A 50,279-nucleotide genomic window follows, 5' to 3' on the forward strand; every position below is an offset into this window, starting at 1 on the left:
GGGAACAAGGGTGTCACGACCGCGGCGAACGTCATGTACAACTCGTACATCGGTGATCTGGAGACCTGTTTCAAGCTGATGCCTGTTGCGCTGTATCGCTCGTTGGAGATCAGGTCGCGTGGGTTCGGCATGGAGGCCGAGGTCACGGGGAAGCTGTTGCGCCAGCGGATCCGGCCGTATGAGGTGCCGATCTCGTACCGGGCCCGGGGTCGCGAGGAGGGCAAGAAGATCACGTGGAAGGACGGCGTGGAGGCGATCTGGATCCTCGCCCGCGAGCGCGTCCGCAAGCCTCACTCCTCCTGAACCCGCCCCGCCTCATGGGCGTTTCAGCAGGATGAATCCCGCTTCGTCCCGAATCACCTGGTAGCCGCCCGCGATGGCATCGGCGAGCGCCTTGTCGCGCTGCTCGCCGTTGAGCGGATAACCCTGAGGCGAGAGCCGGTCGACCACGATCCACTGCGGGTTCGGGCGGAGACCGGGGAAGCCGAACAGCGTGGTGAGCGTGCGATTCGTCAGCTGCGGCACCAGGTTGTTCGACGCGGCGACCATGACGCCGTCCGGGATCTCGCCGAGGATGCTGCGCGCGACGGCGATCCGCGGGTCGTCTCGCCAGGTCTCCGACCGGAAGGTCTGGTAGAGCGGCGTTCCTGGGAACAGCAGCAACGGCACCACGGCGACGACTGCCAGCTCGACGCGCATGATCCGGCGGCCCTCCGGCGCCTCGACCGACCTGGTGCGGGTGAGGGCCGCGATCAGCGCGGCGAAGAGCACAGGCATCAGCACGGCGCTGTAGTGGTAGCCGATCCCCCAGTACTCCTGCTTGTCCGCGGCGAACCGCCAGGCGAGGGTGGGGACCGCGACCAGGATCAGCGGTGAGCGCAGCGCGGCGAACGCGGTGATCGCGAGCGTGGTGAACAGCGTGCTCAGTTTGACCGGCGCCAGCAGCACCTCGCGGACGTACTGACCCAGCGGCATCGCGTCGGCGCTACCGCCCACCATCGAGGTGTAGGCGTACGCGCCGTCCGGGCTCATGGCCGGCAGGAACACGGTCACCACGAGCACGAGGCCGATCACACCGGCCGCGGCGACCGCGAAGCCAAGCCGCCGCGCGCCGTAGAAGGCGATCAGCAGGCCGATCGCCGCGACAGTGAGACCCAGATCCTCCTTGACCAGCAGCAGCGGAAGCGCCCACGCCGCCGCCGCGACCATCCGCCGTTCGCCGAGCGCGGTCAGGCTCATCGCCACAAGCGGCACCGCGAAGGCCACCTCGTGGAAGTCGAAGCGCACCGCCTGCGCGATGCCGAACGACAGCCCGTATCCGAGTCCGACGACGAGGGCCGGCCCGGTGCCGAGCGCCCGGCGCGCCCAGCCGACGAGCGGCACGACGGCGACGGCCATCAGCGCGGACTGCGCCACCAGGAGCGTGATCGGGCTCGGGAAGAGCCGGTAGAAGGGGGCGAGGAGGATCAGGGCCGGCGTGAAGTGGTCGCCGAGCTGCCGGAAGCCGGGACCCTTGAGCTCGGTCACCCCCGGGCGCCCCTCGGAGTAGGACCGGACGACCTGCTCGAAGATGCCCAGGTCGTACCCGTACGTCTGGAGGAGCTGGTGTGCGCGGATCGACGACACCGCATAGAGCACGAACAGCACCAGAGCCAGGCCCCAGCCGAAATACGAACTCGCCGGCCCGATCGACGGCAGGCGCCGCCACCGGGAGGCCGTCTCCGTAGGAGTGATCGCCATGGGTGGTAAGTATGCGGCGCGACCGCCGATGCCGGTCTGACGGGTGCGGACAGCCGTCTCGGCGGACGCACTATCCTGCGCACGCTCCGGCAGGAGGACTCCTACGCCGGGGAATCCGGCATGCCGGTGATCGCCGCGAGCGCGACGCTGACTGCCGCCACATCGTCGCGGATCGTCGCGAGCAGTCCGGAGACGCTCTCCGTGGCGGTCGCCGTCTGCTGAGCGAGCGCCTTGACCTCGCCGGCGACCACCGCGAAGCCCTTACCTGTCTCACCGGCCCGGGCCGCTTCGATTGTGGCGTTGAGCGCCAGGAGGTTGGTGCGGTCCGCGACCACAGTGATGAGCTTGAGGGCCTCGTCGATGGAGCCGACCGACTCCGACAGCCGCCTCGCCGCCGCGTCTGCCTCGATCGCGAGCGCGCGGGCCTGGGCGGTCATCGGTATGTCGGTTGCCATCGTGTCGGCCCGCCCCCTCAGCTCGTCCGACGAGAGCATAGGACCGCACGGTGCCGGCCCGGGTGGGTCTTTCGTAATTCGTCTGCGTGCCCGCCACGAACGCGGGCCGGACTCGGCGCTGGTGATGAGTTGTCGCCGCCGCGGCCGTCATACCTGGGACGGGGCCGGACGAGGCGGGAGAATGACGTGATGGGTACGGACATGCGGCTTGGCGAGGTCGACGAGCCCGCGTTCTCGGGGTTGGCGGAGCGGCACCGGCGGGAGCTGCACGTGCACTGCTACCGGATGCTCGGCTCGTTCGAGGACGCGGAGGACGCCGTGCAGGAGACGTTCCTGCGGGCCTGGCGGCGGCGGGAGACGTTCGAGGGGCGGTCGACGTTCCGGGCCTGGCTGTACCGGATCGCCACCAACGCGTGCCTGGACCTGCTGGCCAAGATCCGCCCGGAGCCGGCGTCCGGCGGTGAGGTGCTGTGGTTGCAGCCCTACCCGGACCGGCTGCTCGACGAGCTGCCCGCGGGCGAGGCGGACGCGCCGGAGACGCGCGCGGTGGCGCGGGAGACGATCGAGCTGGCGTACCTGGTCGCGGTCCAGCACCTCGCCCCACGGCCGCGCGCCGTGCTGATCCTGCGGGACGTGCTCGGCTGGCCGGCGAAGGAGGTCGCGGAGCTGCTCGGCGACTCGGTCAACTCGGTCAACAGCGCGCTCCAGCGGGCCCGGGCCGGCATGCGGGAGCACCTGCCCGCGGAACGGCAGGACTGGACCGGCGGCGAGAAGGACACCACGACCCGCGAGTTGGTACGCCGCTTCACCGACGCCAGCGTGGCCACGGACATCCCGGTGCTGGCCGCGATGCTTCGCGACGACGTCAGGTCGTCGATGCCACCCACGCCGGGCCTGTCAATCGGCCGCGACGCGGTGGTGACCACCTGGGCCGGGGACGGCTTCGAGGGCATGACCGGCCTGCGCGGCGTCCCCACCTCGGTGAACCGCCAGCCCGCCGTGGCGTTCTACCACTGGAACGAGCGGGAGGGCGCCTACCTGCCGCTGACAATCGACGTCCTGCGCATCACCGGCGGCGAGATCACCGAGATTTTCATCTTCCACGCCGACCGGTTCTCCCGGCTCGGCCTGCCGGAGCGTCTCCCGGCGGAGTAGCGCCCCGGGCATCTCCCGGCGGAGTAGCGCGGCGGGCGTCGATGAGCGCGCCCACGCCGTCCAGGATGCGGGCGAGGCCGAAGTCGAGCGCCTGGTCCCGGCCGTCCGCGGCCCCGGGCCGACGCCATCGCGGCGATCACGGCCTCCGACGTGGGGGCGGGCGGCGTCGGGCACTCGCCGCGGCCCGGCACACCACGTCGGGACAGCGCCTAGACCCCCGTGCCGCAGGTGGCGCCGTTCAGCGCGTACGCGCTCGGTGCTCCGCTGTCGCCGGTGTGGGTGGCCTGGAATCCGAAGGTGACCGAGCCGCCGGGCGCGAGCGTCGCGTTGTGGCCGACGTTTGTCGCGGTGACCCGCCCGGACGAGGGCGCGTAGGAGGCGTTCCAGCCGTTGGTGACGGTCTGCCCGGCGGGAAGGCTGAAGGCGAGGGCCCAGCCGTTGAGGGTGGAGCCGCCGGTGTTGGTGAGCGTGATGTTCGCGGTCAGGCCGTTGTTCCAGGCGTTGACGGTGGCGCTCGCACGGCAGGCGCCGCCGGGGGCCGGGGTGGTCGGCGTCGGCGACGGTGTCGAGGGCGGGGGAGTGGTCGGATCCGGCGTCGGCGTGCCGCTGCCGAACTGGCTGAAGAACCGCCACACCTCGCTGCCGACCCAGGACGTCGAGGCGTTCCGGTCGGTCGGCAGCGGCACGTGGTCACCGTCGTGCGCCGCCCACTGGACCGGGTAGCCGGGCCGGCAGCCCGAGTAGGTGGTGGTGATGTGGGTGCCGCTGCCCTGGGCCGGCTCCGGCGGGTTCTGTGCCGTGCAGCCGTTGGCCCGGACGAACGTGTCCCGGATCGACCGGCCCTGCGAGATGTTCAGGACGCTGTCCCGGATGCCGTGGATGCCGAAGTAGGCGACCGGCTGGGAGGCGGTGGAACAGCCGCCGCTGAGGTTGGCGCCGGCGATCGGCGCGACCGCCCGGAACACGTCCGGCCGGGCGCAGGCCAGGGCGAAGCTCATCGCGCCGCCGTAGCTGAAGCCGAGCGCGAACCGCCGGGTCGTGTCCACGCAGAGGTCGTTCTCGACAGTGCGGAGGATGTCGTCGACGAGCGTGACGTCGCGCCCGCCGGTGTTCGCCCAGCCGGCGTCGAGGCCCTGGGGCGCCACGAAGATCGCGCTGTTGGCCGCCTGCTGCTGCAGGCCGTAGAACCCGTTGCCGACCACGTCGTTGGCACTGCCGTTGAGCCAGTGCAGACCGACGACGAGCCGGTAGGCCTGTGTGCTTGTGTAGCCGGACGGCAGCCGCAGCATGTACGTGCGGGCACGTCCGCCGCTCTGGATCGTGTAGGTCCCGTCGCGCAGGGTCGGGCTCTTGCCGCACCCGGCCGTGCTCGCCAGGAGGCCTGCCGTCTCGGCGGACGCGCTCCCGCCGATCAGCGCGGCCGTGCCGGACACGATCAGCATCGCCGCGGCGACGGCCGTACCCAGCAGGCGGTTCTTTCCTGCTCTTGGCTGTGTCATCGAGAGTCGCTCCTCCGCAAGACATCGACGTTAATCGTTGTGATGTCAGGAATAGCACGGTGCCGGCGGTGCTCTTGCGGGCGTCGTTCCGCGAATCTCCAGCGTGCTGCGGTGGGCGCCGGGCGTAACACATTTTCGGCAACCTTTTCTTGCTGATCATGCGAAGAGTCGCTGCTGGAGTCGGGTGGATGCCTCGCTGCGCCGGTCACCGGGCCTGATCCACAGCCCGAAACTTCCAGGCAGATTCCGCAATCACGCGGTCGCAGTGCTGAGCAGATCGCTCGATCGAGCGATTTCACTGCCGCCGATGGGACGGTGTTCGCGCACGTCGGAGCCTTATATCTGGAGGCCACGGCCATGGTCGCGCCGCAAAAGATCGAGAAATGCAAATATGTTTTGTCTTGGATGTATCGGCAAAGTTACGTAACCTGACCTCCGAGGCGACCTCTGTTCGAGCGGTCGGCCCTCGCTCACGCGGGTCCTTCAGAGAGGAAGCAACACGTGACTGTCAACGCGAAAACACGGGTCACGCCGAGGCGTGCGCTCCTACTGGGAGCGGTCGCCGCGCTCGCCGCCGGGATGGTGGTCGGTGTGACCGGCGCGGCGCAGGCCGGCACCACGCTGGGGGCGTCGGCGGCGGAGAAGGGCCGGTTCTTCGGCACCGCGGTCGCGGCCGGCCGGCTCGGTGACTCCGCGTACACCACGATCCTGAACCGTGAGTTCAACCAGGTGACGCCCGAGAACGAGATGAAGACCGACGCGACCGAGCCGCAGCAGAACCAGTTCAGCTACGGCAACGCGGACCGGATCGTCGCGCACGCCCGCGCCAACGGCATGCAGGTCCGCGGCCACACGCTCGCCTGGCACGCGCAGCAGCCGAGCTGGATGCAGGGCATGTCCGGAAGCACGCTGCGCAACGCGATGCTCAACCACGTCACCCAGGTCGCCACCCACTTCCGCGGCCAGGTCGCGTGGTGGGACGTGGTCAACGAGGCGTTCGCGGACGGCGGTGGCGGCGGGCGGCGCGACTCCAACCTGCAGCGCACCGGGAACGACTGGATCGAGGCGGCGTTCCGGGCCGCACGCGCGGCGGACCCGAACGCGCAGCTCTGCTACAACGACTACAACACCGACAACTGGACCGACGCCAAGACCCAGGGCGTCTACCGGATGGTGCAGGACTTCAAGCAGCGCGGCGTGCCGATCGACTGCGTCGGGTTCCAGTCGCACTTCACCGGCGGCTCCAACTACCCGAGCAACTACCGCACCACGCTGTCCAGCTTCGCCGCGCTCGGCGTGGACGTGCACATCACCGAGCTGGACATCCGCAACGCGCCTGTGGACGCGTACCGCAACGTCACGAACGACTGCCTCGCGGTCGCCAGGTGCAAGGGCATCACGGTGTGGGGCATCCGCGACTCCGACTCGTGGCGGTCGAGCGAGAGCCCGCTGCTGTTCAACGGCAGTGGCCAGAAGAAGTCGGCGTACGACGCGGTGCTCGCCGCGCTCAACAACGGCACCACGCCGCCCACCGGCACCCCGACCACGCCGCCGCCGACCACGACTCCGCCGCCGAGCGGCTCCTGCACCGCCTCGGCCACACCCGGTCAGGTGTGGGGCGACAGGTACAACACCTCGGTGACGGTCAGTGGCGCCAGCACCTGGGCGGTCGTCGTCTCCATCACCTCCCCGCAGAAGATCTCGTCGACCTGGAGTGGTTCGCCCACCTGGGACGGCAGCGGCCTCGTGATGACGATGCGCTCCAACGGCAGCGGCGACACGTTCGGCTTCACCACGATGATGAACGGCAACAGCAGCGCCCGGCCGCAGATCGTCTCCTGCACCGCGGGCTGACACACCTCCACGGCACCCGGCGGGGTGGGCACGCCCCGCCGGGTGTCAGAGCCCGAGATACGCGGTACGCACGGCCGGGTCGGCGAGCAGCGCGTCGGCGGTGCCGGAGAGCGCGACATGGCCGGTCTCGATGACGTAGCCGCGGTCGGCCACCTCAAGCGCGCGGGCCAGGTTCTGCTCGACGAGCAGGATGGTGAGGCCCGCCGCATGCAGCTCGCGGATCGCGGCGAACATCTGGGTGACGACCACCGGGGCCAGGCCGAGGCTTGGCTCGTCCATCATCAGCAGCCGCGGGCGGGACATCAGCGCCCGGCCGATCGCCACCATCTGCTGTTCGCCGCCGGACATGCTGCCGGCCAGCTGTGCGGCCCGCGACTCAAGCACCGGGAAACGGGCGTAGACCTCCGCGAGCGTGGTGGCGCGGTGCGCGCGGGCCGGCCGGGAGTAGGCGCCGAGCTCCAGGTTCTCCCGGACGGTGAGCTGCGGCCAGAGCTCCCGCCCCTCGGGGACGAGCGCGATGCCCAGGCCGGGTCGCCGGTGCGCGGGCACTGTGTGCAGCGGAGCCCCGTCGAAGAGCAGCTCGCCGCGGGAGACCGGCCGGACGCCGGCGACGGCGCGCAGTGTGGTGGTCTTGCCGGCGCCGTTCGCGCCGAGAAGCGTGACCAGCTCGCCCTCGTCGACAGTGAGGCTGACGCCGCGCAGTGCCTGGGCGTCACCGTAGAACACGTCGATGTCGCGGATCTCAAGCACCGGCGGCCTCCTTGCCCAGATAGGCCTCGATGACAAGCGGATCGTTCGCCACCTCGGCGGGCAGGCCCTCGGCGATCTTCCGGCCGTGGTCGAGCACGATCACCCGGTCGGAGAGGCTCATCAGCGCGTGCATCACGTGCTCGATCATGATGATGGCGATGCCCCGGTCGCGGATCTGCCGGATCAGCCCGACGAACGCGGCGCCCTCGACCGGGTTGAGCCCGGCCACCACCTCGTCGAGCAGCAGCACGCGCGGGCCGGTGGCGAGCGCACGCGCCACCTCAAGCCGTTTGCGGCCGGCGAGCGTGAGCTCGCCGGGGAGCCGTCCGGCCCGGTCGCCGAGCCCGATGAAGTCGAGGATCTCCAGGGCCGCGCCGCGCGGGTCGCGATGGGCGCCGCCGGGCCGGCCGTAATGGTGCCCGACAAGCACGTTCTCAAGCACTGTGAGACGAGCGAAAGGCCTGACGATCTGGTGGGTACGGCAGACGCCGCGATGCACGGCCCGGTGTGCGGCCCGTCCGCTGACCGGCACGCCGTCGAGCAGCACCCGCCCGGCGGTGGGCCTTATCGAGCCGGCCGCGACGGAGAACAGCGTGGTCTTGCCGGCGCCGTTCGGCCCGATCAGCCCGAGGATCTCGCCGTCGTCCAGGTGGAAGTCGACGTCGTCCACCGCGCGCAGCCCGCCGAAGTGCCGGCTCACGCCCTCGCCGGTCAGCAGCGCGCTCACGTCGTACCCCTGCGGAGTGGTCTGATGATTCTGGAGGCCAGGCCGGTCAGGCCGAGCGGTTCGAAGAGGATGATCACCACGAGCAGCGCGCCGTAGAGGCCGAGGTAGAACTGGGAGTAGCTGGCAAGCAGGAACTCCTGGATGATCACGAAGACGACCGCGCCCCACAGTGGACCGAGCACCACGCCGATGCCGCCGATCACGGCCATCAGGATCAGCGAGATCGACCTGTCGAAGCTGAACATGTCCTGCGGGTCGATGAACGCCTGGTAGGAGGCGTAGAAACCGCCGCAGACGCCGACCATCGCGCCGGACAGGAACAGCACCACGTCCTGGTAGAGCACGGGGTTGACGCCCAGGTCGCCGGCGGCCTCGACGTCCTCCTTGATGGCGAGCAGCCCGAGGCCGATCCGGGAGCGGCGCAGCCACCACGAGATCGCCACGGCGGCGGCGAGCAGGTAGAGGCCGTACCAGTAGAGCTCGAATTTGGTGGGGTTGCCGTCGAGCGGGAGGGACAGGCCGGACGAGCCGCCGGTGAAGCCGGACCAGTAGGTGGCGACCAGCCGGGTCGCCTCGCCGACGCCGATCGTGGCGATCGAGAAGTACGGGCCGCGCAGCCGCAGCGTCGGATGGCCCCAGAGCACCGCGAACACGCCGGCGACCAGGCCGCCGACGATCCAGGACAGGCCGAACGGCAGGCCGGTGGCGAGCATGACCCGGGCGGCGACGAAACCACCGACGCCGAACATGGCCGAGTGCCCGAAGCTGATCTGGCCGACGAAGCCGCCGAGCCAGTTCCAGGCGAGCGCGGCGGCCATGAACATGTAGGTCAGCCCGACGATGTTGTGCGTGTAGTCGCCGACCGGAAGCACCAGCGGCGCGATCCAGAGCAGCACAAGCGCGGCGGCGAAACCTGCCACCCTCGGCATCACCGCAGCACCCGCTGGCCGAACAGGCCGCCCGGCCGCAGCACGAGCACCACCACAAGAAGCACGAAACCGACGGCGGAGGTCAGGTACGGCGGGACCACGTACACCGCGAAGACCTCGGCGAACGCCAGCACAAGCGCGCCGATAGCGATCCCGACGATGCTGCCAAGCCCGCCCAGTACGATGATCACGAAGCTCTTCAGCAGCTCACCGGCGCCGAACGACGGCGTGAACGCGAACAGCGTGGACGCCAGCACGCCGGCCAGCCCGGCCAGCGCGGTGCCCAGCCCGAACGTCAGCAGGTAGACGCGCTCCACGTCGATCCCGACAAGCGTGCAGCTCTCCGGGTTCTGCGCGACGGCCCGGATCGCCTTGCCGAGGTAGGTGCGGGTGAGCAGCAGGTGCAGCGCGAGCAACGCCACGACCGCCACACCGAAGACAGCGATCCGGGTGACCGAGAAGCCGCCGCCGAGAATGATCACCGAACTGGTCGCGTACGACGTCTGGATCACCTGCTCGTTGCCGGTGAACAGCAGGTAGGCGGCGTTGCGGATGATCAGCCAGACCCCGAAGAGCAACAGCAGCGACTGTACGGCCCCGGCCGGCCCACGCGGGATGAACCGGACCAGGCCCAGATAGATCACCACGCCCACGCCGAAGAAGACGGCAAGCGCGATCGGGATGGCCAGGAACGGGTCGATGTGGAACCTCTCGAACAGCTGCCAGGCCAGGTACGCGGCGGCCATGATGATCCCGCCGTGCGCGAGGTTGACGATCCGCAGCACGCCGTAGATCAGGCCCAGCCCGTACGCCATCGCCGCGTAGAACCCGGCCAGCAGCACCGCCGAGATCGCCAGCGTCGACACCTCGCCCATCAGTTCTTGCAGGTGGGATTGGGGGCGACACCCGCGCCGGTGGCGATGTCGGCCGGGAAGATGATCGGCGAGGTGCCGTCCGGCAGGTTCTGCTGGACCACGAACGGGTAGTCGGCCTGGCCGCCGGTCGCGGCCGGATAGCTGAGCTTCCCGCCGGGCAGGATCGAGTCCATGGTGAGCGTGGAGAGCGCGTCCCGCAGCTTCGTCCGGTCGACCGAGTCGGCCGTGTCGATCGCGGTGAAGAGCGAGCGCGCCGCCTCGTAGCCGAGCGCCTGGTACCACTCCGGATCCGTACCGTGGCGGCTCTTGAAGGCTTCGATGAACGTGCTGTTCAACGCCGTGTTGCCGAGCTGCTTGTTCCACCAGACCGCGGACAGGATGTAGTTGATCCCGTCCTGGCCGAGCGCGGTGCGGGCGTCCGACTCGCTGCCGCGCGCGCCGTAGGTGATCACCGGTGCGCACATGCCGGAGCTGATGTACTGCCGCTGCATGGTGATGAAGTCCGGCAGGTGCGCGTCCACCATGACCAGATCGGCGTCGGCGGAGCGGACCGTGCTTAGGATCGCGGAGAAGTCCTTGCCGTCAAGCGCGAACGACTCGTCGACCACCACCTGGTAGCCGTCCGGGTGCGCGCCTGTGAAGTCCTTGACGCCCTCGGCGAAGTCCTCGCCGTGCGACGTGTTCTCCCAGACCACCGCGACCTTCGCCGGCTTCGGCAGCCTGCCCGCGGCCTGCTGGGCGTCGATCCACCTCATCTCGGTGGTGGCCAGGTTCGACACCGGGGCGAGCGTGCCGAAGACGTAGCTGAAGCCCTTGGCGTAGATCGAGGTCGCGGCGCCGCCACCGTTCACGTAGGGAATCCGGTTCTGCTCCGCGACAGTGCTCTGCGCCTCGATCAACGCGGTCGAATACGTGCCCAGCAGCGCGTTGACCTTGTCCTGGGTGATCAGGCGCTCGGCCAGGTTGATCGCCTTGGCCTGGTCTGTGGTGTCGTCGAGCAGCTTCAGCTCGACCGGCACCTTCGTCCCGCGGACGTCGATGCCGCCGTCCGCGTTCTCCAGCTCGACGGCCAGCTCGTACCCCTGCTTGAACCGGCCGCCGCTCTTCGACTCGGCCCCGGTCAGCGGCAGGGTCGCACCGATCACGATCTTCGCTGGTACGTCGTCCGTGCCGGAACCACCGGAATCACGCCGACTCGGCGCGCACCCGGTGGTGGCGAGCAGCAGCAGTGCGGTGCATGTGGCGAGGGCTCTGGTAGGCAGTGTCACGGCTGATCCCTTCCGTCCCCTGTGGAGAGATCCGGTGTAGAGATCGCCATCTTTGCATCAATCGATGTCCACGGGTTGTCCGTTCTCTGACTGCCGCGTCAGTGCAGCCGTGCGGCTCACGACGCGGTCAGGTCGGTCAGGTCGCGCATCAGCTCCGAGGCGGTGACCGGGTCCAGCTTGTCGACCGGGACGGACGGGCGGTTCGACCACCGTCCGTCCGGGTTCTCCGAGATGTACAGCCTGCCGAGCGTCTGCTCCTCGAACTCGGTCACCATGCCGACCGCGATGCCCGGGTCCAGGTCGAGGACGGCGTACCTGCCGCCGCGCAGCGGGCGTTCCATCCAGCCCTGGATTCCGGCGTCCTGCGGGGCGCCGCGCCGCCAGCCCTTCTTCTCCAGGCCGAGCACCCGGCCGACCGGCACGACCCGGCCCTCGATCGCGGCGAAATCGGCGGGTCCGGGGGTGTAGACCTCGCGGCCGAGCTGCGGGAACGGCTGCACGATCACGTAGTCCGCGAGAACCTCGGACCAGTCCGGGACCAGCGCGCCGAGCTCGATCGGGTGCGGCAGGCCGATCTCGGCGTCGTCCGCGACAGTCAGCGGGTCGTCGTCGCGTCCGGCGAGGCTGCGGTCCTCCGCCACCCGGAAGCCCGCGCTCAGGACGCCGTCGGTGTAGACGGCCCAGACCAGCCGCCGGACGATGTGCCAGAGCAGCGGATGCCCGGCGAAGTACTGCCGGAACTCGGCGCCGGTCCAGCGGCGGCCGGCGACCATGGCCCGTTCCAGGCGGGCGATCTGGTCGGACGCGATGGTCCGCACGTCCTTCTTCAGTGCGGCGAACCTGGCGTACGCCTCCGCGGCGATCTCGGCGTCGTCCTTCGCACCCGGCTTCGGCAGCGCCTTGAGCCGTTTCCCGGCCGCATCGGTCACGTACGGCTTGAGCTGCTCGTCGAAGCCGACCACGAACTGCCGCGGCCCGTAGTCAAGCCGCATCGACCCGTCCGCGGACAGGCCCAGGTCCGGCACGAGCCGGTCGGCCAGCTCCTCCGCGGTCAGGCCGAGCGCCGCGGCCACCTCGTCGATCTTCGCGGTCGCACGGTCCTTCAAGCCCTTGAACTTCACCTTCTGCGCGATGCCGTGCAGGTGCATCAGCGCCACGTCGGTGCCGATCGCGGCCAGCACGTCCAGACCGGTCACCGCCTTGGAATGACCGCCCTCGCCCGGCCAGGCGCGGATCACCGGGGCCAGCCGCCGGACCGTCTCGTCGTCGCCGGTCACGCCGAGCGACTCAAGCGCCCAGCCGTCCTTGGCCGGGGTCCCGGCCGCGATCCAGCGCTGCAGGACCGCCCAGCCCAGCTCCGCCAGGTCACGCGGGACGAGCAGGTCCTTCGCGATCGCGATCCCCGGGTACGGATCGTCCGGCTTCGAGAACGCCAGCATGGTGAGCAGGTGCCGGACCGAGTCGACAGGCAGCGCGCCGGAGCCGTCACGCAGCGCCACCCGGGGCAACGTCTCCACATCGGTCCAGCCGGCGAGCGCCGGGATCTTCGCCGGGAGGACGGAGAGCGGGTCGGTGTCAAGCACGGCGGTGACCGCGGCGGCGGCCTCGTCTCCGTACCCGGCCGCGGCCGCCAGCACCTCGTCCCGGCCGAGCACGCGCAGCGCGGCCTCGGCCGAGCGCCGGGCCACACCGGCCCTGCCGAGCGCGGCGGGGATCAGGTCCCGCGCGGCCGCGGCCGGATGGCGGGTCAGCCACGTGCGGGCCAACTCCCGCAGCGACTTCGTCCGGGTGAACCAGTCCGCCATGATCGTGGCGATCTCCGGGCCGGTGAACGGCAGCAGCGACGGCGCGGCGGCCGGGGCGCGCTGGGCGATCCGGACGGCGGCGGGCAGCGCGGCGACACCGTGCCGGGCCAGGATCGGCGGCAACCACACCTCGGAGCTCCACACGTGCTCCGGGCGCCAGTCCGCGAGAAGGGGCAGGGCCAGCTCCTCCGGGCCGCACGCGAACAGCAGGCTCTCCTCGCCGTAGCGCAGCTCGCCCCGCCCGTACCGTGCGGCCAGGTCCTGGTAGTCGGCCTTGCCGGCGTTGTTCGTGAAGTAGTAGTACTCGTCCCGCTTGGCAGTGAAAGCCGCGCGCTCGCCGGGCAGCCACGCCTCGGCCGCGGCGGAGTCCGCGGTCAGCCCGGCGATCACGACCGGCTTCGCGGCGGTCTTACGATCCGCCCACGGCGGGCTGACAAGCACCGGAGGCAGCGCGGTCGCGGGCGCGTCCGCAACGTCGGCCGTGTCCGCGAGCAGGCCGCCGATCCGGGACGCGGCCGGGCCGGTCAGCTCAGGCAGCAGCGCGGCGGCCAGCTCCCGGTGCCGGACCACCTGGCCGCGCAGCAGCTCGGCGGCGGGACGCGCACCGGAGGCCGCGGTCAACCGCAGCGCCCGGCGGGGGAAGCGGGCGGCGGCCTCGTGCAGCGCGGGCAGCACGTACTTCTCCGCGGCGCGGTCGAGCAGCGCCCGGTACGCCTCGTCCGTCGGCACCGCCGCGATCATCTGGAGCACCTTGCGCTCCGCATCGGCGCCCCACTGCCTGTCGTCGAGCCAGGTCAGCAGCCGCGGCAGCGCCTCGGCGCCGAGCCCCTCGAACATGGCGGTCAGCCCGGCCTGGTTCCACATGATCCACCAGGGCGTCACGTGGTCCATCACGCGGTCGAGCTGCTCCGCAGTGCGCAGCGACGGGAACAGCAGCGTGCCGACCGCCTGCGGCAGCGGCGCGGACGGCAGCCACGCCACGTCCTCTGCCGTCCAGTCCGCCCGCGTGGTCAGCAGGAAACCGGTAAGTGCCCGCTGAAGCGGATTACCGTCACGGTACGGCGTGAGCGCCGCCTCGGCCGCCGCGAAGTCCGCGGCGCCCGCGGTCGCCAGCCGGTTCCGGACCCGGCCGGAGAACGTCGGCAGGCGCAGCTCCACCCAGCCCCGATGCTGGTACTCACCGCTGAAGTCCCGCTCGGTCATCGCCCGCACGAACGGATCCGAGTAGATCGCCGCCAGCTCGGCCGACACGGTCACGGCGAACGTCAGGCCCCGCGTGACGATCAGGTGGTCGGCCACGTCCGCCACCCGGTCGTCACCCCGCCAGCCGTGCGTCTGCATGAACGCGGCAAGCAGCGCCGCCACACCGACAGGCGTCGCGGTCTCCGGGTCGGCGAGCGCGGCCAGCGCGAGGTCGCCGACGCCGCCGTCCTCGCGCTCGTGCTTCAGATTGCCGAGCGCCGCGTCCCGCTTCGAGGAGAACAGCGCGGCCGCGTTCGCCGCGGCCTTCCGCTCGTCGACCCGCCCGGGCGGATCGGTGAACCAGCCGCCCCGGCGCAGGAGATGCTGCCGCCGCCACCCGCCCACCGGCAGCAGCACGTCCTCATCCGGGCTGTGTCCGAAGTCGTTCACCATGTCGTCTCCCGCATCAGATCGGAACGGCGCCACTGTAACGATCCGGTACGACACTCTGCGCTGGGCGATTCCCAGGTGACACCGGTCGTGGGCGGGCGCATCCCCGGCGCCGGGCGGATCGGCTCAATCGCCGTACCGTGGGGCCATGACGATGGCGTTGTCGCCGCGGACCGCGCGGCTCACCGAGTTGGGTGACTTCCTCAGGCGGCGGCGGGACGCGCTGACCCCGCGGGAGGCCGGGCTGCCCGGCGGCGGGCGGCGGCGCGCGCCAGGCCTGCGGCGCGACGAGGTGGCCGGGCTGGCGCACCTGTCCGTGACCTACTACGAGCGGTTGGAGCAGGGGCGCGGCCCGCACCCGTCCGCGGCCACGCTGTCCGCGCTCTGCACCGCGCTGCGGCTGACCTGCGACCAGCGCGACCACCTGTTCCGGCTGGCCGGGCATGCCGCGCCTGTGGTCCCGGTGGCGGACGAGACGCCGGACCCGGGCCTGCTGTCGCTGCTGCACGCGAACCTGGTCACGCCCGGCTACCTCTCCGACGATCTCGGCACCATCCTGGCGCAGAACCCGATGAACGTGGAGCTGTTCGGCCGGTTCGCCGGTGCGGCCGGCCGGGAGGGGAACCTGGCCTGGCGCTGGTTCACGTCGCAGGCCTGGCGGGACACGCTTGAGCCCGGCCAGGACCACGAGCAGACCTCGCTTGCCACTGTCGCGGACCTGCGCGCGGTGGTGGCGCAGCGCGACTACGACGAGGCGTCGCGCGCACTGGTCGAGGCGCTGATCGAGGCCAGCCCGGAGTTCGCCGGGCTGTGGGACGCGCACGACGTGGCGGTGCTGCACTGCAGCACGAAGCACATCCACGAGGAGCGGGTCGGCGCGCTCGACCTGGACTGCGTGATCGCCACCAGCCCGCACTCCCGGCAGCGGCTGCTGTTGCTGCACCCGATGGCCGGCACCGAGACCGGTGCGCGGCTCGCCCGGCTGGCGGCGCTGATATCCCCGTCCTGACAGTGCGTGGTTAGCGTGCGGAAAGCTTTCTAGCGTTGCGGCCGTGAATACGCACCCGAACCCGATCGTCCTCGTCCACGGCTTCTGGCACGGCAGTTGGTGCTGGAGCCCGGTCACCGAGCGTCTGGCGCGCCGCGGCGTACCCTCGCTGGCAGTTGACTGTGAAGGCTTCGGCCTGCACGCCCGGTCGCCGGAGGCCCGCTGGGCACGCCCGTTCGCCCCGGCCGCCTACGCCACCGCGCCGTCGCCTGTCGCGGACGTCACCGCCACCTCGGCCGCGGAGGTGCTTGTCGCACAGCTGCGCGGCCTCGGCCGCCCGTCCGTGGTGGTCGCGCACAGCATGGGCGGCGTGGTCGCGACGCGCGCGGCCGAACTCGCACCGGAGCTGTTCGAGGCGCTCGTCTACGTCACCGCGTTCGCGCCGGTCGCGGGCGTGCCGGCCGGCTTCTACATCGGCGAGCCGGAGAACGAGGGCGAGCGGATCACCCGCCTGATGGCCGCGGACCCGACGGTGACCGGCGCGCTGCGCATCGACCCGGCCGACCCGGCCCGGCACCCGGACATCCGCGACACGTTCTACCACGACGTGGACCCCGCGACGGCTGACGCGGCAATCGCGCTGCTGAGCCCGGACGGCCCGTTCGGCATCACGACCGAGGCGTTCGAGGTGACACCGGAGCGCTACGGCCGGGTGCCGCACACCTACGTCGTCTGCACCGAGGACCGCGGCGTCCCGGCCGCGTTGCAGCGCCGCATGATCCGCGAGATCGACGCGGTCGCCCTCCGCCCGGCCACCGTCGTCGAGCTGCCGACCTCGCACTCCCCGTTCCTGTCCGCGCCGGACGCGCTCGCCGACGCGCTCACGACCGTCTACCGCCGAAGCCTGTCCACGACCACCGCATGAGAAACGGCGCCTGACGGCGAAGATCCAGGACATCTTCCCGCTCTGCGGGTGGTGCTGCCCGCACGCTCCCGCGGGCACCGGTCGTCGCCCAGGGGCTCCTCCCTTCCGGTCCCGCGGGGCTGATCTTTCAGCCCTTCAGGCCGGTGAAGGCCATCGTTGCCACGAAACGCTTCTGGGCGACGAGGAAGGCGACGATGAGCGGGACCGTGGCGATCACGTTGCCGGCCATCAGCTGGGACCATTCGGTGCGGCGGGTGCCCTGGAAGCTGGCGAGGCCGACCTGGAGCGTGAAGCGGTGGTCGTCGGAGATGGCGACAAGCGGCCAGAGCAGATCGTTCCAGCTGGAGAGCAGCGTGAAGACGGTGAGCGTGGCGAGGGCGGGGCGGGCCAGCGGGAGCACGACGCTGATGAAGGTGCGCCAGGTGCCGGCGCCGTCCAGGCGTGCGGCCTCCTCAAGTTCGCCGGGGAGCGACAGGAAGAACTGGCGCATCAGGAAGATGCCGAACGCGGAGGCAAGCCACGGTACGAACGCGGCCGCGAGCGTGTCCACGATGCCGATCCGGGCGAACATCAGGTACGTCGGGATCATCAGCAGCTGCATCGGGATCATCACGGTCGCGACCACGGCCAGGAACGCGGGGCCTCGGCCGGCGAACTTCAGGCGGGCGAAGCCGTATCCGGCGGTGGAGCAGAGGATCAGGTGGCCGAGCACGGAGATCGCGGAGACCAGCACCGTGTTGCCGAGCCAGGTCAGCACCGGCGTCTCGGCCAGCAGCGCGCGGTAGCCCTCCAGGTGCAGCGCGGTCGGGATCAGCTTCGGCGGGAACTGGTTGATCTCGGCGCTGCTCATGAACGAGGTGAGCACCATCTGGACCAGTGGCAGCACGAACAGCAGCGCCAGCGGCATCAGCAGCAGATGCCAGGGGGAGAACGGGAGTTTGACGGATCGCATCAGAACACCTCCGCGCCGCGGCGGCGGCTGTACCAGATGACGACGAGTGTGAGCAGCAGCGTCACTGCGAACAGCACGTAGGCCGCGGCGGCGCCGTAGCCCAGCCGCTGGGTCTGGAACGCCAGCTCGTAGATGTAGTACACGATCGTCTGCGTACTGTTGAGCGGCCCGCCGCGGGTGGTCGTGTAGATCAGGTCGAACAGCTGCATCGCGGTGATCGTCTGCCAGACCGCGGTGAACACGGTGACCGGGCGCAGCTCCGGAAGCGTGACGTGCCGGAAGACCCGGAACTTCCCGGCACCGTCCACTGTGGCGGCTTCGACCAGCTCGCGCGGGATGTCCTGCAGCGCGGCCAGGTACACCACTGTGGTGAAGCCGACCTGGCCCCAGAGCGCGATCAGGCAGACCACGTAGAGCGCCTGCGCCGGGCTCTCCAGGAACTGCTGGCCGGGGATGCCGAGGTGCCGGAGCGCCTCGTTCACGGCGCCGAACTGCGGGTTGAACACGAAACCGGCAAGGATGCCGGTGGCCGCGGCCGACGCCACGTAGGGCACGAAGATGCAGGTCCGGTAGAAGCCGATCAGACGGATCCGCTGGTTCAGCGCCACGGCGAGCAGAATTCCGAGCACGATCGACGAGGGTACGAACAGCGCGGTCAGCAGCAGCGTGTGCCCGGCCGCGGCCATCATGTCCGGGTCCTGGGCAAGCTGCTCGTAGTTGCGCCAGCCGATCATTGTCGCGGGCGCGATCCCGTTCCACTTGGCGCGGGAGATGATGAACGCCCAGGCGGCCGGGAACAGTGACAGGCCGACCACAAGCAGGGTTGCCGGTCCGGCGAAGGCCCATCCGGTCAGGTGGCGCCGCAGGGCGCTGCCCCGGGGGCCGGGCCGCCTCGCCGGGGAGGCGGCCCGTGACACCGCGAACGTGAGCGCCATCGTCAGCCCACGAGCCCGGCGGACTTCTTGGCGGCGTCGTCGAGCGCCGCCTGCGGGGTCGCGGCGCCCTGCAACACCGCGGCGATCGCGTCGCCGACGTTGCGGGACAACTGCGCGTACCCGCTGACAGTGGGACGGGCCTGCTTCGCGTTGGCCAGGTTGTCGAAGAACTTCTGGCTGCCCGGCCACTCCTTCGTGTACGCGGCGAACTCCGGCGTGAGCGCCTCGGTGCTGCGCAGCGGCAGGTTGCCGAGCGTCAGGTTCCACTTCGCGTCCGTCTCCGCGCTCGTCATCCACGCGATGAAGTCGCGCGCGGCGCCGGCCCGGTTCGGGTCGTCGTGGTCGAGCAGCACCCACAGGTCGGGGCCGGAGACGGTCTGGTGATCGCCGTTGAAGCCGGGCAGCCCGGACACGTCGTACGACAGCCCGGCCTCCTTCAGCTCCAGCAGCGCCCACGGCCCGGAGATGACCATGCCGATCCGGCCGCTGTTGAAGAGCGGCAGGTACTTCTCGTCCGTCTGGTCGAGGTACATCGACTTGTCGTCGACCGCCATCACCCGCAGCGTCTCAAGCGCGGCCACGCCCTGCGGCGAGTTGAACGCGGGCTTGTCACCGTCGAGGATCTTGCCGCCCTGCTGCCAGAGCAGTGGCCACAGGTGCCAGGTGGTGTCCTCGCTGCCGGAGACCGAGTACGCGGTGCCGTACGTGTTTGTCGCCGGGTCGGTCAGCTTCTTCGCCGCGTTCCGGAAGTCGTCCCAGGACCAGTCGTCCGTCGGGTACGCCACCCCGGCCTTGTCGAACAGCTCCTTGTTGTAGATCAGCGACAGGTTGTCGACGAGCGCCGGCACCGCGATGACCTTCCCGTCCACGGTGGCGGTCTGGCGTGCGGCCTCCGGGATCTCGGCCCACTTGAACTCGGGCTTGTTCACGAACTCGGTCAGGTCCTGCGCGTGCCCGCTGGCCGCCAGGTCGCCGGCCCAGCTGCCGAACGCGTAGGAGATGTCCGGGTAGGTGCCGCCGGTGAACCCGGCGGACAGCTTGGTGAGCAGTTCGTCCGTGACGGACGCGCCCGGTGAGGTCTTGATCGTGACGTTCGGGTGCAGCGCGTGGTACTCGGCCGCGAGCTTCTCGGCGATGGCCTCGGCTGCCTCGGTCTGCCCGGTCCACCAGGTCAGCTCGACCGTGGCGTTCGGGTCGTATCCGGCGGCCGCGTCCTTGCCGCTGTCCCCGGTGCCGCCCATGCAGGCGGTCAGGGACAGCGTCAGGACGAGGCCGGCGGCAAGTGCGCGTTTCGGAGTGGTCATCAAGCACCTCGATCGTCGTTGGTCAGATCTCCGCGGAGGTGTCGTGCTTGAACGAGGATTATGCTCGTTCACGCTCGTTTAACAAGATGTGCGCAGTAAACGAACAACCCGAGCTGAGCGTTATTGCCGCAGCGTTTCCGGCATGAGATCGCCGTGCGCGGCCGTCAGCTCGTCGCAGAGCGCCCCGATCGCGTCCACGGTGAGCGTCGCGGCCGTGTTGGGGTCGACCATCGCGGCCTGCCGGACCATCCGCCGGTCGCCGTCCAGCGCCGCCCGGACGGTCAGCTCGCCCACGCTGACCAGGCCCCGGTTGACGGCGGCGAGCTGGGCGGGCAGGTCGCCGACGAACTGCGGGTGGACGCCGAGGCGGTCGACCACGCAGGGGACCTCCACGGCGTACCCCTGTGGCAGGTTGGTGATCATGCCCTTGTTCGGGAGGTTGGCGTGGATCTGGCGCACGGTGCCGGTGACGATGCTGTGGATGACCTGCGGTGCGTATTCCGCGGTCTCCCGCTCGGGCAACGGCAGCGGCTCACCGGCGCGCAGCACGTCGCGGGTGTGCTCGTACTCGGCCACGTTGTCCGCGCTGATCTGCACGTAGTCGCCGACCGGGATGCGCAGCCGGTCGATCTCCTCGTCGTGGTGCAGGTACCACGGGACGTACTCGGAGGAGTGCTCGCTGGTCTCGGTGGGGAAGTAGCCGAGCCGGGCGTACATGTCCATCCTGACCCGCCGGCGCAGCTCGGGGTCGTTCTCGAGCAGCGCGTCCAGGCGTGGGTAGAGCGACTCGCCGCGGTGCGCGAACCGCAGCAGCCAGGCCTGGTGGTTGACGCCGGCCGCGCGGTAGTCGACCTCGTCGAGCGGCACGCCGAGCAGCTCGGCCAGGTCGTGCACGGTCCAGAACACGGAGTGGCAGAGGCCGACGACCTTGAGCTTCGGCGCGCGGTGGCCCAGGTACGCCACGTTCATCGCCATCGGGTTTGTGTAGTTGAGCAGCCACGCGTCCGGGCACAGCTCGGCCATGTCCGCGGCGATCGCGTCGAGCGCCGGGAAGGTGCGCAGCGCGCGGAAGATGCCGCCGATGCCGGCCGTGTCGCCGATCGTCTGCCGCAGGCCGTACTTCGCCGGAATCTCGAAGTCGCGCACCGTCGCGGCGTACCCGCCGACCTGGATCGCGTTGATCACGAAGTGCGCGCCGTCGAGCGCGGCGCGGCGGTCCAGGCTCGCGGTGATCACCGGATGCGCGTCGAGCTGCTCGGCGGTGCGGCGGGCGATCGCCTCCGCCGTCTCCAGGCGTTCCGGGTCGATGTCGTGCAGCGCGAGCGTCACGTCGTCGCGCAGTTCGGCGTAGGAGAGGATGTCGGCCAGCAGCTCACGCGTGAACACCACGCTGCCGGCGCCCATGAAGGCGATCACAGTCGTCATGGCCGGATTCTCGGCAGACGCGCATCCGCGCGCAAGACTGATTGCCTATTCGCTCGCAAACGAACTATCTTGACTGTTCGTTTAGCTAGAGGACGGTGTCATGGCTCAGAGCACGTTGCGTCGCGCCGACCGAGTGTCAGGCATCCTGGAGCGTCTGGCGACCGCCGGCTCCGTCGACGCCACCGAACTCGCCGGTGAGTTCCGGGTCTCGCCCGCCACCATCCGCCGCGACCTCCAGGTGCTCGAGGACCAGCGGCTGCTGTCCCGTACGCACGGCGGCGCGGTCGCGGTCGACGTCGCCTACGAGCTGCCGGTCCGCTACCGGATCGGGCAGCACCGCGAGGAGAAGGCGCTGATCGCCCAGGCGGTGGCGAAGCTGCTGCCCAGGGGTCCGCTCACGCTCGGCCTGACCGGCGGCACGACCACGCACCTGCTGGCCCGGCTGCTCGCCGAGCGGGTGGACCTGACCGTGGTGACGAACGCGCTCAACATCGCGGCCGAGCTGTCGCTGCGCCCCCGGCTCAAGCTGATCATGACCGGGGGCGTGTCCCGGACCCAGTCGTACGAGCTGGTCGGCCCGATAGCCGACCAGGCGCTCAAGGGCCTGAACATGGCGGTCGCGGTGGTCGGCGTGAACGGCATCAGCGTGCGCGGCGGCCTGACCACCCACGACGAGATCGAGGCGAACACGAACGCCACCATGATCCGCCGCGCCGACCGGGTGATAGTGGTCGCGGACGGCTCCAAGGTCGGCAAGGTCTACCTGGCCGAGATCTGCCCGGTCGCGGACATCGCCACGCTCGTCACCGACGCGTCCGCGGACCCGGCCGGCGTCGAGGCGATCCGCCGCGCCGGCGCCGAGGTGATCGTCGTCGGCGCCTGAGCGACACCGCCTGCCGAACGGGTGAAGATACCCGACTTGACGGTCCGTTTTGCCCGGTTTTACTGAATCGTCCGGGCTCCCGGGGTAGACCGGACCTGTCAGTTCGAAGGTCCACCTCGGGAGTTCGTCATGATCCGCCACCTCGCGGCCGCCGCCCTGGCCGCGACCGCACTCGTCCTGCCCGTCGCCGCCCAGGCAGCACCGCCGGCCTACGTCGCCGCTCCGGTGCCGCTCGCCGCCGCACCCGCGCCCGCGTCCTACGCGAGCCTCACGCTCACCGTGCGGGCGGAGGGCGTGGCCGGTCGCGTCGCGCCGGTCACGCTCACCTGCGGCCCGGCCGGCGGCACCCACCCGTCCCCGGCCGCGGCCTGTGCCGCGCTCGCCAAGACCAACGGCTCCGCGTTCCGCCTGCCACCTCGCCAGGGCGTGCTCTGCACCGCCGACTACCGCCCCGTCATCGCCACCGTGACCGGCCGCTGGGGCAAGCGCACGATCGCCGACAAGCGCACCTTCGGCAACGCCTGCACCCTGAGCGTCGCGGCCGGCGTCGTGTTCGCGTCAAGGTAGGCGCTCACTGAGCGTGCCGCATAAGCTACTGAGAGTAGGGCGGTAGATTGCGCGGCATGCTCAACGCGCATCGCCGGGACTGGCCGGGCCCGCTGCTCGTACCCCCGATGGGTGATGATCGTGTCGGGGTGAACAGCCGGTTCCTGAGCATCGGCGGTACGCCGCGGATCCCGGTCAGCGGCGAGCTGCACTACAGCCGGGTGCCGCGCACGCGATGGGCGGAGCGGCTCCGGCTGATGCGGTCCGGCGGGCTCACTGCCGTCGCCAGCTACGTGCCGTGGCTTCATCACGAGGAGCGGCGCGGCCGGGCGCGTTTTGACGGGAACCTGGACCTGGCCGCGTTCGCGGACCTGTGCGCCGGGTCAGGACTTGACCTGGTGCTGCGGATCGGGCCGTGGATCCACGCGGAGGCGCGCAACGGCGGCTTTCCGGACTGGGTGCAGGCCGCGCCGGTCCGGCACCGCACGGACGATCCGGCCTATCTGGCGCTGGTGTCGGAGTGGTTCGGGCGGCTGGGCGAGCAGGCCGGCGGGCGGCGGTTCTTCGCGATCCAGCTGGAGAACGAGCTGTACGACCAGCCGGAGCACCTGCTCACGCTCAAGCGACTGGCAATCGAGGCCGGGCTGTCGGCACCACTGTGGACGGCCACCGCCTGGGGCGGCGCGCAACTGCCACCCCGGGAGATCATGCCGTTGTACGGCGGCTACGGCGACGGCTTCTGGACGGATGCGGACGCGCCGTGGGATCCGACGTTCCGCGCCCACTTCTTCTTCTCGCACGTCTGGGACGACCCGGGCATCGGCGCGGACCTGCGTGCGACGACGGCCTCGTCCGCCCGTACCGTGTCGGAGCTGTTCCCGCCGGCCACCTGTGAGCTGGGCGGCGGCATGCCGTCCGCCTATCACCGGCGGCCCTGGCAGAGCGGACTCGACATCGCTGCGGTCGCCCACTGCAAGATCGGCAACGGGTCGGTGTGGCAGGGCTACTACATGTTCGCCGGGGGTACGAACCCGCCCGGCGAGCACGGCCTGCAGGAGTCGCACGCCACCGGCTACCCCAACGACATGCCGCGGCTCGGGTACGACTTCCACGGGCCGATCGGCGAGTCCGGGCTGCTCGGCGAGGCACACGCGTTGCTGCGCGGGCAGCACGCGTTCCTTGATGCGTTCGGCCCGGTGCTGGCGACCGCGCCGAGCGCGCTGCCGTCAGTGCTTCCGTCAGGTGTCGAGGATGCCGAAACGCTGCGGTGGGCGGTGCGCGGCCCGTTCGTGTTCATCGCGTGGCATCAGCCGCACGTCCCGTTGCCGCCCTACCGCCACGCGCAGTTCACTGTGGACGGTATGGTGTTCCCGTCGCGGCCGGTCGATCTTCCGGTCGGAACGCTGGCGCGGTGGCCGGCCGGGCTGGACGTGGCGGGCGTACGGGTCGACTGGGCCACCGCGTCCGCGCTCACCGTGCTGCCGGGCCCCGTCCCCACCCTTGTGCTGTGCGCGGAGCCGGGCGTGCCCGCCGAGATCTCCGTGGACGGCGTGGTGCAGCGGGTGGAGCCGTCCCGCGAGCCGATCCGGCTGGGGATCGACGTGCTTGTGCTGCCGGCCTCCGACGCGCGGATCTGCTGGGTCGCGCCGGGCGGGCGGCTGCTGCTGTCCACAGAGGATCTCGGCTGGGACGCGGATGGGCGGGTCAGTCTGCGGAGCGCGCGCTTGCCCGAGGTGCTTGTCTACGCGCCGGCGGCGCGGGCGTTCGGCCCGATGGAGCTGCACGGCGGGCCGGTCGGATCCACTGTGGAGGTCGAGCCACGGTTGTCACGTACCGCGGGCGAGGTGCCGGAGGTCTACGGCACGTTCGGCGGGCGGCAGTCCGCGCCCTCGCCGGAGACGTTCGACGAACTGGCCGCGGTGTACCACCTGGACGTGCCGGAAGACGCGAATCTGCTGCACATCGACTGGGCCGGTGACGTGGCGGAGCTGCGCGCCGGCGGGCGTACTGTCGCGGACCGGTTCTGGAACGGCGCGCCCTGGGCCGTCGACCTGCGTGACCTGCCGCCCGGCGAGCTCACCCTGCACGTGCTGCCGATCGCTTCCGGAAACCCGGTGCACCTGCCCGCCGCCGCGGCCGCCCGCCGGGCCGCCGCCACCGCCCAGCTCGGCTCGGTCGACGCGGTGCGGGTGGAGGTCCGTAACGTCTGGGCCGAGGTGTGCGGGCGTGCTACCGTTCCCGGCGATGAAGACCTCCGCTGCACACAGATTGGGGGCCCGTTTCACCGAAGGTGAGTGCTGATGCGCTCCCCGGCCGTGAATACGGACTCACGCCTCCACCTCTGGCGGCACATCCGCGCTTATGCGGTGCCGCCCACCATGATCACGTCTGCCGCCGCGCGTCGTCGCGCCGGAGACTGGGCGGGCGCCTGTGCGGCGTCCCGCGTCGACGTCGACCTGAACCTGCGGGACATCGCGCGTGCCCACGGCACCGCGCTCGCTGCCGAACTCCGGTCCGACCTCCGGCATCTCGCCCCTGACCTGCTGCGCTGGCACCTGCCCCGGGTAGCGCCGGACGGCCTGCTCCGGCCCGCGCTGACTGTCGGCCTGGCCCGCTACGGCCCGGCGCTCTGGTTGGTGGCCCGTACCGCCCCGGCGTGGGCGGACGCGGGCCAGCGGATCAGCCTCGCGCTCTGGCCCGGCGACCGCGCCGGCCGCCACCCCCATCCCCGCCCCGACCCCCGCTTCCGCCTCGACCTCCACCGCCACCTCTGGGATGCACGCCACGCTCCCGAGCTGCGAGAACGCGCCGGTGTGCCGACAACGGCGAGCGATCGCGCCGGTGTGCCGACAACCGCGGGCGATCGCGCCGGTGTGCCGACAACGGCGAGCGATCGCGCCGGAGTGCCGACAGCCGCGGGCGATCGTGCGGGGTCGGCGGCCGGATCCGCCTCCGCCGTTCCGGATCTGCTGCGGGCCCGTGGCTGCGCGGTGGACCTGTGGGCCGCCGAGGCCGCGCGCCTGCTGCGATGCTCAGGCCGCACGACGGGCTCGGTCTCGCTCCGCCTCGGCACACGCGAGTCCCTTGTGCTGCGCCTCGCGGGGGACGGCCCCCCGCGGCTCGACCCCGGTGCCGGTCGTGGCCTGCCCGCGCTGCCGGACGCGGCGGTCTGGGAGCCACCCGACCTCGCGCTGCTCCGCGCCGGCCTGATCGCGCCAGACGACCTGCATCCCCTGGTCGCGGCCGCGCTGGTGCCCGGCTTCAGCACCCCGGATCCGGCTGTGCGGAGCCACCCCGAAGAGCCGCCGGGGGTACGGATCGTGCGCTGCCGCGGCGCCGACCACCGGATCGCGACCGTGGACGGTGTACTGCGGCCGCTCGACCACGCGCCCGACGAGATCCGGCGCGAGGAGCTGCTCGCCGCGCTGACCGGCACGCCGCTGCCCTGCCTGCAGACAATCGACGACCTGCATCGGCGTCCGGCCGACCTGGACGACGTGCGGGCGCGCCTGGACCACGGCGACATCGAGGGCGCGCTGCACGGGGTCGAGGCGGTGCTCGGCGCGGCGGCGGTGCTGCGCGACGGCCCGCTCCGGGACGAGTTGGAGGCGGCCGCGCAGCAGCGGGTGCTCTACGGCATGTACCGGGCCGGGATCGGGCCGATGGCAGGCGTGTCCGACCCGGACCGCCTCAAGGCGCCGCGCCACGACCCGTTCGCCCCCGGCGACCGCGAGCCGTGGCGGGAACTAGGCCGGGACCGACGCTGGAGCCGTTACCGGCGCCACTGACCGGCGACGTTTTGCTCACGCCATGCCTTCGTCGCTGACAGCCCGCGGGCCGGCCCGTGCGAAGGGTGCGCCTCCACCACCCCCGGGACGAGGTCATGCTCCGGGCCGAGTCGCCTCCGGGGCGTACCACATGACGATTTTGATCTTCGAGAGAAACCACAGGTGATGACGTTGATGCGCACTGAGAACCAGCTTTCCGTGGCGGCCGATCTGCTCGCGCTGCTCGGAGACACCGCCACCGAGCCCCGGCAGGACGAGCAGCTCGACGCGTTGACGCTTGCCGTCGCCGCGGACCTGCCGGTACTGCTCTGGGGTGAGCCCGGCATCGGCAAGACGGCGGGCCTGACGCAGCTCGCGGCGGACCTGGATCTGCCGCTGACCACCGTGATCGCGAGCGTGCACGAGCCGTCCGACTTCGCGGGGCTGCCTGTGGTCGGCGATGATCCGGCCGTGCAGGGCGTGCCGATGGCGCCGCCGGACTGGGCGGTGCGGCTGGTACGGCAGGGGAAGGGGCTGCTGTTCCTTGACGAGTTGTCGACGGCGCCGCCCGCGGTGCAGGCCGCGCTGCTGCGGCTGGTGCTTGAGCGGCGGGTCGGTGCGCTGACGTTGCCGCGTGGCGTGCGGATCGTGGCCGCGGCGAACCCGCGCGCGTCGGCGGCGGACGGGTGGGAGCTGAGCCCGCCGCTTGCCAACAGGTTCGTTCATCTGCAGTGGACACACGACACGGACGTGGTGGTACGCGGACTTGGCGGCGTCTGGCCGGCCGCGATCCTGCCCCGGCTGGATCCGGCCCGGCTCGCCGAGTCCGTGGCCTATGCGCGGCGCGCGGTGCAGGCGTTCCTGACCGTGCGGCCGACGCTTGTGCACCGGCTGCCGACCGGCGAGGGGCAGCGGGGCGGTGCCTGGCCGTCGCCACGCAGCTGGGAGATGGCGTTGCGGCTGGTGGCGTTCGGCACCGCGGCCGGCTCGTCGCGGGAGGTGCTGTCAATGCTTGTGCGCGGCACTGTCGGCGACGGGCCGGGCCTGGAACTGCTGGCCAGCCTGGACCGGCTCGACCTGCCGGACCCGGAGACGATGCTCGCGGACCCGGAGCACGCGACGCTTCCGGAGCGCGGCGACCTGCGGCAGGCGGTGCTTGACGGCGTGGTGTCCGCGGTCCGGACCCGGCCGACGCGCGAGCGCTGGGACGCGGCCTGGACGCTGCTTGCCCGCGCGGTGGAGACCGGCGCGCCGGACCTGGTGGTGGTGCCCGCGACCACGCTTGCCGCGCTGCGCCGCGAGGAGTGGGACGTGCCCGCGCTGATCGACCGGCTGGCCGGTACCGTCGCGCTCTCCCGGCGGGCGGTGGCGGCCTGATGGACAACGACAAGCTGTACGCGGCCCGGCTGCTCGCGGCCCGGCAGCGGCCCTATCTGGCGACCGCGCTGTTCGCGTTGCACGTGGTGGAGTCCGCGTCGACGCCGACGATGGCGGTGGACAGGTTCTGGCGCTGTTACGTGTCCCCGGCGTTCGTGGACCGGCGCACGCTCACCGACCTGGCCGGCGTCTGGGTGCACGAGGTGTCGCACCTGCTCCGTGACCATCACGGGCGCGGCGACGCCTATGCGCGGGAGCACGGTGCGGAGGGACCAGGCGAGCGGCTGCGGATGAACCTGGCGGCGGACGCGGAGATCAACGACGACATCTACGATGCCGCACTGCCGATGCCCTCCGACGCGGTACGCCCGGAGGCGCTCGGTCTCAAGCCGGGCGAGGTGATGGAGTACTACCTGCGGCACTTCACGCTCGGCCCGCGTACCCAGGAGTGGGCCTGGCTCGACTGCGGAAGCGGCGCGGACGGGCTGGACCGGGCGTGGGATCTCGGCGCGGACGGCGCGCACGGGCTGACCCGGCAGGAGCGGGACGCGGTCCGGTTCCGGGTGGCGCGCGGCATCGTGGGTGCGCCAGGCGACGCGCCGAGCGGCTGGAAACGCTGGGCCGAGCGCGTGTTCCACCCGCCGCAGCCGTGGCGGGAGCTGCTCGGCAGCGCGCTGCGGTCCGCGGTCACGGCCCCGGGTGTGGGGGAGGACTACACCTACGGCAGGCCGGCCCGCCGCTCCGCGAGCGTGCCGGGCGTGGTGCTGCCGTCGTTGCGCCGCCGTCCGCCGGCCGTGTGCGTCATCGTGGACACGTCCGGGTCCGTCTCCGACCGGGAGCTGGGTAGCGCGCTGCTGGAGGTGACCGCGATCGGCCGCGCGCTCAGCGGCCGCCGTGACCTGGTGACAGTGATGTCCTGCGACGCGGCCGTGCCAGTGGTCGGCAGGCTGTGCGACGCGGAGGGCCTCACCCTTGTCGGTGGCGGCGGCACTGATCTGCGCGAGGGCTTCGCGGTGGCGCTGAAGCGGCGGCCGGACGTGATCGTGGCGCTTACCGACGGCCAGACGCCGTGGCCGTCCGCGAAGCCGTTGGCGCGCACCGTGATCGGCCTGTTCCCCCGCCAGTCCCGGGCGGAGGACTGGGATTCCAGGCGGCCGCCCGCCTGGGCGACCGTGGTACGCATCGAGAGCTGAGGCCCGCGACGTTTTCGGTGAATCGGCCCGGGCCGCACCCGTCGGGCGCGATAGTGGCGGCAGACGGCTCTTCTGCCTGCGGGCGGAACTCTGCGCGGAGGAATGATGTCAACACGGCTCTCGTACGAGAACCTCAGTGTCAACGTCAAGATCCTCACCGCGGTCGTGACTGCCGTCGCGGTCGCGATCATCGTCGGCGTCGTCGGGCTGGTGAAGCTGCACGAGAGCAGCATGTCCGCCCAGCTCATCTACACGGGCAACGTATCGAGCATCAAGTCGGTCGCGATGGTCAAGGCCGCGGTCTACCAGGCCCGGCTGGCCGCGGCGAACCAGGCGATCGCCCAGTCGGACGCGGAGGAGCAGTCGTTCACCGAGGCCTTCACCATGCACGTGGAGGAGTTCGCCGATGCGGTCGCCGCGTACCGGGCGAGCGGACCGGCCGGCGAGACCGCGCTGATCGACGAGCTGGAATCGTCGTTCGACTCGTACGTCACCATCGCGCGGAACGAGCTGCTGCCGCTCGGCGCCGTCAACGCGTTCGTGCCGTGGGCCGCGGTCCGGGCCGAGAAGGTCACGCCGCTGATGAAGGTCGTCGACGCGAACCTGGTCACGCTTGACGCAGCCGAGACCGAGGACGGCAGGAAGAACGCGGAGGCGGCCGACGCCGGCTACCGGAGCGGCCGGCTGACCTCGGTGCTGGTCATGGTGGCCGGCGCGGTGCTCGCGCTCGGGATCGGCGTGTTCGTCGCCCGCCGGATCGTGTCCTCACTCGTCAAGGTGCAGGTGGTCTGCGAGGCGCTCGCCGCCGGTGACCTCACCCGGAGCAGCGGCGTCATGTCCCGCGACGAACCGGGCCGGATGGCCCAGGCACTCGACCTGGCCGTGGACAACCTGCGGCGCACCGTACAGACCATCGACGGCTCCGCGGCCTCGCTTGCCAGCGCGGCCGAGGAGATGACAAGCACCTCCGTGCAGATCGCGGACTCCGCGCAGGAGGCGTCCACCCAGGCGCAGGCGGTCTCCGCCGCTGCCGAGGAGGTCTCCCGCAGCGTCGAGACCGTGTCCGCGGGCGGCGAGGAGATGGGCGCGTCGATCCGGGAGATCTCGCAGAACGCGGCGGAGGCGGCGCGGGTCGCTTCCGAGGCGGTCACCATCACGTCGGCCACGTCCGCGACGATGAACAAGCTCAACGAGTCGTCAGCGGAGATCGGTAACGTGATCAAGGTGATCACGGCGATCGCGGAGCAGACGAATCTGCTGGCGTTGAACGCGACGATCGAGGCCGCGCGTGCCGGGGATGCGGGTAAGGGTTTTGCGGTGGTGGCGTCCGAGGTGAAGGATCTGGCGCAGGAGACCGCGCGGGCCACCGAGGACATCTCCCGGCGGATCGAGGCGATTCAGGCGGACACGGTCGGTGCGGTGACAGCGATCGAGGAGATCACCTCGGTCATCGCGCGGATCAGCGACTTCCAGACGACTATCGCGTCTGCGGTCGAGGAGCAGACCGCGACGACCGCGGAGATGAACCGCAGCGTCAGCGAGGCATCAAGCGGCACGAACGAGATCGCGCAGAACATCACGATGGTCGCGCAGGCCGCGCTCACCACGAGTCAGGGCGTGGCCGACACTCAGGCGGCGACAAGCGAGCTGGCCCGGATGTCGAGCGACCTGAACACGCTCGTCGCGGGCTTCCGCTACTGATCTCACAGGTTGCTCACACCGGTTCGGCACATTCACCTGCATGCGCGAACGAATTCTTGTGGTGGCGATCGGCACGGCCCTGCTTGTCGGCGGATGCGGTGGCGGAGCGGAAACGGCGGATTCCGAGGTCGCCACGCTGCAGAGCGTCCCGGCGACCGGCACCACACCGGCGGCGGAGGAACGGCCGCTGGTCCGGCCGGACGCGAGCACCGAGGAGTACCGGGCCCTGCAGAGCGTCTGGTTCGCCTGTCTGGAGCAGCACGGCATGACGCTGCAGGGCGACCCGCAGACCGCACAGAAGCCGGCCCCGCCGGAGGAGTACCCGGAGGCCACGGCGGCATGCGCGGCAAAGGAGCCGGAGAGTTGGATGATGCGCGACGAACGCCTCAACCCCGAGTACCCGGACCTGATGCGCGCGGTGGTCGCCTGCCTGAAGGAGAAGGGCTACGACGTGTCGTTCGAGGCCGAGCCGCGGGCGAAGGTGAAGTACGGTTCCACAGAGGACCTGCTGCGCGCGGACAACGACTCGATCGCCTGCACCGACCGGATCTTCGCCGAGCGGGCCAAGGTCTACGCCAGGAACTAGCTGAAGCCTCCCACTCCGGCACCGGCGCTACAGCGGCAGCCGGGCGGTGAAGACGGAACCCGCGCCGGGCCGGCTGGTCGCCGTGACCGTCCCGCCGTGCGCCTGGATCAGGTCGCGGACGATGGACAGGCCCAGGCCACTGCCACCGGTCGCCCGGCTGCGGGAGTCGTCGGCGCGCCAGAAGCGGTCGAAGACGTGCGGCAGATCGTCCGCGTCGATGCCGATGCCGGTATCGGCGACCTCGATGACGATCTCCCCGTCGCGCACGGCCGAGCGGAGCGTCACAGTTCCGCCCGGCGGGGTGTAGCGGACCGCGTTGGACAGCAGGTTGCCGACGATCTGCCGCAGGCGTAACGGATCCACGTAGACGGCGGCGTCCGGGCCGAGCTCGGTCCGCAACTGGAGCCCCGCCTCCACGGCGGCACCCCGGCCCGCGTCGGCCGCCTGCGCCAGGATGTCACCAAGATCCACATGCTCCGGGTGTACGCGAAGCGTGCCCGCATCCGCAGCGGCGAGATCACGCAGGTCGTCGACCACCTGGCGCAGATGCGCGCTCTCGTTGAGCAGCAGCGCGAGCAGGCGCCGGTCGACAGGGGTGACACCGTCCTCGGCCGCCTCCAGCAGACTGTGGATGTTGGCAAGCGGGTTACGCAGCTCGTGCGCGACATCGCTGATCATCGCCCGGCGCTGCTCCTCGGCCCGTTCCCGCCGGTCGGCGAGGGAGTTGAGCGTCATGGCCAGCTGGCCGATCTCGTCGCGGCCGGTGACCGGCACCCGGTGGTCGCGTCCGAGCGGTTGCCCCGCCGCGGCCGTCAGCGCGCGAAGCGGCCGGATCAGCCGGATCCCCAGCAGCACCGAGATCAGCGTGGTGAGCAGCAGCACCCCCGCGGTGACAAGCACGACATACCGCAGATTCGCCCCGGACGCGAACCTGGCCCACCTGTGCAGTGCGTCCCGCTCCGCGGCCGGCAGCAGGTAGGGCCCGGTCACCCGCGGATCGATCAGCTCGGTACGGCCGGTGAGCGCGGGGTCGAGCCGCAGCGGATCGACGATCGCGGACGACTGCGCCGCGGCAAGCGACGGGCCCGCGTGCGAGTCCGCGATGACCCGGCGATCCTCGGTCATCAGCGTGATCCGGCGGCCGAGCGCGGTCGCCCGCTCGGACACCAGCGGCGCGACACCGGTCCAGTCGTGATGCGTCGCCGCGTAACCGAGCACGGCGTCGTAGACGCTCTTGTCGTCGGCAAGCGAACGGCCCTGCTCCTGCCGGATCGCCTGCGTGGTGGTGTTCACCGCCAGCCACGCCGTGGCGCCGGTCGCCACCGCGGCCACAAGCAGCGTGGTCACCAGCAGCCGGACCATCAGGCTACGGCGCCAGGACACGCGGAACCGCGCCATCAGGCGCCGGCGGTGAGCTTGTAACCGACGCCGTACACGGTGACCAGGAACCGCGGCCGGCGCGGATTCTCCTCGATCTTGCGGCGCAGGTTCACCACGTGGGCGTCGATCGCGCGATCAGTCGCGTTCCGGTCGAAGCTGCTCGCCACCGTGAGCAGCTGACCCCTGGTGAACACGCGCTCCGGCTGTTCGCTCATCGTGGCGAGAATCGCGAACTCGGCCCGGGTGCACTCGATCCGCCGGTCATCCACCGACACCTCGTGCCGCGCCGGGTCCACGGCAAGCGGCCCGACCCGCCGCATCGCGAACGGGCCGCGCGGCACGGTGTTGCGGCGCAGCAGGCCGCGGATCCGCGCCATCAGCAGCCGTGGGCTGGACGGCTTGACCAGGTAGTCGTCCGCGCCGATCTCCAGGCCGGCGAGCTGGTCGTCCTCGCCGGCGCGGGCCGTGAGCATCAGGACCGGTAGGCCGTAGTCGCGGCGCAGCTGCCGGCAGACCTGCAGGCCGTCCAGGCCCGGCAGCATCACGTCAAGAACCAGCAGGTCGGGCTCCTCCCTGCGCACCTCCGCGACCGCGTCCAGGCCGTCGTGCACCACGGCGACGCGGAAACCCGCTGCCCGCACGTACTGCCGGAGCACCTCGGCCTGGACCCGGTCGTCCTCGGCGATCAGCACGTAAGCACCCACGTGGGGAATATAGGCGGACCCGGCCCGGGATCTCGCCGCCCGATTCGTTGCCGGAATCTCACAGGTTGCTCACACGGCCGGCGGGCGGCATCCCGGGGCGGGCTGCGGAGTTGCTGCCGTCGGTGTCGTTCGGCCCTGGTCAGGCCGGGTGGGAAGGCCGACCCTCTGCGTTCGGGATTCGGGCTGGAGCGTTGCTACAATGCCGCCTCCGTATATCGGGAGGCTTCACATGCGGTTCCTGCTCATTACCGTCGGGATTATCCTCGGCGTCCTCGTCGGCTGGTGGCTGATGGGCCGATTCCGTAAGCCTTCGGGCTCCGGCGCCACGGCTGCCACTTCAACGACCATCAAGACGGATTCTTCGGACACTTCGGATTCGTCCACAACTATAACGTCGGCAGCGGCCGAGCCCGCGATCGCCGAGTCCAGCGCGGCGGCGCCGGCCGCCGTGGTGCCGAGCACTGACGACACCATCGCGGAGTCCTCGTCGGCCGGTACCTCCACGGCGTCGTCCGCCACCGAGTCCTCGCCGGCGTCGGAGTCGTCTGCGTCGGAGTCGTCCGCGTCGGACTCGTCCGTCACCGAGACCGCGGACGAGTCGGCGACGGCGAAATCCGTCTCCACCGCGGACGCTTCCGCCGAGCCGGTCGCCGCGGCGACGGCATCCGCGTCGGCTGACACGGAGGCCACCACGGTCGACAGCGCCAGCCCGGCCGCTTCTGCGGACGAGGCCACGACCACCTCGGGCGACTCGACCGGCATCACCGCCGCCACGCCGCCCGCCACGGACGTGAAGTCCAGCGACTCCACCGAGGTCGCGCCGGTCGCCACGCCCACCGCCGCGGAGACGGCCCCCTCGGCCGACTCCACCGGCATCCCGGCAACCGAGATCGTCACCGCCGAGGAGTCGTCCACGACGGTCACCACTCCGGCCACCGGGACCTCGACGTCGACGGCTCCGGTCACGGACGCGCCGACCACGTCGGACGCGCTCACCACGCCGGACGTGTACACCACGCCGGACGTGTACACCACGCCGGACGTGTACACCACGCCGGACGTGTACACCACGCCGGACGTGTACACCACGCCGGACGTGCACACCACGCCGGACGCGCTCACCACGCCGGACGTGCTGACTACGTCGGACGCGCCGACCTCGTCGGACGACGCCGTGCCGGCCGAGGCGACTGCGGACGCCGATCTGGCCGCGGCGGCTGACGCTGAGGTAAAGGCCGAGTCGGCCGCAGCGCTCGCCGAGACCGCGCCGGTTGCTGACACCGCGCCCGTTGCCGGGACTGTGTCGGGTGCCGAGACCGCGTCGACGCCGGCCGTCGACGCCGAGGGCACGCCGGTCGTGGGGACTGACGGTACGTCGGTCGTCGGCACCGACGGCACGCCGGTCGCTGAGACCGAGGCGACGCCGGTAGTCGCGCCCGCCCCGGCCCCGCGCAAGGCCGCGACCAGGAAGACGGCCGCGAAGAAGGCCACCCCGGCCACGTCGGCCACCCCGGCCGCTCCCGCTGCGAAGGCCGTCCCGGCTGCGAAGGCCGTTTCCGCTGCGAAAGCGGTCCCCGCTGCCAAGGCGGCTCCCGCTGGGAAGGCGGCTCCCGCTGCCAAGGCGGCTCCCGCTGTCAAGGCCGTGCCGGCCGTGGTCTTCACTCCGGCCACCGAGCCGGAGACGATCCCCACGCCCGTCGCCGTGGAGCCGTCGACGACGCCGTTCTCCACGACGCCGGCCGTAACGCCCGCCGTTGTGGCGGAGACCCCACCGGCCGCTGAACCGGTGGTGACGCCGGTACCCGAGCCGGTCGTGGCACCCGCTGCCGAGCCCGGCGCCGAGCTGGAGTCGATCCTCGACGTCGAGCCGGCCCCGGTGGTCGTTCCGGCACAGGCGTCCGCCCCGTCGGTCGACAACCTGACGAAGATCGCGGGCCTCGGCCCGAAGTCCGCGCAGGCGCTGCAGGCCGCGGGCATCACCACCTACGCCGAGCTGGCCTCGGCCGGTGAGGCCGGCGTCCGCGCCGCGCTCCTCGCCGCCGGGATACGCGCCACCACGAGCGTCCCGAACTGGCCGATCCAGGCCAAGTCGCTGGCCGACGAGAAGAACAGCTGACGCCACAAGAACAGCTGACCAGCACACCGAACGTCGCGGCCGTCGCGTGCCTCCGGGCATCGTGGTGGCCGCGTCGTCATGTGGGCGTCCGGTCCCGCGTGAGCGCGTGGCCGGCCGCCGGCGTTCCGAACTGGCGGGTCCGGGCCCGAGCCGCCGCCGACGTGAAGAACAGCTGACGCCACAGAACAGCTGACCAGCACTCCGAACGAAGCGGCCGTCGCGCGCGCCTGTGGGCATCGCGGCGGCCGCGTCGTCATAGGGGCCGTCAGCCGCCTCGGGTGAGCGTGGACCGCCGCGGGGGTCTTGGCCGGTGCTGCGCGGGACTGGTGCCCGCGGGAGCGTGCGGGCCGCGACCACCCACAGAGTGGGAAATCAAGACTTTGATCTTGGTTGGGTATATCGATCGTCGCGGCGGGCGGAGCGCCTCCGCCGAAGCGCCTCCCGCCGAAGCGCCTCCGCCGAAGCGCCTTCCGCCGAAGCGCCTCCCGCCGAAGCGCCTCCCGGTGGAGTGCCTCCCGCCGGAGCGTGTTCCAGAGGGATGCGCCGGATCAGTGAGGCCGGCTGGGGCCGCGCCGGGAGGGTGCCCGGCGCGGGGGTCTGGCTGACAGTGGGTCAGTGCAGGCGGCGGATGTCGCCGAAGGCGCGGTAGAAGCCGCCGCGGGCCGCCTCGCGGATGCCTGTGACGACGTAACGGGCGCCGGGCTCGCGGATGCCCTTAGGGAACTGGACCTGCCAGGACTGGTGGAAGCCGGCGGAGACGACGCGGATGCGGAGGCGGCCCGCGTCCTCGATGCACTCGACGACGACGCCGTCGGGGGAGTCGGCCAGGTCGTGGATGATCTCGACGGTGCTGGACGGGGCGACCGGCGCCATCCGCGGCGGGGCCTTGACGTCGACGGCCTGCGGGATGGTGCCGCCCTGTGCGGCGTGGATGGCGGCCTCGCTGGCGTCGATGCAGGCAAGCGTGCCGTTTGTGGTGACGATGTAGAGGCGCTCGTCGTGATATTGCATGGAGAACGCGGAGCCGCAGCCGGTGGCGAGCTTCCACAGCCGGTTGCCGGCCGCGTCGAAGCAGTAGATGGACGAGCTGCTGTCGCCGGCGAAGACGTAGCGGCCGTCCGCGGAGGCGGCGCAGGAGTAGACGGCGGCGTCGCAGCGGTACGTCCGCCGGTGCGACCCGTCCTTGCCCAGCTCGACGACCTGCCGGGTCGAGGTGCCCGCGTAGAGCCGGCCGGGCTCCTGCCAGCCGAACAGCACCGAGCCGGTCGAGGTGTGCCACTGTTCCGCACCGGTACGCCAGTCGTAGCTTGTCACACCGGACGAATGCCCGTGGTGGACTGCGTCGGCGTCGCAGCGGACCATCCACCCGGAGGTGCCCCGGCCCGCGCGCCGCCAGAGGAACTCGTCCTCGTGGTCGATCGCGGAGATGCCGCCGCCGGAGTCGGAGACGCCGAGCACGCCGTCGTGGATGTCCAGCCAGTAGATGTCGATCGAGGGGTCGATCCGGTACGCCAGGCGCGGCACCTTGCCGGACAGGTCGTAGACGTTGCCGTCGTCGCAGCCCGCGTAGATCCACCCGTCGTCCGCGACGATGCACTTCACACCGTCCGGCAGGCGGAACTGGCGCAGCACCTCAGCACTGTGGCTGAGCGTGGTGATCATGCCGCTCTCGTTGCCGACCATGCACACGTCGTCGTCGACGAAGATGCCGAACGCGGCGCTGCCGGACGAGTAACGCCACAGGATCGGCGCGCGCTTCGCGGTCGACACGGTGCTGACTATCGCGCGCCGGGAGATGGAGCGCTTGGCCCGGCCGCCGGCCACCGCGGGTGCGTACCCCTTCCGGACCTTCTCCCCGATCTTCTTCGACGCCTCGGACTTCGCCTTGTCCGGCGTGGCGAACGACTTGCGTGTCACCTGGCCGGCGTCGCCGATGCGTCCATAACGGACCGTGAGATCCGTGCCGTCGACTGTCACCTCATAGAACTTGTGTGCGCTCCCGGAGTCTTCGGAAAGCTCGAGGTACGTCGTGTCGGCCGGCATCGGGCCACCTTCCACCAGGGGGAACTTCGATGCCACGAACCTATCCAACGGGTACGACATTCTCGCGGAGCGGGTTCTACTGCACGACCCGAACGAACAGGCAGCCGACGGCACGGCCCAGGACCGGCAGAATCAGTCTGAGCAGCAGACGACCCATCGCCTGCACCGCGCGCCGGGTCCGACAGTTCATCCGCTCCCCAGGAGATCTGTTAGAAATCGATGTCGCTGGTTCGAACCTAACAGTGACGCAGCGTGACCGCAATGTCCCTCGTCAGCGCATGATCGACGCGAAACCGACGAGCCCCGTGGCCCTCAGTCAGACGTCGTCGAGCGCCGCGCGCAGTTTCGCGACGAACGGTCCCGCCTCGTCCCGGTTGAAGATCTGCCGCCCGTAGGCGACCCCCGCCGCGCCCGCCGCCACCGCGCCCTGTGCCCGTTCCAGCGCCTCGGACGCGTCGACGAGCGCTTCGCCGGCGATCAGCACCGGCACCCCCATCGCGGACTCGACCACGGTCCGGAACGTCTCCGGCGTACCCGTGTACATGGTCTTGATCGCGCTCGCGCCCAGTTCCATGCCGATGCGCGCACAGTGCCGCACAAGCTCCGCGAACCGCTCGGGCGAGTTCCTCCGCATACGCAGGTGGTTGTTGTCGGTGCCGCTCAGGTTGCGCGACCGCGGATAGATCATCGCGACGACCGGGAGGCCGAACTCGTCCGCCTCGGTGACCCGCCGGGCCAGCTGCTCCAGCGCCTCGGTCTCGGACGGCGAGGAGATGTTGACGTGGCAGGCGATAGCGTCCGCGCCGGCCCGTACCGCGTCCGCGACCGTACCCACAGGTGCTTTGCGGGTGTGCTCGTGCAGCGTGGTGCTGGCGCTGAGGTTCATCACCACGGGCGTGTCCACCAACTGCGCCGAGGCGGCCGCGAGCACGCCTCGAAAACCGAGGACCGCGGTCAGCTGGGGTACGACATCAGCAGTCAGCAGCCCGCGCACGTCATGCAGGTGATGCTCTGGCCCGGAGATGAGCCCGTCGTCGAGTGGCAGCCAGAGTGCGGGGCGGCCGGGGGGAAGAATCCGGTGCATGCGTCGTTGCAGACCGGGCGGTTGGTGCACGTGGTCCTCCATTGCGGACAGCGAGCGGCGAGGGTGCCGCCGTGCACAATGGCGTCCGCCGGACGCTAGGTCAAGGGTGACCCAATAATAGGTAAATTATCGGGACATAAGCCCTATCCCAGCAGGTCGGGCGTGTCGTAGCGGACCAGTACCGCGAACACCTCGTCAGGTGAGAAGGTCTCCGCGAGCACCGCAAGCCGCTCCAGGATCTCCGCCTCGTCGCTGTCCGGGTTCTCCGCCATGGTGGCGATCTCACCGACCAGGTCCTCTGCACCGCCGCGCATCTGGTCGTCGCCCGGCTTCTCGGCACCGCTCATGATTCCGCGCCCCCCATCACGTACCGGAAACCGAGATCGTCGTTCTGCGCGTCCACGTTGCCCCGCCCACGGTAGGCGGGGTGTGCCCGCCACCGCTCGTGCCGCCACGACCCGCCCTTCAGGATCCGCCGATTGTGGTGGCCGGGGGCGTAGTAGTCGAAGCACCACTCGAAGACGTTGCCGAGCATCTCCACCGGCAGCCGTTCCCGCTGCTGCGCCTCGGTGGCGTAGGTCCGGATCGGCGTGGTCGCCGGGAAGCCGGACTCAAGCGTGTTGCCGGCGTCGCCGGTGAGCGCGCCGGTCACGTCCGCGCAGTCGGTCAGCCCGAGCGAGTGCAGGCAGGCGGCCTCCCACTCGTTCTCCGACGGCAGCCGCACCGGGACGCCGTGCCGGTCGGCGAGCCAGGCGCAGAACGCGTTCGCCTCGAACCAGGAGACGCCGACCACCGGTTGCAGCGGATTGTTCAGCGCGGAACGTTGCCAGAACCGCGGGTGCCGGATCGGCCGGGCCTGCTGCGAGCGGGCGTACGCCACGATCTCCGTCTCGGACAGGTTTGCGAACCGGAGCAGGGCGGCCGCGGCCGCGGGGGTGGCCCGCCCCGCGCGCAGCAGCGTGACGATCTGGCCGAGGTCGCGGCGCAGATTGTCCTGGCGGCGGGTCCACTCGATCACCGACTGCTCGACGGCGCGGGAGTTGGTGACCCACTGCCAGCCCTCCGGCGTCCACCAGGCCTTGTCGTCGTACGCGCCCGCCTCGACGAACGCGCGGTACTCCAGGTTGGAGACCGGGAACCGGGAGATCTGGAAGCTGCCCAGCTCGACAGTGCGCGGCTCGCTGTCCGTGTCCGTCTCCGGCGCGTCGTCCCGCCCGCGGCGGCCGAGACGCCACTCCCCGGCTGGAACCGTGCTCATCGCCTCCGAGCCGCGGTAGCTCGGCGTCGGAAGCCGCCAGCCCAGCTCGCCGAGCGCCGCCATGATCGCGGCCCGCCGCGCCGGATCCCACTCGTCGACGAGGCTGTTCGCAAGCGACTCCCGGATCTCCTCGTCGACGCCGTGCCGGGCATCCGGCCCGGCCGCGAGGTAGGCGCGGGCGGCAAGCACCGGATCGACGCGCAGCAGCAGGCGCGGCACCTCCGGCCGCAACTGCGCCGCGAACTGGAAGAGCTCCTCATAGCGGTGCTCGGCGTAGGTGGGCGACAGCCGCCCGGGCGGCCGGCGATGGGAGGGCTGCCGCTCCTGCTCCGCGAGCGCGACGATCTCCTCGTCCGTGCACCCGGACGCCGCGAACAGATGCTGCAGCGACGGGTGGGTGAACCGGATGTCGCCGCGCTCCTCCTGCAGGATGTGGAAGTCCTCCGCGGTGTCAAGCGCCATCGCGGCCTTTGACGCGTCGCCGCCCGCCGCGGCGAGCGCGTTGTTGAGCACGCCGATCGCCCGGGCCGGCCGCATGGTGAGCAACGCGTTCCCACCGGGTACGGCCGGGAACGTCAGCTCCTTGGCCAGCGCCGCGAGCGCCTTGATCAGCGGGATGGTGTCAAGCACCGGCCACGGATTGGCGTAGTGGGTCCGCAGCGCGGGCGCGACCCGGCCCGGGACGAGATCGTCGTGCAGATTGTCCTGGTCGAAGTCGCGAAGCAGCGCCGCCGCGATCACCGTGCCGTACAGGCGGGCGCCGGTGGGTGCGACGCCGTCCGCGCCGGTCTCCAGGAACCTCCGCAGCCGGAACGGGCTTGAGTACAGCTTGGCGATCATGCCGTCGTCGTCGAGCGCGCGCTTGAGCCGGCGTGCCATCCGGGGATCGGCCTGGGTCGCGATCGCCACGATGTCGTCCTTGGACAGCGGCAGCAGACTCACCTCGGTCGGGGCCTCGTTACGCGGCGCCCGCATCGGGATCACCAGGTCCCGGGTGCGGCAGCTGACCACCACCTTGCTCGCGCCCGCCCCGAACAGCTCGGACATCACGTCCCGCCACCGCGTCATCCACTGCGGCAGCGGCAGTGACCGCATGCCGCCCTCGTTCAGCCCGTCCAGCAGCACCGTGCCGCCGTCCGCGAGGAAGGTGCGCAGGTCGCACCAGCGTGTAGGGTCGACGGCCGCGGCCCACTGGTGCGCAAGCCAGTCCATCGAGATGTCCGGCTGCGCGGGCTGGGCGGCGAGCGCCACGTAGAACGAGTTCGGCGGCCAGGGCCCGGCGCCCGGCTGCCGGAGCGAGCGCAGCGCCGACCCCGCATCGAAGTAGCGCAGCTGCTGGCTCTTCCCCGCGCCGGGCTCGCCGAGCAGCAGCACCAGCCGGCGGGTGCGCAGATCCTTCAGCACCGTGTCAAGCGCGCGCGGCTGCTCCGGCCGGATCGACGGCCGCTCCGACCGGGTCAGCCGCAGGTTGATGAACGGCCGGTTCGCCTCTTCCGCACCCCACCTGACCAGTCGAAATAGGTCGTAGTCGGCGCGGCTCTCGGCCCGGTCGGCGTGCAGTAGCTCGTCGTGCAGCGCGCGGGTGAGCGAGATGACCCGCAGCTCCTCCGGCCGGCGGAGCTGCTCGATCAGCTCGTGCCGGCCGGCCGCGTGCGGGATGCCCGGCAGCGGCGTCTCCGTGGGCAGGAAGGTCGGCAGCGGGCTGGACAGCAGGCCCGCCGGCCGGACGAGGTCGACAAGCGCCTGCGCCACCTGGGCCAGGTCGGGGTACCGGCCACTCCAGTGCAGCGTGACGTCCCGCGGCCACGGTGGCCCGTCGTCGGCGCCCGGGCGGTGCCGGTCGACCGCGATGGTGATCTGTGCGCGGTTCGCCAGCCGGGCCAGCGTGCCGAGCTCGCCGACGTCGAACTGTGGCTTCCGGGTCAGGACGACCAGGCACTCGATCGGCGGGCCGCTCTCACCGCCGACCGTGATCGCGTGCTCGCCGGACTCCCGCAGGTCCGACTGCAGCTGTTCGGCGGCCACCACCCGATCGCTCCACACGCCGAACGAGACCCGCGCGTTGCCCGTCAACTCGCCGCCCTCCCGAGACCGTCCGGCGCGCCCAGCAGCTCGATCTCTCGTAGCGTACCCGTGGCGGAGGGTGATAAGAGGCGGAGTCGGTCAACCGATCAACCACTTAGGAGGGTACGGACGGGCGCGGTCACGCCGGGTAGTGCCGGCCCAGATCGGAGGCGGCCATCCGGTCGAGAACACGATCGGGGAGCAGGCCGGACAGGCGGGTGAGCACCGCAGCGGACCGCCCGACCGTGTAACGGGTCCGGGGCTTCCGCTCCGTCACGGCCCGTGCGATCGTGCGGGCGGCCTCCTCGGCCGTGGAGCCCGCGGCGGTGAACGCGGCCACGTGCGCCGGGATCGCCTGCAGCAGCGCGCCGTACCGCTTGCTCTGGTCGCCGGTCAGCCGCGCGGTGACCCGGTCGACCGCACTCGGCCCGTGGCTCGCCATCGCGGTCTTGACGCCGCCCGGCTCGACCACCACCACCTGCACACCGTGCGGGCCCACCTCCTGGCGCAACGCGTCGCTCATCGCCTCAAGCGCGAACTTGCTTGCCGCGTACGGCCCGTACCCCGCGACGACGAATTTGCCGTTGAGGGAGCTGATGTTGACGATGCGGCCGCGGCTGCGCACCAGCGCGGGCAGCAGCGCCTGGGTGACCGCGACGTGGCCGAACAGGTTGACCTCGAAGATGCGCCGCCAGTCGTCGAGCGGCAGCACCTCGACCGGCCCGATGCCGCCGACCCCCGCGTTGTTGACCACCGCCCGCAGGGTGTGCCCCTCGATCCGCTCCGCGAGCGCCGCGACGTCCGAGGAGTCGGTGATGTCGAGGATGATCGGCTCGATGCCGGCCGCTCGGATGGCGTTGCCGTCGGCCTGCTGCCGCACCCCCGCCAGCACGTGAAATCCGCGTCGGGCCAGCTCACGGGCGGTGGCCGCACCCATTCCGGTAGACGCGCCGGTCACGACCACATGTTCCTGAGTTTCAGATGACGTTGTCACCCTTCCGAGTCTGGGGCGCTGAGATGACTTTGTCAACTGTCTGGGATGACGCTGTCATCAGCCGCTCGCTACCATGACCGGCATGGTCAGCCGCATCGAATCCGCCGCCGCCACCCGCCAGGCCCTCCTCGACGCCGCCGCTGATCTCCTCGACACCGGCGGCCTCGAGGCCGTGACGCTCCGCGCCGTGGGTGCCCGGGCCGGCGTGACGCGCGGCGCCCCCTACCGGCACTTCGCCGACAAGGAAAGCCTGCTCATCGCCGTCGGATCCGCCGCCTGGTCCCGGATCGCCGACCACTCCGCCACCCTGCGCGCCACCCCGGACCTGCCCCCCGCCGACAAGCTGCGCGCCGCCCTGGTCGCCCTGATCGACATCGGCCGTACCCAGCCCCACCTCTACCGCCTGATGTTCAGCAACCCGCCCGGCGACCCCGCCGCCCTGGCCCGTGCCGCCCGCCGCAGCCACGACGAGTTCCTCGCCATCGTCGGCGAGCTGGTGGGGGAGCAGTCCGCCCGCCGCTACGGCGCGCTGCTGATCGGCAGCGCCGGCGGCATCATCGGCATGGAGGTCAGCGGCCAACTCGCCGACCCCAAATGGTCCCAATCCCCCGAAGACCTCATCGACACGCTTGTCGACATGGTCGTCCACGCCAGGTGACCTGCCTGTCCTGTCTCGACGCACAGATCAACGTCCTTTCCCGCTTCCACGGAGGTGGCGGCCCGCATGCTCCCGACTCTGCTGCCCACTCGCGTGCGGTGGTCTGGGCCTGACGATCGAAGGGCTGGCATCGGAGTCGGGAGTGTGGCGGGTGGCTTTGGTTGGTCGGCGGTATCGCGACACGCGGAGGTGGCGCGGTCATCGTCTAAGCGGCGGCTGGTCTTCGCGGCTGCGGTCTGGGCGTTCGCAAGGGCGGGCATCGAGAGAGCGCGTGGTCGGGAGGGTGGGTTGATCTTGCCCTGGGTGGGCGCAAGGGCGGGCACCGGGAGAGCGCGTGGTCGGGAGGGTCGGTTGATCTTGGCCTGGGTGGGCGCAAGGGCGGGCACCGAGGCGGCGGTCGGCGGGAGGGGTGGTTGATCTTGCTCTGGGCGGTCGCAAGGGCCGGCATCGAAAGGGCGCGTGGTCGGGAGATCGGCTGATCTCGGCCTGGGCGGTCGCAAGGGCGGGCACCGAGGCGGCGGTCGGCGGGGGGCGTGGTTGATCTCGGTCTGGGCGGTCGCAAGGACCGGCACCGAAGCCGGGAGCTTGCCCGAAGGGTCAGTCGATCTTGGCTCTCGTGTGCCGCCGCGCCAGCGCCAGGGCAGTTCGGGCGCTCCGCGCCCGGGAGTGATTCATTGTGCGGGACCTCGCGTCCATATGGCGGGATGCAAGATCCTTGCGGCTCTGGTGGCCCTTATTGCGCTCGGATAGGGGCCACCAGGGCCGCAAGGATCTTGACGTGGGCCTTACTTGACCCTTCGGCGTTAGGATGAACGCACAAGGCGTCATCTATATGATGAAATGTCGGGCGCACAGCGCTCGAGCTGGAAATCGACCGAGGACCTGCATGAGGCGGGTCGTGACCGTGGACTGTGTCCTGACATCTTCGGATCCGGTGTGGCTCCGCGTTGGTGTCCGGCCCTGAGACCTGCCGAAGTGCCGCGACCGGCCCGCAGACCTGCGGAACTCGTGGCCTCGGTGCCGGTTCCTTGCGCCCACCCACGCCGCAGCCGCCTCGGCCCGCAGCCGCCTCGGCCCGCAGTCCTCCCGGCCCGCATCCGCTGAGACGACGGCCGGTGCTGCTCGCGCTCCGCAAGCGCAACGACCAGCCGAAACGACTCGCCACGCCCCAGCCCTCTTCGATCGTGGGTCCCCAGGCCGCCGGACGCGAATGGGCAACAGAGTCGCTTCCGCCGGTAAACCTCGCCAGGAGGGGGAGGCTCCGCTGGCGCTCCGCTTCCCACCTGGCATCGGAGCCGGTCCCGTGCCCTTCCCGAAAACCGTTCAGTTCCGCCACACCCGGCTATCGCCACTCCCAGTGGTTCCCCCGCGGATGTGTGGTCGCCTGCTCCTCGTGTCGCGTGATGGGGGAGCGCTGCAAGGCTCTAATGGCAGGACAGGACCAGGCCGGTGGGGAAGATGCAGCCGAACGTCGCGGTGAAGAGGACGGCGAACAGAGCGCGGGCGAGGAAGTTCAGGGGGTTGCGGCCACGCCAGGTGGCAGGGAGTACCTGTTCGACGAGGACGAAGGTGAACCAGAGCAGAGCGAGGCCCGGGATGATCAGCTCCCAGACGGTGTCGGCGAAAGGGCCGCCGTTGCCTGTGGAGTTGGGGCATTCGTCAGGCTGCATGCCGACGAAGCGGGACCAGCGGTAGCCCCATTCCAATGCGACGGCAAGCGCTCCGAACAGGACCGCGCCGACCAGGCAGGACCACAGGCCACTCAGGCGGGACGGCTGCTCCATGGGCGCTGATCCTAGAGAGTTGATTGCGAGTTCGCCGTCCGGGAGGCAGGCTGGCGGCATGCGATGGATTCTGCTTGCCGTCGGTGTGCTGCTCGTGCTCATGGGCGCGGTGTGGACGCTGCAAGGACTCAACGTGCTCGGCGGCAGCGCGATGAGTGGCGCCACGATGTGGGCGGTGATCGGCCCGATCGTGCTTGTCGTCGGCGTCGTGCTGGCGTGGCGTGGCGGTCGCCGGGCCCGGTGAGGTAACGGGACGCGCGGCCGCCGGGTTGATCAACCCGGCGGCCGCAGGAAACGCGCAGCCACCTCACTCGCGCTCGGTGGAGCCGCGCCGGATCGTCAGGCGATCGTGCAGGCGCTGCCGTTGAGGGTGAAGGCGGAGGGTTTCGACGCGCTGCCGGCGTGGGTGGCCTGGAAACCGAACGTCTGGGTGGCCCCGGCGCCGAGCGTGCCGTTGTAGGAGACGTTGCGGGCGGAGAGCGCACCGCTGGACGGGCTGATCGTGGCGTTCCAGGCGTTCGTCACGGTCTGGCCGGTGGGCAGGGTGAATGCGAGCGTCCAGCCGTCGACCGTGGCGGTGCCGGTGTTGGTGATCCCGACCGAGGCGGTGAGGCCGGTGCTCCACGAGTTGACCGTGTAGGAGACCCGGCAGGCGCCGGCCGGAGCGGTCGGGCCCGGTGTGGTCGGGGTCGGGGTCGGTGTGGTCGGGCCCGGCGTGGTCGGCGTGGGCGTGGCGGGGGTCGTCGTGTCGAGGCCGAGGAAGTGGATGGCGGCGGCCGCGTCGACCGGGATGTTGTGTGAGACGCCGGCCAGGCTGATGCCCTCGACCGGTGCCTGGTCGCCCGTGCCGCCGTAGCGGGTGCGCGTGTAGCCGGACTTGGGCGTGTCCGTGTACGACGGCGTCTGGGACAGGCCGTGCACATTGGTCCACTGCTTGATCTGCTCGCCGAAATTAGGATATTTCAGGGTTTCATCGTTCGTGCCGTGCCAGGTCTGCATGCGCGGCCGCCGCCCGGTGTATCCCGGGTACGCGTTCCGCACCAGGTCGCCCCACTGCTGCGGTGTCTTGGTGATCAGGCCGTTGGCGCAGTCGCTGTTCCACTCCGAGCCGTTTGTCGTGGCGAAGCATCCGAACGGTACGCCGGCGAACGCGGACCCGGCGCTGAACACGTCCGGATAGTCGCCGAGCAGCACGTTCGTCATCATCGCGCCTGATGACACCCCGGTCGCCACGATCTTGTCAGCGTCGACGGGGTAGCGCGCCCGCACGTAGTCGATCATCGACTTGATGCCGACCGGGTCGCTGCCGCCGTCCCGCCTGAGTGCCTGGGGGGAGGCGACGTCGAAGCACGCGCTGCTTCGCGTCACCGACGGGTAGATCACTATGTATCCGTACCGGTCGGCCAGCTCGTCGAACTGGCTGCCGTTGAAGAACGCGGGCCCGGTTCCGGTGCAGTAGTGCACCGCGACCAGCAGCCCCGGCTTCGCGGCCAGCTTGTCCGGCACGTAGAGATACATGCGTAGGTTGCTGGGATTCGTCCCGAAGGATGTCACCTCGTTCAAGGCGGCGGCGGACGCGGGCGTGGCCAGGCCGAGCGCACCGAGCAGCGCGACGAGCACTGCCGCGAGCGCGGTGGCGAAGGTGCGTCGAGATCTCATGGGCAGGTCCCTCGATAAGTCGGGAGTACGCGACAGCTCCAGCGAGGGCTGCCCGGCGCCCCGCCGCTCCCGGCCCAGGAGCATCGATAAGTATCTACGCCGTGCAGGGTTTGCGCCACCCTGCCCGCACGGTCGCCGGCCGGGAGGTCCGCGGCTCGCTAACACTGTTCTTCGACGCACTTTGCTGTAACGCGTTGCCATAGTGTGTGAGACACACTATCGTGGTGAGCATGACAATGGACGCGACGCTCTCAAGTCACCTGCAGGAGCTGCGCCGTGGCACGGTCGTCGTCGCGAGCCTCACCGTGCTGCGCGAGCCCGGCTACGGCTACTCGCTGCTGGAGACGCTGGCCACGGCCGGCTTCGAGGTGGAGGCGAACACGCTTTATCCGCTGCTGCGCCGCCTGGAGGCGCAGGGCCTGCTCAGCAGCGCGTGGAACACGGATGAGGCCCGGCCGCGCAAGTTCTACACGACCACCCCGGAGGGCGCGGCCATCGCGAACGCGCTCCGCACCGAGTGGTCCCGCCTCGACAACGCCATCACCGACCTGGACACCCCTGGGAGCCCCGCATGACCACGCTCATCGACCGCTACGTCACCACCGCGCTGCGCCGCCTCCCCGAGGGGCAGCGCGCCGACATTGACCGTGAGCTGCGCGCCTCCATCGAGGACGCGGTGGAGGCCCGCATCGACGCGGGTGCGCCACGCGACGCGGCAGTGGAGAGCACGCTGCTTGAGCTCGGTGATCCGGACAGGCTGGCCGACAGATATACCGACCGGCCACAGCACCTGATCGGCCCGGAACTGTTCCCGTTCTGGCGCCGCATGATGGTTCTGCTGTTCACGATCGTGCTGCCGATCGTCGTGGTCGTCACCACTGTGATCCAGCTACTCGACGAGCCGGAGATAGGAAAGGTCATCGGCGGCATCGTCACCACGATCATCTCGGTCGGCACGCACATGGGCTTCTGGACCACCGCAACGTTCGCGCTGATGGAGCGCGTCGGCCTGGACCAGCGGGCGCTGCGCGGGCCGTGGACGCTCAAGGACCTCCCGGAGTACGAGCCGTCCCGTCTCGGCCAGAGCCACCTCGTGCCGGCCATGGCCTGGCCGGTGCTGCTGATCACCGCGCTGGTGCTGCAGCAGTTCACGTTCACCGACGTCCCCGTCCTCGACCCGGCGAACTGGTCGTTCTGGTGGCCGTACCTCATCGTGGTTCTCGGCTTGGAGATCGCCTGGACGATCCAGGTCTTCCGCACCGGCGTCTACACCCGCGCACTCGCCGCGACGAACGCGGTGCTCGCGCTGCTCTTCGCGGCCCCGGTGGTCTGGCTCGCGGCCGGCGACCGGATCTTCAACCCGGCGTTCCCCGGCCTCGAGGCCGGCGGCGAGCCCCGCCACTGGGCGACCCTGGCCGTGATCGTCACGTTCGCCATCGCGGCGGTCTGGGACATCGTCGAGATCGCGGTCCGCGCCGAGCGGACCCGCCGTGGCCTCCCTGTCAAGGTCCCCGGCACCGGCACCATCTGATCACCCGGTGGGGTGCACCGTTATACGGTGCACCCCATGCGTCTGTCCGTCGGCTGTGCGATGTGGACCCTCAAGCCCTGGCAGGGACGGTTCCTGCCGCACCCGTCCACGGCCGCGGAACGGCTGCGCGCCTACGCCGGCTGGTGCGACGCGGTCGAGGGCAACACCACGTTCTACGCCACGCCGTCCCGCGAGACCACCGCCACCTGGGCCGCGCAGACGCCGGAGTCGTTCCGGTTCGTCCTCAAGCTCCCCAAACCGGTCACCCACGAACACCGTCTGGCCGCGTCCGGCGCCGAGCCGCTCCGGGCGTTCCTGCACGCGATCGAGCCGCTCGGCCCGCGCGTGCACGCGCTCTGGATCCAGCTGCCCGGCTCGTTCGCGCCCGCTGACGTACCCGCGCTCCAGTCCTTTCTGCGCCGCCTGCCCGCGACCTACCGCTACGCCGTAGAGGTCCGCCACCAGGGCTTTTTCGACGAGCCGGGCCTGCTCTCGTCGGCGCTCGCACCGTTCGGGGCCGAGTGGGTCCCGTTCGACACCACCACGTTCTTCGCGGCCCGCCCGACAAGCGACGCCGAGCGCGAGGCCTGGACCAAGAAGCCGCGCATGCCGCTGCGCACCGAGGCGCTTACCGACCGCCCGATCGTCCGCTACCTCGGCCGCGACAAAACCGACGAAACCGTCGCCGGCTGGCAGCGCTGGGTCACGGTCACCGCGGACTGGCTCCGCGAGGGCCGCTCACCCACGGTCTTCCTGCACACCCCCGACAACGCCGACGCCCCCGACCTCGCCCGCCGCTTCCACGCCGAGGTCCGCGCCCTGATCCCGGCCCTGCACCCCCTCCCGGACCCCGAGCCGATCGGCCCCCTCACCCTCTTCTGACCGCCCCCACCCGCCACCCCGAAGATCAAAAACTTCCAGGGCCTGTCCCGCCTCCGCGGTGGCCCAGCCCCGCGAGCTCCCGCGGCCGTCGGATCCGTGGGCGCCCGGAAACCCCACCGCGGCTCTTCGCCCATGCCACGGCGAAACCTGCTCCGGAGCGACGCGCGGAGCGCCAGCGGAGCCCAGCGCTCCGTTTTGCCCCGCGGTAGCGACTCCATTGCCCGTTCGGGCGCGGCGACCTGGGGCCTAGCGATCGCCGGGCTTGGCATCGAGGTCAGGAGTGCGGCGGGTCGTTCCGGCTGGTCGGCGGTCTCGCGACACGCGGGGGCAGCACGGTCATCGTCTAAGCGGCGGCTGGTCAGTGCGGCTCGGCCTGGGTGGTCGCAAGGGCTGGCACCGAGAGAGCAGGCGGGGCCGGAAGGGGCGGTTGATCTTGGCGTGGGTAGTCGCAAGGGCCGACATCGAAGCCGGGGGCTGGCGGGCGGGGCGTTTGACCTCGGCTTGGGTGGTCGCAAGGGCTGGCGCCGAAGCCGGGGGCTGGCGGGCGGGGCGTTTGATCTTGGCCTGGGTAGTCGCAAGGGCCGGCGCCGAAGCCGGGGGGCTGGCGGGCGGGGCGGCTGACCTCGGCCTGGTTGGTCGCAAGGGCTGGCACCGAAGCCGGGAGCTGCCGAAGGATCAGTCGATCTTGGCTCTCGCGTGTTGCCGCGCCAGGGTCACGGCAGTTCGGGCGCTCCGCGCCGCGATGGGTTCGTGTGTGGGATCTCGCGTCCATCTGGCGGGATGCAAGATCCTTGCGGCTCTGGTGGCCCTTATCGCGCTCAAATAAGGGCCACCAGAGCCGCAAGGATCTT

41 protein-coding genes and 1 pseudogene are annotated in these 50,279 nt (G+C 71.0%); 19 read left to right on the forward strand and 23 right to left on the reverse strand.

Annotated features, from left to right (window positions below):
* Positions 1 to 303 (forward strand): annotated as a pseudogene (locus tag ACIA8K_RS39325) (glycosyltransferase family 2 protein); the annotation flags it as partial.
* A gap of 12 nt (positions 304 to 315) precedes the next feature.
* On the opposite strand, the gene ACIA8K_RS39330 reads toward ACIA8K_RS39325, so the two are convergent.
* On the reverse strand, positions 316 to 1,740 hold the full coding sequence (locus tag ACIA8K_RS39330; RefSeq protein WP_396068596.1) for a DUF2079 domain-containing protein: 1,425 nt from the start codon (positions 1,738 to 1,740) through the stop codon (positions 316 to 318).
* Positions 1,741 to 1,841: 101 nt separating this feature from the next.
* Complete coding sequence (locus ACIA8K_RS39335) at positions 1,842 to 2,195, reverse strand: methyl-accepting chemotaxis protein (RefSeq protein ID WP_396068597.1); 354 nt, start codon at positions 2,193 to 2,195, stop codon at positions 1,842 to 1,844.
* A 189-nt stretch (positions 2,196 to 2,384) separates the two neighbouring features.
* Between ACIA8K_RS39335 and ACIA8K_RS39340 the strand changes: the two genes are divergently transcribed.
* Positions 2,385 to 3,350, forward strand: a complete 966-nt coding sequence (locus ACIA8K_RS39340) for an RNA polymerase subunit sigma-70 (protein WP_396068598.1) — start codon at positions 2,385 to 2,387, stop codon at positions 3,348 to 3,350.
* Between the two features lie 209 nt (positions 3,351 to 3,559).
* Here ACIA8K_RS39340 and ACIA8K_RS39345 read toward each other — a convergent pair whose 3' ends face one another.
* On the reverse strand, positions 3,560 to 4,849 hold the full coding sequence (locus ACIA8K_RS39345) for a cellulose binding domain-containing protein (protein ID WP_396068599.1): 1,290 nt from the start codon (positions 4,847 to 4,849) through the stop codon (positions 3,560 to 3,562).
* A gap of 501 nt (positions 4,850 to 5,350) precedes the next feature.
* Between ACIA8K_RS39345 and ACIA8K_RS39350 the strand changes: the two genes are divergently transcribed.
* Positions 5,351 to 6,703, forward strand: a complete 1,353-nt coding sequence (locus ACIA8K_RS39350) for an endo-1,4-beta-xylanase (protein ID WP_396068600.1) — start codon at positions 5,351 to 5,353, stop codon at positions 6,701 to 6,703.
* Positions 6,704 to 6,748: 45 nt separating this feature from the next.
* On the opposite strand, the gene ACIA8K_RS39355 is transcribed toward ACIA8K_RS39350, so the two are convergent.
* The 6 genes from ACIA8K_RS39355 to ACIA8K_RS39380 all read right to left on the reverse strand — a co-directional run bounded on the left by ACIA8K_RS39355 (position 6,749) and on the right by ACIA8K_RS39380 (position 14,692).
* Positions 6,749 to 7,453, reverse strand: a complete 705-nt coding sequence (locus ACIA8K_RS39355) for an ABC transporter ATP-binding protein (RefSeq protein ID WP_396068601.1) — start codon at positions 7,451 to 7,453, stop codon at positions 6,749 to 6,751.
* Positions 7,446 to 8,180, reverse strand: a complete 735-nt coding sequence (locus tag ACIA8K_RS39360) for an ABC transporter ATP-binding protein (protein WP_396068602.1) — start codon at positions 8,178 to 8,180, stop codon at positions 7,446 to 7,448. Before ACIA8K_RS39360 ends, ACIA8K_RS39355 begins: the two co-directional genes overlap by 8 nt.
* Positions 8,177 to 9,109, reverse strand: a complete 933-nt coding sequence (locus ACIA8K_RS39365) for a branched-chain amino acid ABC transporter permease (protein WP_396068603.1) — start codon at positions 9,107 to 9,109, stop codon at positions 8,177 to 8,179. The genes ACIA8K_RS39360 and ACIA8K_RS39365 overlap by 4 nt, the downstream gene beginning before the upstream one ends.
* The gene (locus ACIA8K_RS39370) at positions 9,109 to 9,984 is read right to left on the reverse strand and encodes a branched-chain amino acid ABC transporter permease (RefSeq protein ID WP_396068604.1); all 876 of its coding nucleotides are present in this window, start codon (positions 9,982 to 9,984) and stop codon (positions 9,109 to 9,111) included. The genes ACIA8K_RS39365 and ACIA8K_RS39370 overlap by 1 nt, the downstream gene beginning before the upstream one ends.
* Entirely contained in the window at positions 9,984 to 11,252 is a 1,269-nt protein-coding gene (locus ACIA8K_RS39375; RefSeq protein WP_396068605.1) for an amino acid ABC transporter substrate-binding protein, read from the reverse strand. Before ACIA8K_RS39375 ends, ACIA8K_RS39370 begins: the two co-directional genes overlap by 1 nt.
* A 116-nt stretch (positions 11,253 to 11,368) precedes the next feature.
* Entirely contained in the window at positions 11,369 to 14,692 is a 3,324-nt protein-coding gene (locus ACIA8K_RS39380) for a DUF4132 domain-containing protein (RefSeq protein WP_396068606.1), read from the reverse strand.
* A gap of 145 nt (positions 14,693 to 14,837) precedes the next feature.
* Between ACIA8K_RS39380 and ACIA8K_RS39385 the strand changes: the two genes are divergently transcribed.
* Entirely contained in the window at positions 14,838 to 15,698 is an 861-nt protein-coding gene (locus ACIA8K_RS39385; RefSeq protein WP_396068607.1) for a helix-turn-helix transcriptional regulator, read from the forward strand.
* Between the two features lie 43 nt (positions 15,699 to 15,741).
* Positions 15,742 to 16,602 (forward strand): alpha/beta fold hydrolase, encoded by an 861-nt coding sequence (locus ACIA8K_RS39390; protein ID WP_396068608.1) that lies wholly within the window; start codon positions 15,742 to 15,744, stop codon positions 16,600 to 16,602.
* A gap of 127 nt (positions 16,603 to 16,729) precedes the next feature.
* Here the strand turns inward: ACIA8K_RS39390 and ACIA8K_RS39395 are convergent, their stop codons facing one another.
* From ACIA8K_RS39395 to ACIA8K_RS39410, 4 genes are all read right to left on the reverse strand, one after another.
* Positions 16,730 to 17,554 carry a carbohydrate ABC transporter permease gene (locus tag ACIA8K_RS39395; RefSeq protein ID WP_396068609.1) on the reverse strand — a complete coding sequence of 275 codons (825 nt, stop codon included), beginning with the start codon at positions 17,552 to 17,554 and terminating at the stop codon, positions 16,730 to 16,732.
* Entirely contained in the window at positions 17,554 to 18,489 is a 936-nt protein-coding gene (locus ACIA8K_RS39400) for a carbohydrate ABC transporter permease (protein WP_396068610.1), read from the reverse strand. Before ACIA8K_RS39400 ends, ACIA8K_RS39395 begins: the two co-directional genes overlap by 1 nt.
* A 2-nt stretch (positions 18,490 to 18,491) precedes the next feature.
* Complete coding sequence (locus ACIA8K_RS39405) at positions 18,492 to 19,793, reverse strand: ABC transporter substrate-binding protein (RefSeq protein WP_396068611.1); 1,302 nt, start codon at positions 19,791 to 19,793, stop codon at positions 18,492 to 18,494.
* Between the two features lie 120 nt (positions 19,794 to 19,913).
* Positions 19,914 to 21,218, reverse strand: coding sequence for an alpha-glucosidase/alpha-galactosidase (locus ACIA8K_RS39410; RefSeq protein ID WP_396068612.1), 1,305 nt, complete (start codon positions 21,216 to 21,218; stop codon positions 19,914 to 19,916).
* 100 nt (positions 21,219 to 21,318) lie between these two features.
* Here ACIA8K_RS39410 and ACIA8K_RS39415 point away from each other — a divergent pair, with 100 nt between their 5' ends.
* The 8 genes from ACIA8K_RS39415 to ACIA8K_RS39450 all read left to right on the forward strand — a co-directional run bounded on the left by ACIA8K_RS39415 (position 21,319) and on the right by ACIA8K_RS39450 (position 31,271).
* Positions 21,319 to 22,101, forward strand: coding sequence for a DeoR/GlpR family DNA-binding transcription regulator (locus ACIA8K_RS39415; protein ID WP_396068613.1), 783 nt, complete (start codon positions 21,319 to 21,321; stop codon positions 22,099 to 22,101).
* Positions 22,102 to 22,230: 129 nt separating this feature from the next.
* A complete protein-coding gene (locus ACIA8K_RS39420; protein ID WP_396068614.1) occupies positions 22,231 to 22,668 on the forward strand; it encodes an SSI family serine proteinase inhibitor in 438 nt (145 codons plus the stop codon).
* Between the two features lie 56 nt (positions 22,669 to 22,724).
* Positions 22,725 to 24,941 (forward strand): beta-galactosidase, encoded by a 2,217-nt coding sequence (locus ACIA8K_RS39425; RefSeq protein ID WP_396068615.1) that lies wholly within the window; start codon positions 22,725 to 22,727, stop codon positions 24,939 to 24,941.
* 6 nt (positions 24,942 to 24,947) lie between these two features.
* Entirely contained in the window at positions 24,948 to 26,435 is a 1,488-nt protein-coding gene (locus ACIA8K_RS39430; RefSeq protein ID WP_396068616.1) for a hypothetical protein, read from the forward strand.
* Between the two features lie 174 nt (positions 26,436 to 26,609).
* The gene (locus ACIA8K_RS39435; protein ID WP_396068617.1) at positions 26,610 to 27,791 is read left to right on the forward strand and encodes an AAA family ATPase; all 1,182 of its coding nucleotides are present in this window, start codon (positions 26,610 to 26,612) and stop codon (positions 27,789 to 27,791) included.
* Positions 27,791 to 28,984: a VWA-like domain-containing protein gene (locus tag ACIA8K_RS39440; protein WP_396068618.1), complete on the forward strand. Its 1,194-nt coding sequence runs from the start codon at positions 27,791 to 27,793 to the stop codon at positions 28,982 to 28,984. Before ACIA8K_RS39435 ends, ACIA8K_RS39440 begins: the two co-directional genes overlap by 1 nt.
* Positions 28,985 to 29,089: 105 nt before the next feature.
* Entirely contained in the window at positions 29,090 to 30,685 is a 1,596-nt protein-coding gene (locus ACIA8K_RS39445) for a methyl-accepting chemotaxis protein (RefSeq protein WP_396068619.1), read from the forward strand.
* A 40-nt stretch (positions 30,686 to 30,725) separates the two neighbouring features.
* On the forward strand, positions 30,726 to 31,271 hold the full coding sequence (locus tag ACIA8K_RS39450) for a hypothetical protein (protein WP_396068620.1): 546 nt from the start codon (positions 30,726 to 30,728) through the stop codon (positions 31,269 to 31,271).
* 27 nt (positions 31,272 to 31,298) lie between these two features.
* Here ACIA8K_RS39450 and ACIA8K_RS39455 read toward each other — a convergent pair whose 3' ends face one another.
* The 3 genes from ACIA8K_RS39455 to ACIA8K_RS39465 all read right to left on the reverse strand — a co-directional run bounded on the left by ACIA8K_RS39455 (position 31,299) and on the right by ACIA8K_RS39465 (position 34,141).
* On the reverse strand, positions 31,299 to 32,654 hold the full coding sequence (locus ACIA8K_RS39455; RefSeq protein WP_396068621.1) for an ATP-binding protein: 1,356 nt from the start codon (positions 32,652 to 32,654) through the stop codon (positions 31,299 to 31,301).
* 14 nt (positions 32,655 to 32,668) lie between these two features.
* Positions 32,669 to 33,355: a response regulator gene (locus ACIA8K_RS39460; protein WP_396068622.1), complete on the reverse strand. Its 687-nt coding sequence runs from the start codon at positions 33,353 to 33,355 to the stop codon at positions 32,669 to 32,671.
* A 225-nt stretch (positions 33,356 to 33,580) separates the two neighbouring features.
* Entirely contained in the window at positions 33,581 to 34,141 is a 561-nt protein-coding gene (locus ACIA8K_RS39465; RefSeq protein ID WP_396068623.1) for a hypothetical protein, read from the reverse strand.
* Positions 34,142 to 34,145: 4 nt separating this feature from the next.
* Between ACIA8K_RS39465 and ACIA8K_RS39470 the strand changes: the two genes are divergently transcribed.
* Positions 34,146 to 35,471, forward strand: coding sequence for a hypothetical protein (locus ACIA8K_RS39470; protein WP_396068624.1), 1,326 nt, complete (start codon positions 34,146 to 34,148; stop codon positions 35,469 to 35,471).
* A gap of 612 nt (positions 35,472 to 36,083) precedes the next feature.
* Here the strand turns inward: ACIA8K_RS39470 and ACIA8K_RS39475 are convergent.
* From ACIA8K_RS39475 to ACIA8K_RS39495, 5 genes are all read right to left on the reverse strand, one after another.
* The gene (locus ACIA8K_RS39475) at positions 36,084 to 37,514 is read right to left on the reverse strand and encodes a WGR domain-containing protein (RefSeq protein ID WP_396068625.1); all 1,431 of its coding nucleotides are present in this window, start codon (positions 37,512 to 37,514) and stop codon (positions 36,084 to 36,086) included.
* 316 nt (positions 37,515 to 37,830) lie between these two features.
* Positions 37,831 to 38,628 (reverse strand): class I fructose-bisphosphate aldolase, encoded by a 798-nt coding sequence (locus ACIA8K_RS39480; protein ID WP_396068626.1) that lies wholly within the window; start codon positions 38,626 to 38,628, stop codon positions 37,831 to 37,833.
* A gap of 113 nt (positions 38,629 to 38,741) precedes the next feature.
* The gene (locus ACIA8K_RS39485) at positions 38,742 to 38,945 is read right to left on the reverse strand and encodes a hypothetical protein (RefSeq protein WP_396068627.1); all 204 of its coding nucleotides are present in this window, start codon (positions 38,943 to 38,945) and stop codon (positions 38,742 to 38,744) included.
* On the reverse strand, positions 38,942 to 41,929 hold the full coding sequence (locus ACIA8K_RS39490) for a formylglycine-generating enzyme family protein (protein ID WP_396068628.1): 2,988 nt from the start codon (positions 41,927 to 41,929) through the stop codon (positions 38,942 to 38,944). Before ACIA8K_RS39490 ends, ACIA8K_RS39485 begins: the two co-directional genes overlap by 4 nt.
* 130 nt (positions 41,930 to 42,059) lie before the next feature.
* Positions 42,060 to 42,878 (reverse strand): SDR family oxidoreductase, encoded by an 819-nt coding sequence (locus tag ACIA8K_RS39495; RefSeq protein WP_396068629.1) that lies wholly within the window; start codon positions 42,876 to 42,878, stop codon positions 42,060 to 42,062.
* A 118-nt stretch (positions 42,879 to 42,996) separates the two neighbouring features.
* On the opposite strand from ACIA8K_RS39495, the gene ACIA8K_RS39500 reads away from it, so the two are divergent.
* The gene (locus tag ACIA8K_RS39500; protein WP_396068630.1) at positions 42,997 to 43,572 is read left to right on the forward strand and encodes a TetR/AcrR family transcriptional regulator; all 576 of its coding nucleotides are present in this window, start codon (positions 42,997 to 42,999) and stop codon (positions 43,570 to 43,572) included.
* A 1,424-nt stretch (positions 43,573 to 44,996) separates the two neighbouring features.
* Here the strand turns inward: ACIA8K_RS39500 and ACIA8K_RS39505 are convergent.
* Positions 44,997 to 45,356, reverse strand: coding sequence for a hypothetical protein (locus ACIA8K_RS39505; protein WP_396068631.1), 360 nt, complete (start codon positions 45,354 to 45,356; stop codon positions 44,997 to 44,999).
* Between the two features lie 58 nt (positions 45,357 to 45,414).
* Here ACIA8K_RS39505 and ACIA8K_RS39510 point away from each other — a divergent pair, with 58 nt between their 5' ends.
* Positions 45,415 to 45,600 carry a hypothetical protein gene (locus tag ACIA8K_RS39510; protein WP_396068632.1) on the forward strand — a complete coding sequence of 62 codons (186 nt, stop codon included), beginning with the start codon at positions 45,415 to 45,417 and terminating at the stop codon, positions 45,598 to 45,600.
* 95 nt (positions 45,601 to 45,695) lie between these two features.
* Here ACIA8K_RS39510 and ACIA8K_RS39515 read toward each other — a convergent pair whose 3' ends face one another.
* Positions 45,696 to 47,015, reverse strand: coding sequence for a PHB depolymerase family esterase (locus tag ACIA8K_RS39515; protein WP_396068633.1), 1,320 nt, complete (start codon positions 47,013 to 47,015; stop codon positions 45,696 to 45,698).
* A gap of 230 nt (positions 47,016 to 47,245) precedes the next feature.
* On the opposite strand from ACIA8K_RS39515, the gene ACIA8K_RS39520 reads away from it, so the two are divergent.
* The 3 genes from ACIA8K_RS39520 to ACIA8K_RS39530 are packed head-to-tail and all read left to right on the forward strand — an operon-like array spanning position 47,246 to position 49,428.
* Complete coding sequence (locus tag ACIA8K_RS39520) at positions 47,246 to 47,590, forward strand: PadR family transcriptional regulator (protein ID WP_396068634.1); 345 nt, start codon at positions 47,246 to 47,248, stop codon at positions 47,588 to 47,590.
* Positions 47,587 to 48,546, forward strand: coding sequence for a permease prefix domain 1-containing protein (locus tag ACIA8K_RS39525; protein ID WP_396068635.1), 960 nt, complete (start codon positions 47,587 to 47,589; stop codon positions 48,544 to 48,546). Before ACIA8K_RS39520 ends, ACIA8K_RS39525 begins: the two co-directional genes overlap by 4 nt.
* Positions 48,547 to 48,606: 60 nt before the next feature.
* The gene (locus tag ACIA8K_RS39530; protein WP_396068636.1) at positions 48,607 to 49,428 is read left to right on the forward strand and encodes a DUF72 domain-containing protein; all 822 of its coding nucleotides are present in this window, start codon (positions 48,607 to 48,609) and stop codon (positions 49,426 to 49,428) included.
* Positions 49,429 to 50,279: the final 851 nt, after the last annotated feature.

This window comes from Catenuloplanes sp. NPDC051500, assembly GCF_044454585.1.
Lineage (GTDB): Bacteria > Actinomycetota > Actinomycetes > Mycobacteriales > Micromonosporaceae > Catenuloplanes.

Bases quoted from the DNA above. Each gene is read 5' to 3' on its own strand.
- ACIA8K_RS39405 (WP_396068611.1), bottom strand. From the start codon at position 19,793: ATGACCACTCCGAAACGCGCACTTGCCGCCGGCCTCGTCCTGACGCTG.
- ACIA8K_RS39515 (WP_396068633.1), bottom strand. From the start codon at position 47,015: ATGAGATCTCGACGCACCTTCGCCACCGCGCTCGCGGCAGTGCTCGTC.
- ACIA8K_RS39345 (WP_396068599.1), bottom strand. From the start codon at position 4,849: ATGACACAGCCAAGAGCAGGAAAGAACCGCCTGCTGGGTACGGCCGTC.
- ACIA8K_RS39435 (WP_396068617.1), top strand. From the start codon at position 26,610: ATGCGCACTGAGAACCAGCTTTCCGTGGCGGCCGATCTGCTCGCGCTG.
- ACIA8K_RS39445 (WP_396068619.1), top strand. From the start codon at position 29,090: ATGTCAACACGGCTCTCGTACGAGAACCTCAGTGTCAACGTCAAGATC.
- ACIA8K_RS39530 (WP_396068636.1), top strand. From the start codon at position 48,607: ATGTGGACCCTCAAGCCCTGGCAGGGACGGTTCCTGCCGCACCCGTCC.
- ACIA8K_RS39425 (WP_396068615.1), top strand. From the start codon at position 22,725: ATGCTCAACGCGCATCGCCGGGACTGGCCGGGCCCGCTGCTCGTACCC.
- ACIA8K_RS39525 (WP_396068635.1), top strand. From the start codon at position 47,587: ATGACCACGCTCATCGACCGCTACGTCACCACCGCGCTGCGCCGCCTC.
- ACIA8K_RS39365 (WP_396068603.1), bottom strand. From the start codon at position 9,109: ATGCCGAGGGTGGCAGGTTTCGCCGCCGCGCTTGTGCTGCTCTGGATC.
- ACIA8K_RS39450 (WP_396068620.1), top strand. From the start codon at position 30,726: ATGCGCGAACGAATTCTTGTGGTGGCGATCGGCACGGCCCTGCTTGTC.
- ACIA8K_RS39505 (WP_396068631.1), bottom strand. From the start codon at position 45,356: ATGGAGCAGCCGTCCCGCCTGAGTGGCCTGTGGTCCTGCCTGGTCGGC.
- ACIA8K_RS39340 (WP_396068598.1), top strand. From the start codon at position 2,385: ATGGGTACGGACATGCGGCTTGGCGAGGTCGACGAGCCCGCGTTCTCG.
- ACIA8K_RS39440 (WP_396068618.1), top strand. From the start codon at position 27,791: ATGGACAACGACAAGCTGTACGCGGCCCGGCTGCTCGCGGCCCGGCAG.
- ACIA8K_RS39370 (WP_396068604.1), bottom strand. From the start codon at position 9,984: ATGGGCGAGGTGTCGACGCTGGCGATCTCGGCGGTGCTGCTGGCCGGG.
- ACIA8K_RS39330 (WP_396068596.1), bottom strand. From the start codon at position 1,740: ATGGCGATCACTCCTACGGAGACGGCCTCCCGGTGGCGGCGCCTGCCG.
- ACIA8K_RS39415 (WP_396068613.1), top strand. From the start codon at position 21,319: ATGGCTCAGAGCACGTTGCGTCGCGCCGACCGAGTGTCAGGCATCCTG.
- ACIA8K_RS39430 (WP_396068616.1), top strand. From the start codon at position 24,948: ATGCGCTCCCCGGCCGTGAATACGGACTCACGCCTCCACCTCTGGCGG.
- ACIA8K_RS39510 (WP_396068632.1), top strand. From the start codon at position 45,415: ATGCGATGGATTCTGCTTGCCGTCGGTGTGCTGCTCGTGCTCATGGGC.
- ACIA8K_RS39420 (WP_396068614.1), top strand. From the start codon at position 22,231: ATGATCCGCCACCTCGCGGCCGCCGCCCTGGCCGCGACCGCACTCGTC.
- ACIA8K_RS39475 (WP_396068625.1), bottom strand. From the start codon at position 37,514: ATGCCGGCCGACACGACGTACCTCGAGCTTTCCGAAGACTCCGGGAGC.
- ACIA8K_RS39335 (WP_396068597.1), bottom strand. From the start codon at position 2,195: ATGGCAACCGACATACCGATGACCGCCCAGGCCCGCGCGCTCGCGATC.
- ACIA8K_RS39400 (WP_396068610.1), bottom strand. From the start codon at position 18,489: ATGGCGCTCACGTTCGCGGTGTCACGGGCCGCCTCCCCGGCGAGGCGG.
- ACIA8K_RS39395 (WP_396068609.1), bottom strand. From the start codon at position 17,554: ATGCGATCCGTCAAACTCCCGTTCTCCCCCTGGCATCTGCTGCTGATG.
- ACIA8K_RS39385 (WP_396068607.1), top strand. From the start codon at position 14,838: ATGACGATGGCGTTGTCGCCGCGGACCGCGCGGCTCACCGAGTTGGGT.
- ACIA8K_RS39500 (WP_396068630.1), top strand. From the start codon at position 42,997: ATGGTCAGCCGCATCGAATCCGCCGCCGCCACCCGCCAGGCCCTCCTC.
- ACIA8K_RS39520 (WP_396068634.1), top strand. From the start codon at position 47,246: ATGACAATGGACGCGACGCTCTCAAGTCACCTGCAGGAGCTGCGCCGT.
- ACIA8K_RS39380 (WP_396068606.1), bottom strand. From the start codon at position 14,692: ATGGTGAACGACTTCGGACACAGCCCGGATGAGGACGTGCTGCTGCCG.
- ACIA8K_RS39410 (WP_396068612.1), bottom strand. From the start codon at position 21,218: ATGACGACTGTGATCGCCTTCATGGGCGCCGGCAGCGTGGTGTTCACG.
- ACIA8K_RS39485 (WP_396068627.1), bottom strand. From the start codon at position 38,945: ATGAGCGGTGCCGAGAAGCCGGGCGACGACCAGATGCGCGGCGGTGCA.